The sequence below is a fragment of the Streptomyces sp. ISL-11 genome (genome assembly GCF_018614525.1).
In the GTDB taxonomy this organism is placed as follows: Bacteria; Actinomycetota; Actinomycetes; order Streptomycetales; family Streptomycetaceae; genus Streptomyces.
In genome coordinates this window covers 1-57,671 of record NZ_JAGGOL010000133.1, presented here as the reverse complement: position 1 = coordinate 57,671, position 57,671 = coordinate 1, and the positions used below count along the sequence as shown (strand labels likewise).

Below are 57,671 nucleotides of genomic sequence, written 5' to 3'. Positions count from 1 at the left end.
GAGCTCGGCATCGAGAAGCGCGAGTGGCCGCAGATCGCCACGGTCGAGGCCATCGCGGCCTCCGGCTCGGCCGACCGCCAGGTCATCCTCACCCCGAAGCCGGGCGGCCGCCTCCCGATCGTCGAGCTCGACAAGCCGGTGTCGGTGATGCGCATCGGCGAGAAGGACAAGGCGGTCCACCGCGTCCACGGCCGCCCCTTCGTCCGTGAGCGCGCCGACGAGCGTACGTACCGCGTCGGCGAGGGCGGCTTCTGGCAGGTCCACCCCCAGGCCGCCGACACGCTCGTCAAGGCCGTCATGCAGGGCCTGATGCCCCGCAAGAACGACATGGCCCTCGACCTCTACTGCGGCGTCGGCCTCTTCGCGGGCGCCCTCGCCGAGCGCATCACGGACCGGGGCGCGGTCCTCGGCATCGAGTCGAGCAAGCGCGCCGTGGAGGACGCCCGCCACAACCTCCAGGACCTCGACCGCGTCCGCATCGAACAGGGCAAGGTCGAGCAGGTCCTCCCGCGCACGGGCATCGACAAGGCCGACCTCATCGTCCTCGACCCGCCCCGCGCCGGCGCCGGCAAGCAGACGGTCCGCCACCTGGCCTCACTGGGAGCCCGCCGCATCGCCTACGTCGCCTGCGACCCGGCAGCCCTGGCCCGAGACCTGGCGTACTTCGCGGAGGAGGGCTACCGGCCGGTGACGCTGCGGGCGTTCGATCTGTTCCCGATGACCCATCACGTCGAGTGCGTCGCGATCCTTAAGCCCACGGGAAACCCCTCCTGACCTGCGGTTTTACCTGGTGTGCATGATGTGCGCTATAGGCGTTAGGGGCGAAATTCTGACGCTGAAATGACGCTCGTGACGCTCTCCCGACGCTCGTGTGACGCTCGCGAGGAGGGTGCCAGAGAGCACAAAACCGCCCGTCGACTGGGCTTTGAGTCCGGTCGACGGGCGGTTGCGTTTGGGCAGGGGGAGGGGCCTGCACAGGCGGCGCGGCACGATACCTGAAGTCCTTTGACGTGCGCTCACGCCTCCGGAAACAATCCCGTCCTCGCGGATCGTTGTGATCCGCGAGGACAAGGGGGACGGGTGTCGGGTCTGAGGTTGTTCAACGTCGCCGGCGGCGGCGCAGCAGAGGTGGCAACGGCCACGGCGATGCGTGAGCGGCATCTGCAGGAGCTGGTCGAGAGCAACATGGAGGCGCTTCTGGGCGTGCGCTTCCTCGCGAGTGAGTACAGCACCGGGCCCCGGCGCGGCGGCCGGATCGACTCGCTGGGCCTGGATGAGAACGGCTCGCCCGTGATTGTCGAGTACAAGCGTGGCCAGAGCGCGGGTGTGATTCCCCAGGGCCTTTTCTACCTTTCCTGGCTGGCGGACCACCGGGCCGAGTTCCAGCTCCTGGTCCGCGAACGCCTCGGGGCAGCGGCGGCGGCTCAGGTGCTGTGGAGCGCGCCCAGGCTGATCTGTGTCGCGGAGAGCTTCACCCGGTACGACGTCCACGCCGTCCGTGAGATCCAGCGCAACATCGACCTCGTCCGCTACCGCTCCTTCGGCCATGAGCTGCTCGCCCTGGAGACGGTCATCTCCGTAACGTCGTCGGCCAAGGAGCGACGTGCCGTGCGGAAGCAGGATCGCGCCGCCACGACGATCGTGCAGCCCTGTGTCGCCGGCGAACCACTGGACGAGCTGCGATCAGCTCTGGACGACGTCTTGGTGTCGCTCGGCGATGACGTGAGAACTTCGCCTCTGTCGGCCGCGCGCAGCAGCGCGAGGTCGTCGTCTACCTCAAGGCAGACCCGGACACGGTCGACCTCGTCCCCGGCTTCACCCGGGACGTGCGGGAGATCGGTCACCACGGCACCGGGGCGCTGGAGGTGCGCCTGAGAACCGAGGCTGATCTGGCGCGCGCCGGCGACCTGTTCCGGCTGAGCTACGAGGCCGCGTAGGGCCCTGCTCGCCGACAACATGAGGTCCGTCGCAGCAAGGGAACGCGATCCGCCTAAGAGTTGACTCTGTCGGGGATCCCCAAGATCCCCGACAGAGTCAGGGCATCAGCTACACAGAGTTCAGCTACCAGCTGCTTCAGGCCATGGACTTTCTGGAGCTGTACCGGCGGTACGGCTGCACCCTCCAGCAGGGCGGCAGCGACCAGTGGGGCAACCTCACGGCCGGTCTGGATCTGATCCACCGGGTGGAGCCGCAGGCCGAGGTGCACGCGCTGGCGACGCCACTGATGACGAAGGCGGACGGCACCAAGTTCGGCAAGTCGGAGACTGGCACGCTCTGGCTCGACCCGGAGATGACCACGCCGTACGCGTTCTACCAGTACTGGCTGAACACGGATGACCGGGATGTCTCGCGGTACATGCGCATCCTCTCCTTCAAGCCCCGTGAGGAGCTGGAGAAGGTGACCGAGGAGCGGCCGCAAGCCCGTACCGCACAGCGTGCGCTCGCCGAGGAGCTGACCACGCTGGTGCACGGGGCCGACCAGTGCGCCGTTGTGATCGCCGCGTCGAAGGCGCTGTTCGGTCTCGGGCAATATCGCTGGCGCAGACCTGCTGGTTTGCATGGTGGGCATGTCTTCCAAGCGGTAGCGGGCGAGGCGCTGCGGAAGTCAGTGAGTAGCGGTGACCAGCAGCTTGGGCAGGTCACGCATATCGTCGAACAGTGTGGTGTTTGGTCCTTCCAGCCGCGAGGCTGGTGTGAGACCGCCGCAGTAGCCGAAGGCCCGCATGCCGGCGGCGCGGGCCGCCTGAACTCCGTATGTGCTGTCCTCGATCACTGCGCACCGCCCGGGCTCCACGCCCATGGAGCGGGCAGCGTGCAGGAAGAGGTCGGGGGCAGGCTTGCCGCGGGGGACGTCGGCTGCGCTGAAGATTCGCCCCTCGAAGTGGTCGCTCAGGGCGGCGATCTCCAGGTTTCTCCTGATGCCGGCGTGGTGAGTGTTCGATGCGACGCAGACGGGTGTGGTGAGGCCGCTCAGGGCTTCTGCGATGCCATCGACAGCGGTCAGTTCCGCTTCGAAGGCCGCCTGGTACAGGTGCTCGTATTGCTGCAGCCAGTCCTTCTCCAGGCGCCGTCCAAGCTGTTCCTCCACGGCAGCCGTGTAGACCTCGGTGGATGAGCCGACGAACTTCTCGATGATCTCCTCCTCGGTGAACATGCACCCCAGGTCAGCCGTGATCACCGCGTCCACTTTGACGCATATCCGCTCGCTGTCCACCAGTACGCCGTCACAGTCGAAGATGACCAGCTCAACAGGGCTCCGTGTCATGATCGGCAGTGTAGACCTGTGGTGACCAACACCCGTGCCGCGTATGGCCGTCGTAGGGTTTGCCGTTTCTTCAGTGTCGGCCGTTCACCGTTCGACGTACCGGCTGGCAGGATGCGAAGTCGGCGGATCTTGCCGCGGTCGGTTTCGGAATCGCCCCCATCGGCACTCCTTGCAAGGCCCTTTGGGGTGCGCCCGCAGGCTCAAGTTAAGGTCTGTTCCTATGCAACGGTTGGTTCTCTTCGATCTCGACGACACGCTGATCGATAGGAGTGGAGCCCTGGTCAGCTGGATGACTGCCTTCATTGCACGACATCGTCTCGGGGATCATGTCCGGCGACAGTTGCTCGCCAGGTTGCAGGACCGCGCTTCTCCTGCGATCTTCGGAGAGATCCGATCCGAATACTGCCTTGCACCGTCCCCGGATTCCCTGTGGCGGGAGTACCGCCGTGACATAGCGGCATCCGTCGCCTGTTCAGACGCCGTCCTTGCCGGCCTCGCCGAGCTCCGGGCTTCGGGATGGCGGGTTGGGATAGCCACCAACGGGCCGAGTGACATTCAGACGGCCAAGCTCCGGGCCGCTGGCATGCTCGAACATGTGGACGGTGTGTGTATCTCGGAAGCAGCCGGCGCCCGGAAGCCGGAGGTCGCGTTCTTCGCCAAGGCAGCGGAAGCATGTGACTCCTTGCTCTCTGGAGGCGGCTGGATGGTCGGAGACAATCCCGAAACCGACATCCGTGGAGGCAGGGCAGCCGGGCTGCGGACCGTCTGGGTGGGCCGCGACAGGCATTGGCCCACCCACCTCGCCCCACCCGATAGGTCGGTGCCAACTGTCCTTTCGGCGATTGAACTGCTCCTGGCCGTTGACCAATCGAGGGGTACTGCATGACGGCGAACGTATCGACGGTCGGGCTGCTGCACCCCGGCAGCATGGGTGCCGCTTTCGCTGCCCAGCTACGTTCCCAGGGCATTCCCGTACTGTGGTGCCGGACTGGCCGCAGCGATGCCTCCAGGCAACGGGCCGACTGTGCTGGCATCGAAGCAGTCGATGACCTTGGTGAGCTTCTCCGGCGTGTCGATGTGGTGCTGTCGCTATGTCCGCCTGAGGCCGCCGAGGACGTTGCAGCACAGGTTGGAGCCCTTGGCTTTCGGGGCGGCACGTACATCGAGGCCAATGCGATCACCCCGCTGAGGGTCCGCCGCATCGCCGATCGCCTGCCTCACGCGGTTGTCGTCGACGGAGCTGTGGTCGGCTCACCGCCGCTGGGCAGTAAGCAGCCCACCCTCTATCTCTCCGGGCCGAGCGAACACGTTGCGCAGGTCGAAGCGCTTTTCAGGGGCACTGATATCCGGGCTCACCGCTTGGGAGAGGAGATCGGGAAGGCTTCCGCGCTGAAGCTCGCCTACTCCAGCTATCAGAAGGCATCACGAGTCCTGGCCGCTGTGGCCTACGGGCTTGCGAACTCGCACGGTGTTGCCGACGAACTCCTTGAGATTGCGAGCAAGCGCTCCGGCAGCTATCTCGCCGAGACCGACTACATCCCCAAGACGGCCGCACGCGCTTGGCGGTGGGGCCCCGAGCTGGGCGATGCCGCCGACCTGCTCGCCGAAGCAGGTCTCCCGGATCACCTCATGCGTGCGGGCACCGAGGTTCTCCACCTTTGGGAGGGCGCGAGGGACAGGACCCTCACAGTCGACGAAGCCCTCCGGCATTTGCGCGCTGAAGGACAGGCTGACCACGAAGGTGGTGCGGGGACCACCGCGGAGAGGTAGTCGTCCCGTGCGGTGGATCCCTGTCTGTCACGCTGAAGTGCGGACCAGGTGGTCAATCTGCTGGGCTGCGTCTGCCGGTGAACAAACCTCGGTGTCCACGCGGAGGTGCCACGACGCGGACTGGTTGTGGGTGAGGTCCAGGTCGGTCGCGTCCCACGCTATGAGTCGTGCATCCGTATCGCAGTCTCCCCGTTCCTTGGAACGCAGTGCTGTGGTGTCGCGAGAGCACCACAACAGGATGCGCGACCACCTCGCAGGGTAGTTCGAGGCGACAGCCTCGACGCCTGCTACTTGGCCCAGGTGCAGGACGGGGATGCAGCCGTCTTTCATCACTGCATCCAGGCCTGGCCGGTCCACGACGTAAATGTTGCCGTAGCGGTCGTTGCGGTAGAGGACATCGCCGTGGGCCTCCAGCTCATCCAGCTGCTCAAGCGTGCCCATCCTGTATCCGTTGGTATTTCCGCTCCCGACCTTGAGACGGGTGAAGGGAACATAATGCGGATCGAGCGCGGCGAGCTGGCCGGTAACGGTGTCCTTTCCCGCGGCCGGCGGCCCGTACAGCAGAATCCCTTGATTCATCAGAACACCGTCCCGAAGACCTGCCGTACTTGGTCAGTGAGCGATATGGCCGCGCCCAGCCGGTTGTCCACTATCAGATGGGGTACAGCAGGCCGGAGCTCTGAGTCGATGGTCGCTGCGTAGTCGTCCCAGTTCTGTAGTTTCCAGCTGTCGCGAGCCGCGGATCGGAAGCTGATGTACTCGTGCATGGTCTCCAGGTCACACTGGATCCAGACGACGGCAACGCTGACCCCTCGTGCCTCGCATCGGTTGGCCAGAACGCCTCATCCAGCGGACATCGGTTACCTCGGAGACAAAGGGCGCAGTCAGCACCGTGCTGATGGAGCAGTCGACGTTCGCGTACGCGGTTTCCAGCAAGCACTGGTATTCCAGTGGGCGCACTTGTTCACGGTAGAGAGCGGAATGCCGGTCGTGAGGGTCACTGCCCATCTCGACAAGTAGCCTCTCCACAAGTGGCCGCGTGATCGGGTCCTTATCGAGTACAGGCCATCCGGTGAGCTGAGAGATGAAGCGTGAGAATTCCGATTTTCCACTGCCTGCGTACCCGCCGACCATCAGCAGTGTCGGTCGGTTCGGCGCGTTACGGAAGCCGAGCTCGGGTTCCGTAGCCCTGTAGAGGAGGCAGTACGCCCGTCGGTATTGAGGTCCGGGGTAGACCTCTCCCTGCTCGTGCTGCCACAGAATTTGGAAGTTCGCTGCCGGCTCAGCGATGCCCGTAGCGCGGGCCACCTCCCGCAGTCGTTCCCCAGCCCTCTCCAGCGTCAGCCCGTGTGCTTCGCGCATCTCATGGAGCCTGTCCGGGCGCCATCCCGCACGGCGCTTTGCCATGTCCGTTACCGCCTGCCCATCCCTTGCCGTGATCAAGACCATAAGTCTGCCCCTCGTGAACCCGTGTGCAAGCAGATGTTGAAAAGTCATGTCGCCACGGAGCGAGCGGCAGTGGTGGCCGGCGGTGATACGTCGATCGTCGATGCCCACGGTGTCATGTCCAAGTCCCGCCCAAACCATCGTGTTGTCAGGCGGGGGACCTGATCACCCGAGATCGCGCACCGCGGGGGGCAGGACCGGGCGGTAGCCGGGATCAGCGTGGGAAAGGCCGATGCGCCGGGCTCGCAGCCGCATGCCGCCGTAGGCCAGTGCACGTACGAGAGCGGGTGGACGGCGGGCTCCGAAGGCGCAGCGAAGTGGCTCGTCGAGGAGGGCGTCTGCGGCGGCGCGGACCAGGGGGCCGAGGACGGTGGGGAAGCGGTTGGTGAGAATGCCGCGGGTGGCGGCCCACAGCTCGGTGGCCTCCGCGGTGCGGCTGAACCGGCTCTGTTCGTAGCGGTCCATCCAGGCGGCGAACCCGCCCCACGTCGGCGGGACTTTTTGGATGCCCATACGGTCGGCCAGGGCGAGGTAGAAGACGTGGGAGGCGTCCTTCTCCTCTGCAGTCGTGGGCCGCCAGGCGTAGGTGTCGCACCAGCGCATCGGGGCGACGTCGAAGCAGGCCAGGACATAGAGGAACTCGTCGTTGGTGATTTGCCAGCGGGCATGGATGCGGTTGAGGGCGGCCACGGTATGAGTACCCAGCTCGCTGTCGAGCCCATCGCGGAAGAGCCGGTACATCATCTGGCCGGTCGTCTTGGCGCGCAGCTCCGTCTGGCCCGTCATCTTCCTGGTGGAGACCAGGAGCTGCGCGATCTCGGGCACAGCAAATGTACGGTAGAAGCCGATATTGAGGCCGAACGCGAGATCCTCGCTGAAGTCATGGAAAGCGAGGCGTCGATAGACTGATTCTGCTCGCGACAAGCTTGTTTCTGCGTCGGATACGGGCTTCACTCTGCTCCCCCTTTGCTCTGAGTCGTTTACGCGGTCTCGGCCAAAACTTCGGCCACGAACGGCCCCTGGAGGTGCTGGGAGACCAGGACCAGATGACGGCGCTCGTCTCCCGGGGCGACATCCGTGCCGGGCGTTTGCTCGGAGTGCCGGGCCGGGCGCTGCCGAGTGCGCAGGGCGCGCACACCGCCGGCGAAGGCCGCGGCGGCGATCGCGGCCTCCCGTTCTTGCGGTTCCAGGCTGTCGTGCTCTGCCGCACGGCGGCGGGCGACCTCAACGATGTCCGCCGGGACCCACGGGCGCAGGGCAAGCTGCCCGTCGCGAATCTCCCGGGTGCGGCGGGTGATGCGCCACTCCAGATCGCGGGTGGCCAGCCGCTCAGCCCACGGCCGCAGTGGGTTGTCCAGCGCCAGGCGCCCGTCGACCTGCATGGCGGTCATCCATAGTGGGTGCAGGGCGCGGTAGTCGGCTCGCCGCTGACGCCAGGTGGCGACCGCGGCGCCCGCCCAGCCGGAGGCGAGGACCAGACAACCGACGCAGCCCGAAAGGGGGCCGACGATCGACCCCAGCCAGTCCAAGGCATGGTGGTCTGCTGCCGCGGCAGCGATCGCGACGGTCTTGCTGAGGCAGTAGCCGCCGATCAGCGCGCACCCGATGGTCAGGCGCCGCAAGGTCCGGCGCAGCAGGCCATGCGCGGGTAGGTCAGCGGCGTGTCTCCAGGAAATCCAGCCCAATTGCCACAGTGCCCAGCCGAATCCCGCCTGGTAGATCAGCAAGAAAGCAAAGACCGGAGGACGGTGCGCGTAGGTGGTGTCCAACGCCACGGAGGTGTCCATGCCCGGGCCGAAGACCGCGAACAGCACCGCCATGGCCGGAATGATCGAGCCGTAGACCCACATGACCTTGCGCCGCACCTCGGATCTCACTGCGGCGTAGGGAACAGCCCACACCTCACGGCTGGCTGGACGCCGGGAGGATGGTGACCAGAGCAGTACGAGCGTGATGGCGCAGGCGCTGAACAGCATTTTGCCCACGTAGGCGAGCAGCACGCTGAAGGGGCCGACTCCGGACACTCGATTGATGAGGTGGGCGATCGCAGGTGCCGCGCAGAGGAAGGAGGCGGCCGAGACCAGCGCGGCTATCCCCATGACGAGCAGCGCCGGGCCGCGTTGACGGCGCCAGGCTCGGAGTTTGAAGCCGGCCAGTACGCACAGCAGGATGCTCAGGAACAGGCAGAGATAACTGAAAATGATGTCAGACATGGCGGCTCCGACGGTGCTCCAATGAGGTGACCACTGCGGCATTCGTCGGCTCTGCAGGCGCCAGGTTGAGTTGCTGCCAGAGCAGGGTGCCGAGCACCTCGGCCTGCTCCTCGGCTGGGTCAGCGTAGTGGGAGCGACCCAGGACCAGGCGGACGACCTCTGGGTCCAGGGCGTCGAGTTCGGGGATATGCGCGAGGAGGAGGTGCGCTATCTCGTGGCAGATAATGTGTGCCTGGTGGGCTGTGCTGGTGTGTTGCGGGTAATAGATCCGGTCCTCGGTCAGATGCTGCTCGAATTGTCCGGATCTCCGCCCGGGAGCCATTTCCCTGGCGATGAGCACGATGGGACGCTCCCGCTGCACACCGAGTCGTTCGCATAACTCTTCCACGGTGGAATACGGAGGAAGGTCCGCCTGCTCCAACAGGGCCCGGCACTCGCGTCGGGCGCGGCGTAAGCCCACGAGGGCATTCTCCTGTCCTTCAGGGAGCCGCCAGCGGGTTGCCACGCACCCCAGGGGCATATCTGCCGTACTCACGCGTCCTCCTGGCTGGACGAGCATGATGATCTCCCGGAATGGCCGACCGCCATGTGTACGGAGTCGTGCGACTCCCGGGGCGGGCTGGCGGCGCCCTCCAGCGCCCCCAGATCCGCCGGATCGACCACCCTCACCCTGTCCTCCCTGCTCCGCCAGCTGCCAGCAGGGCAATGGCCGGAGTGTCGCTCGGTTCCGTGCTCATGTGCGCCCAGGCCCGTTGTCAGCCCCCAATCCGATGGCCTTGCGAAGCTGGTCGATGACAGCACGCACCGGGCCTCTCATAGCCGGCGGAAGTTCGGCAGCCCCTTCGGCGATCTGCCGCACTTCCTCGTCATCGAGGAGCGCAGCGTCCTCGGCTTCCGCCGCGCCTCCGGCGGACCGGTGTTCGACCCGCTGCGCTCTGCCGGCGCGATGGTCCTCGATCATCCGCAGGTTGCGTTCGACGGACCGTACGGTGGGATGGTCTGCGGCATTGAGGAAGTAGTCCGTCGACACTCCGAACAGCTTGGCCAGACGTCCGGCGTTGGCCAGGCTCGGCACGGACTGCCCCTTGCGGAGCTTCCCGACGTACTGGTTGGACAGCCCTGTGTGCCTCGCGATCTCGGTGTCCGTGTAGGGCCGCCCCAACGAGGCGGGATACACCACGTCGATCAGGCGCCTGAACCGCTGGGCGAACAGTGCCGAGTCCTGTTCTCCAGGCGGGGGCGACGGTGCCGACGCGTGCGGATTCGGAGTGGACATGGCGGCATCCTAGGCCAGGCGCCGCACGGTCGAACGCCCCTCAACCGCACGCAGATACACGATAGTTGATTTCAAACCGCGCCCCTCCGAGCGTCGCTGTGAGGGTCCTCGTTCTCGTGCAGCAGGTGGAGTGAGGTGACCACGTAGGAGTTCGCGTGGGAGTCGGGGTCGCGGGACGTGCCGTGGACGGCTTGGCGGCGGGCGTCCTGCAGTGCGTGCCAGGCGGTGGGTTCGAGCAAGCCGAAGGAGATCAGGCCCGCACCGCGGCGGCCGGCGACGGCAGCGGCCTTGGTGTCGGGCTCCGTCCATTACTTCAGTGGATATAGCCGCTGAACTGCGCACTGAAGTTTCTATCGACAGGGTTGGCGGTCACTTTCGTTTCAGGAGACATTTCAGGGCGCAGCTCCCGCGCCCGACCGACAGGCTTCTGGGGGCGCCCCGCGTCTCCCACGGGAGACAGTTGTCCACCTGAGCCTGGCCGACTGCCTACCTCGATCACCTTGGAGCTGCCGTTACCGTGTGCGATGCCCGATGCGAAGCTGGGGGGCATCTGGTCGAGCAGCTCAGGGTGCAATCGGGCGAGCGAGGCTCAAGAGGGGTGGGGAGCGGGCTATATGGGCCAATTGGTGTCAAACAAGTATGGGGCCAGGTGTGCGGCTGAGGACTGTGCGGTGTACGTAGAACCTGGCGCTGGGGTACGCGTCCGGGAGGGGGACCGGTGGTGGGTGTACTGCCTGGCCGACGCCCCCGAAGGCGGGGATGAGCACCAGCCTGCTGATCGCTCTCACGTGCCGCCGCTGACTGTCCCGTCTTCCGGGGGGCTGGCTCAAGGCGAGTCGAATCGGTACGCCGGCCCGTGCATGGAATGCTCCGTTCACATCGCCGCGGGCGCTGGCGCGCTGGTTCTCTGCGATGACGGTAAGCGGCGTGTTCAGTGCTCGGTGTGCCGGGAGATTGAATTCCGGTGCCGACGCTGGGATCTCAACGATCAGTTCGGGGATGATCCGTGGTTTCCGGATGTCGTTCCGGCCGGCTGCGCGGCCACGATCAATGTGCGCATTTTGACGATGGACCGTTCGTGCTGGAAATGCGGCGAGACCGCCACCTGCGTTGTCGGCCTTTACCCGACACAGCCCGCCCGCACGGATCAGTGGCCGCGGGCGGTGGACGAGGAGTCGCGGGCGTGGGCCAAGGACCTCCTGGCCAGGTCTGGTTTCGTCAGGCTCGCGGAATCAATCAAGCCTCGCTGGAGTTCGACGGTGGGCGCGCGGTACCTGAGTAATGGCTGTCAGCACTGTGACGCGTTGCAGGGTGATTTCCCTGTGGAGGAGGAGGCGTCCGAGCTGTTCCGCGAGGGCGGGGTTGAGGCTTTTGACACCCTTGTGGTGGCGGAGGTTTCGTCTTTGGTGTGGCAGCACGTCGTCCATGGCGAGCGGGGCCAGGGCGGCAATCTCCTTATGTGACGGTGCCCCCGCCGGGCACATTTTGTGGCTTGGCGGGGGCACAGTGTCCTGGAGAGCGGGTGGTTCAGCTGGCCTCGGCCTCTCCGGGCTCCTCGGGGGGCCGGTTGCGTGGGCGGCGTTTGCGGGTCTTGCGGTAGGACTCTTCGCTGGCCCCGGTGGCGGCCGTACCGACCGGGGCCCTCTCGCCGTGTGCGAGCGGTCAGGTGCAGCAGTCGCATCCCGGACGGCAACCGCAGGCGTCGGTTTCTTGGCATTGGGCGGGGATCGTGGCGGCGGGAACCGCGCAGCAGCCCTTGCCCTGCCAGGCGTCGCGGCCTTCCTTCACAGCAATGGCGGCGATGACGAGGGCAGCGATCGGGTCGGCCCAGGACCAGCCGAGAGTGGCATTGAGCACGAGCCCGGCCAGCAGTACGGCTGACAGGTACGTGCACAGCAGCGTCTGCTTGGAGTCGGCGACCGCGCTGGCCGAGCCGAGTTCGCGTCCGGCCTTGCGCTGGGCAGCGGACAGGAACGGCATCACGGCCAGTGACAGGGCTGCGAGCGCGATGCCGGGAATCGAGCGTTCTGCCTCCCCGGTGCCGGCCAGCGCGCGGGCGGCATCAACGCTGACGTACACGGCGAGGGCGAAGAAGGAGACGGCGATGATCCGCAGAGTGGTCTTCTCACGGGCCTCGCGTACGGCGTGGTCGCGAGTGGAGAACTGCCAGGCGACTGCGGCGGCGGAGGAGACCTCAATGATCGAGTCGAGGCCGAAGCCGATCAGGGCGGTGGAGGAGGCCAGGGTGCCGGCAGTGAGCGCGACGGCCGCCTCAATGACGTTGTAGGTGATGGTCGCGGCGACCAGCAGCCGTATTCGGCGGGCGAGTGCGTCGCGGCGGGCCGGGCTGGGGCCGAGGGATATGGGTATGTCCGCGGTCATGGTCAGCAGCACCCCTTGGTGTCGGCGTCCGGGCAGGTGCGGTCGGTCTCGACGGCGACGACGGCAGTGCGCAGGTCGTCCAGCGCGTGGCCGAGACGTTCGTCGGCGAGCTCGTAACGGGTGCGGCGGCCGTCGGGGACGGTGACGACCAAGCCGCAGTCGCGCAGGCACGCCAGGTGGTTCGACAGCCGCGTACGCGAGATCCCGAGCGTGTCGGCGAGGTCGGCCGGGTAGGCGGGAGCGTCACGCAGGGCGAGCAGGACGCGGCAGCGGATCGGGTCGGCGAGCGCGCGGCCGAACCGGGCCAGCACCTCAATGTCGGAGGCAACAGTCAGCACACCACGACAGTACACGGAAGCCTGAATTCAAAGAATCGTGATCACTTGCAGCTGCCCCTGAGGCTTCAGCACGGCTCCCCCTGCCGAGATCAACACCCCCGCCACAGTCGAGCCAGCACCTGCACCAGGCCAGGACGGCGACCCTTCAACATCGGTTGAGCGGCCAGACACAGACCCCCAACCAGCCCACCAGTCCCCAGAAAGTAGCTGCTCAAGGGGCTCGCGCACGGAAGACACTGAAGTAATGAGCGAAACACTGAAGCACTCACTGAAACTTTGCCTGAAACACTGAAGCACTGGGCGACTCCCGACACTTGGATCCGAGCGCGGCCACGACGAACTCGATCGGATCGGTGGTGTTCACGTGCGCCCCGGCGTGGAGGAACCGGATGTCGCGGACCCGGTCACCTTCGCGGTACTCGGTCGAGCGCCCGGCACACAGATCCTGCAGCCCCGCGGTGAAACTCTCCAGCGCGGACGCCGCGGTCGGCGGCATGCCCAAGGTGCGCCGGGCGGTGCCCACCCCGCAGATGATCCGGCCCGGCGCCAAGGCATTGAGGCTGGCGATCCCGCTCGCTGCGGCCGGGGCCGAGCGCAGCGCCGGTGAGGTCACGCCGATACCGAGCTTGATGCGCCGGGTGGCCTTCGCACACAGGCTCAAGGCGACGAGGGGGTCACCGTGAACCATCGGGGTGTCGTTCACCCAGAAGCTGTGCAAGCCCAATTCCTCGGCCCGCACGGCGAGATCCTCCACACCGGGGTGAGCGGCGACCACGACACCTGCACGCATCAAATCTCCAAGCCACGAGGACCGACTCGAACGTGCTCATACTGGCAGGTCCCAGGGCTGACGCCCCTGGCCGGCCGTGACGCCGTTGGCGGACTCCCAGGAGGACTTGCGGCGACCCCGCTCGTGGAGGGACGGCTTCAGCCGGCCCCACCGGACTCGTGCAGCGGCTCGCGCTGGAGCCGCTTCGTACCGTCATTGATCTTCACGAATCGGGTCCATTTCGGGCCGTCACGCCGGGGCCGATTGACGACATCACAGCCAGTGTCCTCGCAGCGCCAGCCGCTGGCTGGCTCCCAGACACACGACACCTGCGCGTCCGCGCGGCGGTAGGTGTTCGACCGTGGTGTTCGCCGGCGCGTTCGAAGCGGTAGCTGAGTCCGTCGAACTGGCGGATGAAGGTGAAGAAGGGAAGAGCCGTCATACCTTCGGGACGCTACCGAGGGAGGCTGGGAGCAGCGAGGGCATTTCGTGGCCAGTCGGAGCGTCCGCCGCAGGTGGCAGGGCCAGGCCGTTGATCATCCCGCCCCGTGACCAGGACAACGAGCTGGTCAGCGACACACTTTCATTGACCGTGACACTGTTGCGCGCTGGGTCGATATTCCGAGAAGGTCGCGACCTGTGCGGGCTTCCTCACCCGCGCGGCCGCGTTCTTCCGCATCCACGGCATCACCCGCATCGAGCGTGTGCTCACGGACAACGCTTGGGCCTACCGCAAGGCATGGCCTGGCAACAAGCCCTGGCCGGTCTCGGCACGGCCGGCAAGCTCACTCGCGCCTACCGGCCACAGACCAACGCCAAGGTCGAACACTCGGCGGACACCCACCCATCAGCCGTGTGAACAACGCTGCGGGTCAACACACCTAGCGCGTCGGAGGGATCAGGGAGCGGAGCTTCTCGCGGGTCTCCGGGTCTGTCGAGTAGACGATCGTCCCGATCATGCCCCGGGTGAGAAGCACCTTGTAGGTGTTGCGGACGAGGCGATCGATGTCCTCGTCCGGTGTCGCTCTGGTGAAGGAAGGGTCCTTCGACGCGGTGCGGTCGACCACCCATCGGTCGGTCCGCCAGACCAGGTCCGGCCCCATGATCACGCCCGACCAGTCGTACTCGAAGCCCTGCGCGGTGTAGACGCAGCCGATCTGCCCGAAACCGGCGGGGTCTGTGGCCCAGAGAGGCGCGGGCGGAGCACCGAGGAAGGCGCGGTCGCCGTAGAGGTTCCACGGCCTCGCCCAGTCACCGATGACCACATCGGCGGGCAGGGCGGACATGCTGGGAGTGATCTTCGTCGTCCACTTCCAGCAGTAGCCGGCGGACATCCGGGCGCCGTAGTTCTGGGCCCGTCGTGAGGCGAGAAAGTCCTCCAGCTCCTGGGGGCTGTCGGCGGTCAGCAGTTGTACCTTGCCGTCCGGCTCCCACACGGCAGGGCCACCGTCCAGCCCCAGGAGGCCGGTCACCCAGCTCAGGTAAGCGTCACTGCCGCCGCACCGGAACTGGCTGTCCAGCTCCACGACCGTGCACTCGAGACCCCGTTCGGCCGCGGCCTCCTGGATCTGCTCCACCGTCCCCATCTCGCCCGGCCGCACGACCTGGTGCTGGTCCAGCAGGAACACCGGTACACGAGCGGCGTCCATCAGCTCCACCACTTGAGGGCGGCCGGTGCGTAGCGCGGCCTTGGTGTAGCGGTTGGCGGAGGTCTTGCGGAGGCGGTGTGCCTCGTCGCAGACGAGCACGTCGAGGTCGTTGGGCTCGGCCTCCATGAAGCTGTTGAAGTAGCGGAAGAGCCTCTGGACCTCGGGCTTCCGGGCACCCGCGACTTTGCGCATGGTCTTGGTGAATGACTGTGATCCGGTGGCGTGCAGGGCGGGGACCCCGCGTCGGTAGAGATCGCCCAGCAGGGACAGGGCGATCACGCTCTTGCCGGAGCCGGGGCCGCCGGCCACCACGACCACCTGCTTGTGGTTGGACCGCCGGGCCCGTCGGACTGCCGACATCACCGTCTCGTAGGCGAGCCGCTGCTCGTCCAGCAGGACGAACTGTTCCCGGTTGCGCACCTCTTCGGCAGCAACGGCCATCAGTTGCCTCGACGGCCGGACCTTGCCCTGCAGCAGCGCGTCGGCTGCCTCGGCGCCCGGCTTCTCCGCCAGCCTGGAACGCAGGTAGCCCAGAAAGGCGCCGCGCTGCTCGCCGGTGAACATCCGGCCCCGGTCGTCCTCCGTGACGGCGCGCAGCCCCGCCACTCCGAACTCGGTCGCATTGTGCAGGTAGGCCACCCCCGCGACCGACTGCGGGACCCGTTCCAGCGCTCCGTTGAACGAGATCAGGTAGTCGCAGTAACCGCGTACTTGCTCGATCGGGTTGAGGACCGGCTCCGGGTAGGCGGGAACGCGGCACCGCAGCGGATCGTCGTCCTCCGGGTAGGCCTCGCTCCACTGCTTGAGCTCGACCACCACGTACGACGGCTCACCGGTGACCGGATGCACGCCGGCCAGTATCACGTCCGCGCGTTTGCTGGTCAGAGGCAGCCCGTATTCCAGGAGCATTTCGACCTCGCCGAGCCCGGCTTCGACGAGCGCGTTGGTCAGTGCGGGGATGCTGCGTTCCCAGGAGCGCACTTCCGACGGCTGAGGCCGGTGGCGGTGCTTGTGCAGGAAGTTCTCGGTCAGGAGTTCCGCCAGCCGTCCCTCGAGGTGGGTGCGGTTGGCCAAGGACGCCGCGGACTCACGGAACAGCAAGAAATGCCCCCAGGCAGCACGAAGTAGCTCGTGCGGGTGGGGGCATGTCCTTCGGTTCCGCGGAAGCGGAGCGGAAGCCCGTCGGGCCGCTGAGATGGTTCCTGCCATCCTAGAACAGGGCGTGGATCAGGCCCCCAGGGCGTGGCTGTCCATCCGGTAGGCGGGTTCTGCCGTGAAAGTGCCGAGTGTCGTGGTCTTTGAGCCGTGCGCGGCGACCTGGACGAGCTCATTGCGGATTTCGACGAGGTTCACGGCTTGGCCGACCCGGAGCCCGGGTTCACCGCCCCGGCTGCATCCGGATGTTCTGGGTCCAGGCGTTGATCCCGCCGTTCGGCGTGGTCTTGCAGGCGGTGGCGTAGCAGCGCCAGAACCAGGTGCCGTTCTTGCGGCGGCGGATTTCGATCTCGCCGCCCTTGCAGCGCCCGCACTTCGGTGGGGCCGCGAAGGTCTCGGCGTGCTCGTGCTCCAGCAGTTTCCGGGCGAAGTGAGCGCCTCGCATCGTCAGCATGATCTCCCGGGTCCAGCTCTGCGAGAGCACGTTGAGGCTGCCGAGCATGACCGTCTGCTCGTCGACCACGGCGATCTTCTGGTGCATGACGTTCATGGGCACCACCGATTGCGCCACCGCCCGCAGGTTCGAGATCAGCGCCTGGTTGTCCTGCCGCTTCTGGAGCTGGTCGGTGTCGTCGCGGATGAAGACGCTGATTCGCACGCCTCGGTCGGCGGCTGCTCGAAGGTCCGGCAGGAGTGTGCGGAGGCGGCCCGCGACCCAGGGAGCCCACAGCCACAGTGACCGCCGCGCGCGCCGGATTTCCTCCGAGAACGTTCGGTAGAAGTCACGCTCGTCATCGACCTCTGTCACCTCGATGTGTCGGCTCAGTACGTCCGCGAGCGCGCTGCCGAACTCGCCCCGGTACGGTACGGGAGCGGTCGGCGGGGTGATCAGATTCCTGGCGTGCAGGACCCGGACCCCCGGTGTGCCGATGAGGGCGGCGACCTGTCCCAGAGCCGTAGCCGCCCCCGCGGCCTTGAGGCGCTCCATGCTGGCAATGACGTAGAGCCGGGTCTTCACCCGGGTGACGGCGACATTGAAGAGGCGGACGCCGTCGCGGGGCCAGGGGGACGGTGAGGGCTGACGGTGGGCGTTGGCCATCCCACAGCGGGCGGCTGCTCCGGTCGCCCTCCACCGTGTCGAAGACGACGATGTCGAATTCCCGCCCCTGGAACTTGTGCGCCGTGCCGACCTCGGCCGGCGTGTGCTTTGTCGGCCCCTCGACGTCCCGCAGGGCTTCCAGGGTGGCATCGGACTGGACCCGGTACGGGGTGACCACGCCTGTGTCCTCGCCCAGCTCGCCATGCAGCTCCACCAGGGCCCGGGCGATCAGTGGGCCGGCCGGCCACCAGCCGCTGCGGCTGCCCGTCAGGTGGGGCCTTGCCAGCTCGTGGAGTCCATCCGTGTCGATCAGCACGATCTCAGGGTCGTTCGGTGTGCGTTGCACTCGCGTTTGGGCGCCACCGCCCAGCACGCCCCCATACGCGAGGTCGTTGGCCAGCTGCATGACGGCCGGGCCGAAGCGGTGCTGCTCGGTGAGGGTGATGCAGGCGGGGTGGCGCTGTGCGTCGGACGGCTCGACGATGCCGCAGTGCGCGAACACGTCCGGGAGCAGCCAGCGCTTGATGTCGGCACGCTCCTGGTCCCTCAGTTCCGTTGGGACGACGGCACCCAGCTGCATGAAGTCCCCGAGCAGGATGGTGGCGCGACCGGCCTTGCCTGTAGCGAGCAGGACTTCAGGGAGGGTCGCGGCACCGGCTTCGTCCACGAGTACGACGTCGTACGGGCCCTCGAAGACGGCCCGGTTGGTGCGGAACCGGGCCAGCGTGGTCGCAACCAGCTTGGCACTCTTGATGATCTCGCCCTGGGCGTTACGGGCCAACCGTTCGTACTCCTCCTGGACCTCCTGGTACTCCTTCTCCAGCCCGGGGCGGCGAGCGTCGTCGGCGGTCACACCCGGCCGCAGTCGACGCGCCCGGTCGAGCTGGGCGGGCCGGCCCTTGCGGTTGGCCTGCTCGGTCAGCTCATGGGCCTGTTCGGCCCGAACCGCGACCTCAGCGGTCCGGGTCACCTCCCGCTCGCAGTGGTCGCAGTGCTGTCGTGCGTGCTCCGACGAGGCCAGGCCCGCATCGGCGTCGGCCGCGAGGGATGCAGCTTGTTCGCGCGTGAGAGGGATGGCGTCGACCAGTGTGGTGATCCTGGCACCGATAGTCGCGATATGGGTCGTAGCCGTGTTCCGCGCCTCGTGCGCCGCCTCTTTGGCAGCGGCGGCAGAACGTTCGGCATCGGCCAGCCGCTGCCGGAGCTCTGTGATTCTGTCGCGGGCTCGCCGCTTCGCCCATGAACCCTTGGCTTCGAGGGCGTCCAGTTCCTCCCGCAGCGGATCGCAGCGGCCCGCCGCCAGCAGCGCGGACGCCTCGCGGAGTTCGGCCGCCTTGCGTACTTCGGTCACCTCGCCGCACAAGCGGTCCACTTGGCGCCACTGCTCACGGGAGGCCTCGGCCGCCTCGTTGCGGGCGATGGCAGCCTGCGCCGCGGTGACCGCTTCCTCGTACAGCCGCACTGCCTCGGAGTGCTGCCGTCGTGTCTCCTCCGCCCGGGACCGTGCTGACGCCAGGTCCCCACCCGGCGAGCGCAGCAGCTTCAGCGCCGAGAAATAGGCGGCGGCGTCGAAGCCGGCCAGGGTGCTGTCCAGGGAGGCCAGCACGGCTGCCCGGTCCTTGATGGCGATGAGTTCGGCCTCAACCGAGCTGCGTCGCCCGGCGGTCTCGGCCAGCCGCGCCCTGACCATCAGCGGCAGGGAGACGGAGGGGTCCTCGGCGACTTCCTTGAGATGCGGCGGGCCGACCCGGACGATGTCTCCCGGGCCGTGCTGCCGGTCCCGGATCACGCCCAGCAGGGCGTTGTCCACGGCGATGTTGGTCGCGGACACGAGGAGTACCCGGTCGCCCCGGGCTATGAGATCGCTGATGGCTCGCCGGAGCACCGTGGTCTTTCCTGTCCCCGGCGGTCCCCAGACCAGGTGCACCCCTTCTCCGAGGCAAGCCTGGTACGCGTCCCGCTGGGCGGGGTGGAAGCCGGGCGGGGCCACTGCCTTCGACCGGGGGCCGCCGATGGTGCCGGCTGCCAGAGCAGCGGCCAGAGGGTGTTCGCCGAGTCCCGCGATACCGTCCCGCAGGGCCTCGATGAGGAAGGTGGGCGGCTGCTTCAGCATCCACAGGTGCGGGTCGGTGAGCTCGGCGAAACGGGCCACCCGTACGGTCAGCAGGGAACCGTTCTGCACTATCTCGGAGACGGTGAAGCCGTCCGATTCGACGCCGCCGTACTCCGGCCCGGCGAGCCGCAAGCTGTCGAGCTGGTCGGGTCCGATGTCGGAGCCACGCAGGTCCACCACGTACGTGCCAGGCTCCCCGGTGCGCGCCGCTCGGCCGACTCGTTGCCAGCGGGGTTGTCTGCCGGCGCCACCCTCGACGCGGATCCACTCATCGAGTGCAGCCGCGATCTCCTCGCGCCACCCCACCTGCCGCCCCCATGTCCGTAACTCGCCCCCGAGGGTGGCAAATCTACCCGTGGGGATGGGACGGCGCACTGGCGATGGTCATCACGCCGACGCGCGTCGGAAGCACATGGGGTAGGCGTGGCCCAGGGTGCCGCGCTGCACCAGGTCGGTGCGCTGCACGCGCCGGTGCCGTCAGCCGGAGGGGCTGACATGGAAGCGCACCCGCTCCGCCAGCGCTGCCCGCGCGCCTTCGAAGTCCGCGAGCCGGGCTGCGACTGTCGCCACCGCGAGCCGCTGTGGCAGCGCGGCGGAGAACTTCAAACCGTGCACCGCACGGTGGTCCACGTCCGGCAGCACCAATGCCGCGCCTCCGTCGGTCCTGTCCCGGGCCGCGCGCCAAGTGTCGGGCGTCAGATCCTCCCGCAGCCGGACGTAGCAGTCCGTCGGGCGTTGAACGGGATCGGCGACGGATGACAGCGTCGCCGTAAGCGTGGCATTGGCTCGATACCCGGCCCAGGTCCACCACCGCACGTCCGGGCCCGTCCGTGTCACCAGCGTTCCGCCGGGGTGCACGACGCCAGGTGCGTCGTCCTGCCGCCATTCGGTCAGGCATACCGCTGCCCGGCGGGTCAGAGAGACCGGAGGGTCGGCTCCCAGGAGTACCTCGCGCATGGCGCGGGTGAGCGTGTACGAGAGGCCGCCGAGTGATCCGCTGGTCCATTTGGCGACTCCGCCGCTGTTCACCGGCTCGACGAAGACCCGTTTGCGTCCCCAGTCGATGAAGGTCACCTGCCAGCTGCGGCCGGCCAGCAGCAAGCGACGCGGCCCCGCCCGTTCTTCGGTCAGGACGGCGGGGTCTGTCTGCCCGATCTCTTTACGCCCCGACAAAACGGTGAACTGAGGGGGAGCCGTGAAGGAGGCGGTCAGCTCGATGAAGTGGCGCCGGCCGAAACGCCGCTCGGCCTCTGGGCCGACGAACAGCATCCCGCCATCCTCGTCAAGGAAGCCCTTGCTCACCAAATAGCGCAGGACAGGAGCTGCCGAGCGGTCGAAAGGAGCCAGTCCGTTCCACTGCTCGGACCACAACTGGTCGCCGACCTTGTGCTCCTGGAGTACGGCGGCGAGCAGCTGCTGTGCCACCAAGTGCCGGGGCTGGGGTGGTGCCGTCACCGGCTCGACCCAGCCCTGCCCCCAGAGCAGGAGCAGTGCGGCCGCCTGCAACAGGCTGTCCTTGCGTGTCGCGAGATACAGGCAGTTGCGTGTGGATCCCGGCCGTCGGCCCGTCCGTCCGAGACGCTGAAGGAACGAGGCCACCGTGCCGGGTGCGTCGATCTGGATGACGCGGTCCAGGTCCCCTACGTCGATGCCGAGTTCCAGGGTGGAGGTGGAGACGATGACGCAGTCGCGTGCTTCCGCGAATGCCTGTTCCGACCTGGCCCGCTCCTCCGCTGCCAACGAGGCGTGCGACAGGAACACGGTGACGTCGCGTGCGCGGAGGGCCGCGCCCAACTGCTCCACCTGGCGCCGGGAGTCGCAGAACACCAGGCGCTTCTCGCCCTTGTGCAGTGCTGCGATGAGTTTGGCGGCGTTGTCGAGGGAGCCGACGTAATCGAGTTCCACGTCGCCGGCCGGGCGAGTACGGCCCGAGGCCGCACCGGGCGCGTCGGCGAGGGGTGGAGCGACGACTCTGCCCGGCCGCTCCCCGGCACCGGATCCCTGCAGCCACGTCAGGAGCTGCTGAGGGTTCCCGACGGTTGCCGACAGCCCGATCCGTTGGAGCGGACGTCCGGTGACCCGCTGCAATCGTTCCAGAACAGCCAGGAGGTGCCAGCCGCGGTCGTCGCCCGCGAAGGCGTGCACCTCGTCGATGATGACCGCTCGTACGCTGCCCAGTAGCTGCGCGTGGTCGGTCTTCACACCGATGAGCATGGCTTCCAGCGACTCCGGCGTGGTGAGCAGGACGTCTGGAGGATCGGTGCGAATGCGCTGCCGTTGCGATTCCCTGGTGTCGCCGTGCCACAGGCCGGCGCGTCGACCCAGCCATTGAGCGTACGAGTCGACGCGTGTTACCAAGTTGTTGAGCAGCGCCTTGAGCGGACACAGGTAGAGCACCGATGCGCCGGTCCAGCCCTGTCCGGCCATGGCGGAAAGGATCGGGAAGCAGGCGGCCTCGGTCTTTCCTCCCGCGGTCGGGGCGAGCAGTACGGCGTCCTCGCCGTCCATCAGTGGATTGATCGCGGCCCGCTGAAATGGCCGCAGGTCCGGCCAGCCGAGGGTGTTGACCACATGGTGGAGTACGACCGGATCGAGGCGGTCGGCCGGGTCGGCCGGGTCGGTCATGTTCGGGGCGAGGGAATCACGACTCGGACTGTCCGCGGTGGCCATCACACATCCAGCGCGATGTCATCAGCCGAGACTGCGACCGTCAGATTCCGTTCCACGTCCGTCATTTCGCTGTTGATGATGGTCAACTGGTAGTGGCGCCGGGGATCGAAATCCTCGAACTGGTCGATGCGGTCGAGTACGTCACCGACGAGCTTCTTCAGGAACAGCCTGGGCGCGACACCGGTTTTCCCACCCAGGGCTCCGCCGACGGCACCGGCGAGCTCTGCGATGTATGCGTCACTGGCGAGCGCCGCGATGCGATCGGGGGCGGTGGCGCCGGCCATGTACAGGTCCCGGATGGAGCCCCCCAGTTCTATGAGCGATTCCTGGGTGAAGCCGGGCAGCCGGAGCTGTACCGCGCGAGGATTGTCGAAGCGCGGATCGGTGGTGAAGTCGGTGGCCAGGCGTTGGGCCAGGGGCGCGAGGCGCTGGACGCCCTGGCGGCCGTCGTAGAACGCGGGGGTTCCGGTGATCACCAGGTAAAGGCCGGGGAAGCGCCCCGAGTGCACCTCGTCGATGAGTTGACGCAGTGCGTTGAGCGCCTTGTCCCGGGCATCCGACCGCACGCGCTGGAGCGTCTCCACCTCGTCCAGGACCATGAACAGTCCCCGGTGCCCCGAGTCGCGCAGCACGGTCAGCAGGCCCTGCAGGAACCCAAGCGCGCCGAAGTGGTCGAGGTCGCCGCGTACTCCGGCCGATCGACGTGCGGCCGCGGCGACGTGCGGTTGTCCACCCAGCCAGGCCAGGACGGCGGCGGCTGTGGCCTCGTCGCCCGCGGCAAGAGCCGACCGGTAACCGCGCAGGGCGGTCGCGAAGGACGGGGCGTGCCGGGACACCTCGGCGAGTCGTGCGGCTAGAAGTATCTCGACCTCATCGGCGAGATCCTCCTCACGCGCTCCGGCCGCGAGAGCGTCCTCCTCCAGAGCGTAGAACCAGGCATCCACCACCGGCCTCAGCGCACTGGGAGGGAAGCTCGCCGTGGACAGCCGCTCGGTCAGGCGCCGGTAGACGGACTCAAGCCTGTGGAGGGGCGTTTCGGTCTCCGAGATCTGGACCTCGGCCACGGCGAAGCCGAGCCGCTTGGCCCGCTCACCCAGCCACCGGGTGAAGAACGTCTTGCCGGAGCCGTACTCGCCGCGTACGGCCTTGAAGACCGAGGCCCCGGAAGCCACCGCGTTCAACTCGTCGTCGAGTGCTGTCTCGAACCGGCCCAGGCCGGTGGCCAGCAGATCCAGCCCGGTCTCGGGTACGGCGCCGCGGCGCAGGGCGTCGATCACTGCCCGGCGGCGTGCCGTGCTGGCCTGGGCGGAACGGGAGGACGGAGCGGTACTCACGTTCACCAGTGTCCCATTGAGCCGACGGCACCGGGGGCGGCCTGAAGTGAAGCGTTTCAGCGGGCAACTCTGTTGACTGCCGCATCGGCACCTTGATCTAATCGCTGCCCGCGCGGACGAGCGCGCAGAGCGAGGGCGGGGTAACAGAAGCGTGGCTGGACTCGATAATGTAAGGCTCAAGAAGCTTCTGGCTGATGTAGCGTCAGGAGGGGTGCAGCTCCCTGACTTTCAGCGCGACTGGAAGTGGCAGGACGATCGAGTCCGCGCCATTATCGCGACGGTGACGCTCGACTATCCCCTGGGTGTCGTGATGACCCTGGAGACGGGCGGGGCTTCCCCGTTCCGGTCCAGCGCTCTCACCGGAGCGCAGTTCCCGGAGGAGACGGAGCCCAGCCTGCTGCTCCTCGACGGGCAGCAGCGCCTCACCTCGCTGTTCCAGGCGTTGTTCCAGAACGAGCCGGTGAAGACCAAGGACCAGCGGGGCAACCCTGTTCAGCGCTGGTACTACGTCGACATCGAAAGGGCCGTCGGCTCTCCTGCGGACCGCGACGAGGCGATCGTCTCCGTGCCCGAGGACAAGATCCTCCGGACGAATTTCGCGCGGGATGTCGTGCATGACCTCACCAGCACCGTGGGTGAATGCGCAGCAGGGCTGTTCCCGCTGCACATTGTTTTCGACACCCCTGCGGTGAACTCCTGGCGACGGGTGTACGAGAAGGCGGACGACAGGCATTTCGACCTGTGGAGCCGCTTCGAGGAGCAGGTCCTCGAGCATGTGCGTTCTTTTCAGGTGCCCATGATCAAGCTGGCCGCCTCGACCTCCATGGACGCTGTTTGCGCAGTTTTCGAGCGGGTCAACACGGGAGGTCTTCCCCTCGACGTCTTCGAGCTCCTGACCGCCACGTATGCCGGTGACCGCGCCTACCGGGAGCGGGAGGGCACCTACTACCAACTGCCTCAGGTGTGGCAGGGCATCAAGGCGGGCCTGGCGGAGCAACATCCGGTGTTCGGCCGCATGGACGTGGGTGTCGACGACGGGCTGAGCAGCAGTGACTTCCTGCAGGCTGTCGCGCTTGTGCGTACGTGGCTGCGCAAGCAGGACGGGCTGGGCACAGGCGTCTCCTGCAAGCGCCGGGACCTCCTCGAACTGCCTCTGGCGGATTTCGAGAAGCTGGCCCCGCTGCTGACGGACGCGTTCGCCTGGGTCGGTGCCTTCCTTGAAAGGCAGAGCATCGTGCGTGTGACCGATCTGCCCTATCGCACGCAGCTGGTTCCGCTCGCGGCGGTCCGTGCCATTCTCGGTTCGGAGACCGATACGCTCGGCGCCGAGGACATGATCACCCAGTGGTATTGGTGCGGGGTGCTGGGCGAAATGTACGGCGGTTCCACCGAGACACGCTTCACGCGCGACGTCGAGCAGCTTGTGGCCTGGATCCGGCGTGTAGGTGTCGCACCCGAGACTGTCACCGACGCGTACTTCTTCTCCGAGCGTCTGGACACCCTCACCACCCGCAACAGTGCTGCCTACAAGGGCATTTATGCCCTGCTCATCAAACAAGGGGCAGTGGACTGGCATTACACGAACGCACCGCTGAAACCGGCTCTTCTGGACGAGTACGGGGTGGACATCCGCCATGTCTTCCCCCGCGCCTGGGTGCGCAAGCGCGGGACCGACAACCGTTACCCCGTCAACTCCATCGTCAACAAGACGCCGTTGTCCCTGCGGGCCGCGCAGTCCTTGACCGGCCCACCGGCCTCGTGGCTCGACTCCCTGGCCATGGCGGCGGACATGCGCCGCGAATGGTTCGACGACGTCATCGCCACGCATCTGATCGACCCGTACCTGCTGCGGGAGAACGACTACGAGACGTTCTACGTCGCTCGGGCCGAGCAGTTGATGAACATGGTGTACGCGGCCATGGGCAAGCGGACGATTCTGCGTGACCTGACGGACGACAAGGCGGTCCGGTGAACCACAGGCCCAGCCGTCAGGAACTGCTCGGGTTCAAGGGGTCCGAGCTTCCTCTCAGGGAATTCCTCGACCTTTTCGGGGAGCGGGTACGCCGGCCTGCGAATGTGTACAGCATCGGGCAAGCGATGAGCGATGCCGGACTGGCAACCCTCCCGGACTTCGCCACCTGCGGGATGGGCGACAAGGTGCAGGTCGTCGCGCTCGTCACGGCCGTACCCCAAGCCCGACAGAGCGAGGTCGATGCTCCCGAGGGCGAGTCGTTGCCGTCCAGCGCGCTGCCACGCCGTCTGCTGATCGGCGACCTGCCATCCGCTCGAGCCGGCGTGCGAAGTGTCTCGGTCAACAGCGCTCTGTCGCAGGTTACCTATCTCATGCGCCACAGGGGGTGCGATCAGGTACCCGTCACAACGGGTATGACGACCCTGCATGGCGTCATCACCTGGCGCTCGCTGGCGCTCATGTACGAGCGGGGGAAGGAACCGACGCTCGAGAATGCCATGCAGCAGGAATCCCTGCCGGTAGCCGACGGACGGCAGGAGTTCTTCGCCTGCCTGCCGGAGCTCATCGAGCAGGGGTATCTATTGGTGCGACGGGATGACGCCAGCCTGTCCGGCATCGTCACCCATGCCCATGTCATCGACCGTTTCAAGAGCGCGGCCTATCCGTTCTTCCTGCTCGGGGAAATCGAGTCCCTGCTGCGTCGATGGCTGGGGACCAGGCTCAGCGAAGAAGCAATCTTGGCTGTCCAGGCCAACAAGAAGGCAGAGCTCCGCACGGGCAAGGTCGGCGACCTGATGTTCGGCGACTATGTGTGTCTGGTGGACGGGGAGCAGAGGAAGACGTCCTTGGCTCAGCGCGCAGACCTCAACTGGACGGCTCTGCAGTGCGATTCCCTGGACCGCGTGCAGTTCGTCCGCCACCTGCAAAAGGTGCAGGAGATCCGGAACCGGATCGCCCACTTCGACGCGGAACCGCTGCCTCCGGAGGCTATGGAGGAGCTGACCGCCTTCACTGCCCTGCTGCGTGACTACGTCGGTTGAAGCTCGACTGAAAGCACAGCGACGTAGTCACGTGCGCGTCACACGCCGAACTGCATCCGCAGCAAGTCGCTGTGCAGGCGGAGTGTCCTCCCGTCCGGCAGTGTCTCCAGGACCTGCACTCCGTCGTAGTTGAGGAGCTGACGGAGGATCGCGGCGAACCCGTCGGCCCGGGTGGCGGGGTAGCCCACGCGCTGTGCCACGGCCGTAGTCGGGAGGGTTCCCGCGCCGAGGAGAGCCAGCAGCGCCTTCTCGACCTTGTCCTGCGGCGGCTTGCGGCCGAGCAGGCCGACCTGTCCCTGGTAGGTCTCCGAAGCGACGAGCGCGGCGACCAGGGACTCGTCCGGCGCCACCAGTGCCGTGGCGACGAGCGCGTCTTCACCGTCACCCGCCGGCACGAGCACGACGTCGAACAACGAGTCGTGCTTCTCGGCCAGCTCGGCCTGCGCCTTCGTCGGCTTCTGCCGGTGCGGTTTCGTCGGCGCGGAGGCCGGTCGGGTCCGCGCCGTGGCGGGGAGGAGCCGCTGTTCCTCCAGATGCCACCATGCCGGCCGCTGATCGCCCAGCTCGCGCCAGTCCTTGGGCGGCGTCGCGCCGAAGGGCAGGAACGCGAGCAACGGGATGGCGAACTCGGCCAGGGACGCACCACCGTGGTAACCCGCCTTGAGAGCGGTGTAACGGGAGTCCGCGTCCCACAGAGCGACGATCGAGGAGCCGGGCTCGGGCCAGACCACACGCGGCCCGGAGAGTTCGACCTCGTTCTCGCCCACCGGGCCGCCCGGAACGCGGTGCCGGGCGGACTCGGGAGCCTGAGCCTCCGCCCTGACGCCGTGCCGGTCCACCACATGTCCGTGATCGCTGGTCAGGAGTACGGCCATCCCCTGCGCGGCCGCCACGCGCAGCAGTTCCAGCAGCCCGGGGATGTGATCGGCCTGCCAGGCCCCGTCCCCGAGCTTCCGCTCCTTGGCGAGCCGGTCGTCGATGCCGTTCAGGACGACCGCGACATGCGTACGCCCGTCGGCGAGCGCATCGGTGAGGGCAGGCCCGAAGGTGTCCCCGGTGCCACCACCCCGCAGATCATCCTTGTGGAAGACCGACGCAGGCTCCCCGCCCCAGAACTTGTGCGTCGGGAACATCCGCTTCTCGTCCGCCTGCGAGCCCTTCATCAGCTTTCCCGCGAACAGGGAGGTACGGGAAACGGAGGTCACCGTCGGCAGCGCGGCGGCCATGGCACGGCGGCACGGCTCATCACCTTCCATGAACGGGTCGAACTCCGCCCACGAAGCGCGGAGTTCCTCGGCCAGTTCGCTGGCGATGGCGGCGCTCATCCCGTCGAGGACGAGCAGCAGGAGGCGCCGCCCGGCACCACCCTTCACGGCCGGCCTCACCACCCGGTCGAGGAACGTCTCCACGGTGAGCATCGAGCCGGTCGGAGTGCCCGCGGCCGTCCAGGACGCCAGCGTGTGCGCGAAGCCGCGGTCGATCCCGTGGCGGCGCTTGCGGACCCGCGCGCCGAGCGCGTCGTACGCGGACTTCAGCACGGGGTCGGGGTCCCCGCCGGCCTCGATGTGCTCGAGCGCCCAGTCGGCCCATCCGGTCTCGGCGATCTGCCGCTTGACGGCAGCGGCCACCGTGTCGGACTCGACGGCCGGGTCGCTCGCCAGCCACTGGGCGAGGCGCTGCCCCATGCGGGCCCGTTCGACGCGCGCCCGCATCTCCGGCACAGCGGACCGCTTGTGATCGCCAAGGGAACGGACGGCTTCCGTGAGAGGGCCGGTGCGGTCGGCTGCCAGCGCTCGCCCCACGGCCGCGAACCTGGCTTCCAGACCCGCGGGGAGCACCGGGCTCGCCTCCGCGGCGGTCTCCGCACCGAACTGGCAGACGAGAGCGGATGCGCGATCCAGCACGGTCTCGGTGATCCGGCGGGCCTCCCGGACCTCCTCCGGAGGACCGCTCGTACCGCGTGCCGCGGAGGTGAGCAAGGCGCAGACGTAGTCCTCCGAAGCCCGTCCGAGCGCGGATGCCAGGGCATCGAGCTGTTCACCGGTCGTCGGCGGCTGCTCCCCGAACCAGCGCTCGGCGCGCCCCCGCGCCCGGTAGACGTCCGCGTCCGGAGCGGCGTGCAGCCAGAGCGCGGCGCAGACCAGTCCGAACGCGACCGCGTCCGCACCGTGCTCGGCCCCGGTCAGAGCGAGAAGGGCCCGCCCGGCCAAGCCCGCCTGCTCCTCTTCGCCGAGGAACGCGGCCAGGCCCTCGCGCTCGGGGCCGCGCAGCTGGAGAAACCGCTCGGGGCCGCCTGCGGTGAGGGACCAGGCGAGCAGGGCCTGGGTGTCGAGGCTGCTGTCCGCCGGGCCGCGTCCCGAGCGGGCGGGTTCGTTATCGCAGGCGTACTGGCCCAGCCGTAGGCGCCGCAGCGCCAGGGCGGACAGAGCCGTGCGCCGGGACAGCATGCCACCGGCGATCGGTGGCCAGTCACGGGGCGGGTTGGCGTCCAGGAGCGCTTCCGCGGCCCAGTTGGCGTCCTTCAGGCGCGGGTCGACCTGCTGGGCACCGAACGTCTCGCGGACCACGTCCCAGCTGTCCACGGCCTCGATGCGCTGCTTGCGGGCGCGGGCCAGGACCGCTGGGTCGAGTTCGTGCTCTTCGCGGTCGGTCAGCACCACGAGAACGCCGGGCCCGGCCGCATCGTCGGCGAAGTGCTGGAGGAGCAGCTCGTGGACGGCGAGCGGGCTGGGCGCGGCTGCGATCCGCGCCGTCTGCCCGTCGCCCCACAGGGGTTCGGCGGGCCCGTCCCACTGGGGCACCGAGCGCAGGAGCACCGCCCACCGCTTGCCGTCTCCACTGAGGGAGGCAGCGAGCGAGGACTTGGACGACAGGTACTGGGTGACGGTCGCGAGGTTCAGCCGTACCGCGACCGAGGTGGCGATTGCGCTCATGCGTCGACGACCCGCCAGGTGATCTCGACGGTGGCACCGGGTTCCCGCGAGGCCAGCTCGGCCAGGTCCGCCCGCAGTTCGGCCACTGCTTGCGCCGCCGTGGTGCGCGCGCCGCCGGACAGGCGTCGCACGTGGACTGGCCTGCTGCCTGATGTCGACGGCACATCCTCCGGGACGGGCGGGTGGCTGGTCTCCGTGCTCAGTGACACGTCCCCCGCCGTCCTGGGCGCGGGGATGGACGGAGGCGCGACGGCGCGCGACGGCGCGGCAGCTTCCTGATTGCGCTTGATCAGCGCCAGCACCTCGCGCTGCGTGCGTGCCAGGGCCTCGCGCAGGTCACCGGCCCGCTGGTCGACGCGGGCGACGTTCCGCAGCGACTCGAGGAGCGCCTGCCCTTCCGGACCCGCGGCCGAGGCCAGCTCCAGCGTGGTCCAGGATGCCGAAGCCAGTGCTTCGGCCACTGCCTTCGCCTGCGTGACCGAGGTGCCGTAGCGGTCCGCGCTGACCGCGCCGAGGTCGAAGGAGGCGAGCGCTTCCACCGTCTTCTTCGCCCCCGCCGACCCCTGGCCCGCCGCCCGGGTGAGCTCCTTCAGCAGGTCGACGGCCCGCCGGGCCAGGGCGAGACGTCCCGTCTCATCGGAATCGTCGAGCCCCAGGAAGGCGGCGTGCTCTTCGAGCCGGCGTACGAGCTCGGAGGCCGACTCCTGGCAGGCGCGAGCCTGCTCGGTGATCTGGCGGGCGAACTGGTTGACCATGCGTCCGCGCCGCAGCGTCGGCGCCTTCTGCCCGAAGACCGATTCGAAGCGCTGCCCGGCCGTCTCCCAGTGCTCTTCGGAAGGCAGCGGCTGGCTGCGCAGCGTGTCGCGGTCCTTGATCGCGGACAGCTCCGGGGCCGGATCGAGCGGCATGCCTTCGCGCACCCACACCCGGTCGTCCATCTCGGCGAAGGAGGCGACCACGAGCTTCGCGAGGAAGCCGGGCAAGCCGCGCGGTTCGGGCTTGTCGGTCCAGTCGGTAAGGGTGATCAGAGAGAGGTCGCCCGTGACGCCTTTCCCACGGGCGAGCTGACGGAAGTGGTCCGCCCAGTAGGGGGACAGCTCGAAGTACGCCTCCTTCTGCTGCCCCAGCCGCAGGGGATCGGCCACCCGCCGCATCAGTTCGCGGTCCGCGGCCGGCACCTCGGTGCGTTGGTCGCGGGCCTCGGCAGCGGCTCGGATGTGCGTGAAGGCCCTCCGCGCGTCGGCCGGGGCGAGCGGCTTCCTGGAGTTGTCGGGGCCGAAGTCGGGGTGGGCCGGATACTGGCCGGCGAGCAGCTTGCCCGCGATGTGCCGGATGCCTTCGTGCAAGGACTGGCCGAGGGAGAAGGTGAGACCGTCGACGTCCCGCAGCGACTCGAGATGGTCGCTGAAGCCCACCTCCACGTCCGTGGCCTTCTTCTCCGCGAGCCCGTACGCCTGCTTGAAGGACGCCTTGACGTTCTTCAGGAGAGCATCCCGTTGACTCTCCAGGAGCCCCTTGGCGCGGGCGCGGTTGTCCGCGTTGAGATGGCTCGCGTAGTGGGTGTCGAAGCGCTGCTCGTCGGCGAGCGCCTTGTCGATGACGACCAGGCGGCAGAAGTCCGCATACCTCTGGCTGGACAGGTGTGTGGGCAACCAGGCGACGACGCGGGATCGCTCGCCCTGCTGCTTGTCGCGCAGCCGCCGCATCCGGTTGACGTCCTCGACCGGTCCGTACTCGCTCTCGTCGAAGGGCAGGTCGACGACGATCCGCCAGCGGTCGTCCGTCTGGGGCTCCAGGTCGTGGTCGGGCAACTTGTCCTCGTCGGCGACATTCCCGAAGAGCACTTCGACGGTGCGCTCTGTGCCCCGCCATACGAAGTTCAGCTCGTCGACGAGCTTTCCCTGCTCGATGCCGAGTTCCTTCGCGAGGATTCGCTTGGCGAGCGCCTCGCGGTTGTTCGGGTTGTCGTTGACATTGGCGTTGGCTATGACGGAGTCGACGTCGACGCCGGAGAGTTCGAGGCGGACACCCGGGTTGGCGTCCGTACCGGTCTCCTTGATCTCCGGGAAGCGCCCCGCCCACTCGGCGATTTTGTTCTTGAGGATGCCGTACTCGCGCCCGGGGATCGGGGAGACGACCGATCCGTAGTTGAGGGCGGAGAGCCGCCGGATCGTCAGGTCGGCAAGGGCGGGCACGCTCGGGACGAGCGCGGACAGCAGCAGCGTGCCGACGATCCGGTTGTCGCCCACGAACGCCATGGCCCGGCCGCGCAGGTCAGGGTCGGTGATGCTGTCCGGGCGGCGTGTGTACTGCTCGACGTCCTCGTCCGTGACGTTGTACGTGGCGAGGAGGTAGGGACGCAGCTTGGTCCGGTAGAGCTTGTCGGCCGCTTCGAAAACGACCTTCAGGCTGTCGGTGAAGGGCTTGTCGCCGCCCGCGGTGATCAGCGGATAGAGGTCTCCGACCGGGATGAGATCGCCCAGGCGCAGCTCGTTCCGGCGGTCGGCGAGCAACTGCCCCATCAGCTTCATACCGGTCCGGTTGCGCTGCAGAGCGGTGGAAACGTGGACGAGGGTGTCCATGAACGCCGGCGAGAAGGGGTACGTGAGGCGGAAGCTCGCCTCGTCCGCGCCCACACCGCCGGAACCGCGGTCGGAGCCGAGCAAGGTGTCCCAGACTTCCCGGCGGACCTTGCGAGTCGTCTCGAACCGGGTGTTGATGAGCGCGGCCGCCTCGGGGCCCTTGGGCCGGAGGAGCCGGGCGCGTGCGATCTGGGGGAGGTTGCGGTCCTCCAGGATGATCGTGTCGAAGCGGCCCGACGCCAGGTTCAAGGTTCCCTGGATGGACGACTCGGCCGCGCCGGACACCTCCTCGCCGACGAGCTCGCGCAGGTCGCGCTGGCGGGCGATGAAGGAGATCACCGGGATGGCGCGGCGGGCATCGGCGCTCTCCACGAAGTTCGTGATCTTTCCGGCCTCGCGGGCGACGAACTTCTGATCGTGAATGAGGGTGGCGAGCCACAGGATCAGCTCGTCCAGGAAAAGGATCAGCCCGTCGTAGCCGAGCGACTTGGCGTGCTCGGCGACCACGGACAGGCCGGCGTCGAGCGAGACGAACCCGTGCTCGTCCTCGGCCGCGTTCTTCGCGAAGCCCGGCAGCAGGTTCGTGCTCGCGTCCTGGACGAGCCGTGCCCGCAGCTCGGCGGGCGTCGACGGGCTCACGAGGTTGAGCGCCCGGCCCGACTCGTGGACCTCCTCGGCGGCGAGGGCCGTGTCGAGGAGGGGCGGTGTCCAGGCGAAGGACTCACCCCACTCGTCGTCCTCGTCGGAGCCGGCTGCTTCCACCGAGGCGAGGCCCTTGATGACGGCGTCGTCGCCCATGCGGGCCCGCATGGCCTGGATGTCCTCGAAGAGAGAGTCCGTCCGGTACACCTGCGGAGTGGGCGCCTCGGGGTGCAGCTTTTTGACGTGGCTGACGTAGCCGCCGAGGACGCGCTGCTCCATGGCCTTGGCCCCGAGCATGTGGTACGGCACGAGCAGGAACTTCTTCCCGTCCGCGGTGAGCCACTCGTGCTTGGTCAGGAGCGGGTCGAACTCGGTGCGGGTGCGGGCGGCCTGGCTACCGCTCAGCAACGAGTGCAGCACGGCCATGAAGTGCGACTTACCGGAACCGAACGAGCCGTGCAGATAGGCGGCCTTGGAGCGGTGTCCGTCGAGGGCCGCCTTGATGAGCCCCAGGGATTCGTCGAAGTTCTCCAGCAGCCGCTCGGTGACGACGTAGTCCTTGAGCGCGCGCTCCGCGCCCTCCGGGGTCGTCGCCTCGGACAGTTGCAGGACGAAGTCCGAGGTCGAGATGGACTCCTTGATGTCGATGACATCGCGGAGCAGGGGCTGCTGCTGGGCCATTGCGGACTCGCTCTCCTTCGGCGCTTGCGCTTGCGCTGCGCTGCGTGGCGGGGGTCGTCGCTGAGCGTGGGGGTGACGACTCCTCAGAGTATTGTCCTATTGTCCCCTGGTGTTGGTACCGGCGCTCTTGTTGCCCAGCCGCGACCTTGCGTCATGCTGTGTGATGCGCACCATGGTTGAGGGTTCGAGGGCGGTCTTGGGCGCTGCTCCAAGGCGAGCTGAGTCCGAGGCATACGTGTGCATAGCGCGCCACGGCCCCCGCCGTGGTGGTCGGTCGGGGGCCGTGGCCGGCTGCGGGTTGGTCACTCCATCAACGTCGCGCGCCAGAAGCGCTGGGCGATCTCACGGTAGGCGGTGTGGGAGGGGTGTCGTCCGCTGTGCGTGAAGGCCCAGTTCCGCGCCTCTTCGAACTCCTTGCAGGGGCCGGAGCGGTCGAAGCAGACGCCGCACTCCAGGTCGTGCGTGATGAGTGGAACGGCGGGGATCTTCTCCTGGCCGATTTTCCACCGGGCGGATCGGATGACGGATCGGCTCACTTCCCCCACCTGCTCCCCGCGTTCGCGGCCTGCACCTTGGCGCCCAGCTTCTCGGCGTCCGTGGCGGGGCGGGTGTTGTCCGGGTGCGCGTCCCATTCCCGGCCGCCTCGGGGTGATCGGAGTTGGATGGATGGGCCTTCGTGTCCCATGACTTGTCCGACCTTGTTTCGCTGCGTGTCCATCACGTACGAGCCGATTGCGGGCCTACTGCGGGCGTTGTGGCTCACCGGACGCCTGCTTCCGCGCCACCTGTCCGGCAAGTGGCCATATTAATGCCGTGTGCGGTGACCCAGGTGGTGGTTCTTGGCGCCCCGTGGTGGGGCTCGTTGGCGCAGCGGGGGCACCTTGGCGCACGTGGCGCCAGCGGGAGTGGGGGTGTCTGTGCCGCGTGAACGGGTCGGCTGTCGCGGTTGCGTCGGCTGAGGGGGTCGGGTGCGAGGAGCGCCCTCACCCATTCGAGATAGCGAACGATAAGGTTGACCACTGTCGACCTGCTTCCTTCAGGTTGGCCACGCCCCGGAACCGGTCGGACGGTTGCCGGGGTTTTTCGTTCCTCTGTACGGCCGGGCTTTGGGCATAGGAGTGCCCGGGCAGGCTTGACCAAGATCACTGAAGGTGATCGGGGTGAGCACTCCGCGTAGCATCCAATGCAAGTGATGCATGGCGCAACCCAAACGAACGGAACATGTTCCAAGATCATTTAATGGCGCTAGGCTGTCTGGACTTCCATGCAGGTGAAGGGGGTTGAGGACGTGTCAGAGCCACGCCCAACTGTGCGCCGTCGTCGCCTGGCTGCGGTGCTGGCCAGGCTGAGGGAAGAGGCGGGTAAGTCGCCCGAGGACGCAGCCGAGCGTATTGGGTGCCATCGTTCGAAGATCAGTCGAGTTGAGAACGCACGGCTTGGAATGTCGCTTGGGGAAGTGCGGGACCTGCTTCGCTTCTATGGCGTGGATGACCCTGACTATGTGGAAGAAGTGGTCAACCTCGCGCGTCGGAGTAACGAGCGGGGTTGGACGCAGCAGGTCGGTCTCCAAATTCCTTCGTATGTCGACTACATCGACTACGAGGAGACCGCCGACCATATCCGCTCGTTCGAGCCCATGGTTGTGTCCGGCCTCTTGCAGACTGGCGATTATGCCCACGCTTTGCTCAAAGCGGAACCGGCGGCGCTCTCAAGTGAACGCATCGCCGAGTTGGTTGAAGTCCGTATGCGCCGTCAGGAAATCCTCGTCCGCGATGCACCTCCGCGTGTGTGCGTGGTGCAAGGTGAGGCTGCTCTACGCGCCCAGGTCGGGGATCGAGCAGTTATGGCGGATCAGCTGAATCACTTGGAAGAGATCGCGCAGCGTCCCAACATGGAACTGCAGATCTTGCCGTTCAGTGCTGGAGCTCACGTCGGGGTCTTGGCAACGTTCGTGCTGCTCAGCTTCCCGACGCCGACGTTCTCTGACATCGTGTGCCTGGAGCACCTGACGGGAACCGTCTATATGGAGTCTCCAGAGGAGGCGAGCGCCTATGCGCTTACCTTCGATTCGCTGCGATCAACTGCCTTGAGTCCTGTCGAAAGCCTCGAACTGATCAATCAGATCAAGCGAGAGCTGTAGCTCCAAAGTTACTTGAGAGGTTACAAGGATGCTTCCTCGCGAGCTTCACGGTATCCATTGGATAAAGAGTACATATAGCGGAAATTCCGGTCAATGCGTCGAAGTGGCTGACAGAAGCAACGGTTTTGTGAGCGCGCGCGACTCCAAGGCCGTGGATCGTCCGGCTCTGGTGATTGGAGTCAGAGCATGGGCCGAGTTCATAGCGGGTATAAGGACCGGATCCGTCTCGGGCGTTGGCTGATTCCTCCTTCGGTTCGGCCTTGCCGTCGACTGCGGATTGCTTAACGAGGTGGCCCCGTGATCCAGGTTGATCGCGGGGCCATCGATCTCTTCGAACGGGCTACTTTTTGGCGGTGCGGCGTCCGCGAGCGGCGGCAGCCGGACGCCAGGCGCCCAGGTCTTCGTCAGTCAGCCCGTGCTCGCCCTGCACCATCTGCCGGTCGCCCCGGAAGAATGCTGCGGGGGAGGAGCTGAAGGCGGGGTCGAACTCGTCGTGCCACTGGTCCAGCCAGGGCTGAAGCTCCAGCAGGCCCGCGAGGAACGGCGCCAACTCCTCCGTGGTCAGATCCTCGTGAGAGGCGATGTACGCGTCCAGGGCGTATGCCTGCTCCTGGTGATCCCAGCCGGCCCAGCCGTACAGGTCGGGCGTGGGCACGTTGCTCTGCCCGTACGAGATGAACCGCTCCTTGGGTACGTCGAGCTTGCCGCGGGCTCGCCAGTAGGAGGGGCGCAGGAAGTCGGCCGACGTGTACTTCGGCGGTACGGGGATGGAGTCCCGGATCTTCTTCTTGGCGGGCTCGTCTGTCTCGGCGTCCTCCTTGCGCTGGAGGTCCCAGACGTGTTCCCAGTCGGCGCGCTTCTTCAGGCCGGAGGGCTTGTAGCGCAGGGCGGCCAGGAACGGGACGTGTTCGTCGGCCATCAGCTCGGCGACGACGGCGGGGAGTTCCTTGCGGGGGGCGTAGAGCTTGGCGACCGAAGCGAAGTCCTCGTCGCGTGAGAGTGCGTCTGTGAGGCGGGAGAGGGTGACGAGGGCGGGCATGCCGTTCTCGTCGTACCAGTGGTCGCGGTTCTCGACTCGATCGAGAAGCCAGGACCGCAGGGCTTTCTCTTGGAGCGAGTCCCATCCTTCGGTGGCCCAGCGGCGTTTGTATTCCGGGCGCTCGATCATGCCGATGGCGCGGCTCGACTCGATGGCGTCGATACGCTTCTGGACGATCTCGCGGTAGGCGGCTGGCCAGTGGGCGGGGATTTCCGTGATGGGGGTGGAGCCGTGGCGCTTGAACCACTCGTCGCTGGCTTCGCCTGCGGCGACGCGGCGGGCTAGGACGATTTCGAAGGCGCGCTCGCCGAGGGCGAGGTCCGGGATATCGGGGGAGCTGGGGTCCTTGGAAACGTGTAGGCCCTCGGGGAGCAGGTTGTAGAGCGAATAGACCTGCCAGTCCAGCTCCTCTTGGAGAGCGATCAGGCGGGTGCGGGTGGAGTGCCAGATGTCGCGTCTCTGCCGGAGGGCTGGGGTGCTGGGTACTGCCTGGGAGACAATGACGGAGGGGCTGGCGGCGGTGAGTTGTCTGGCAAGGCTGTCCAGGGCAGTGGCGAGCAAGATGGGGTATGCAGAGGGAAGAGGGAACTCTTGGAGCTTGGTACCGGTGAACTCGTAGGTCCACGACCAAGGCTGGTCTGACTGACCGCCACCGGACTCGGGACTGCCTCCCTTGGGGTAGCTCACCATTCGAAGCCAGAAGCCAGCGGTGGAGCTGTTGAGCAGCCCAAGTAGCCGCAGATGTTCCTCCGTGCTTGCCCCTTCCCGTAGTTTGATTACCGGCGCCGACTGCTTAAAGACCTTACCGCCCTGATCCAGGACAAAATGGTTGTGTGTGGCTACGAAGGCGAAAGTGATGGACAGCGGAGATCGGTATGCAGATGGGGTGAACTGCATGTAATCCCACCATCGAAGCCCGGCGTCAGCCATGTCACCCTGAAAGGTGCGCCGTGCTTCGAGCACGCGTCGTAACGCCCAGAGATCGGTCGCCAGCTCACCGGGTTGGAGCTTCTTTGAGTAAGGAAACCAGATACTCTCCTCTGGTTCGGCAGCCCAGTCTCGAACGATTTCGCCGATCACGAGAGGCTGCAGTCCTCCGCGGTTCGCAACCGTTCGAAACGTGCTTCGCAGCGGTCGGATATACGCCTCATCTGCCCCAGCGCGAATGGCGCGCCCAATCGGGGGGCGGATGGCTGCTTTGAGCCGTTGCGCGCCTCCCTCGCTAAGTTGCTCGACCATCTCAAGACCGCCGTCAGCGAGAATCCAAGGTTGACTACCGAAGTAGCGCTTCCGCTCGAGATCACCGACAGAGACCCAGGGGCTCACCGAACCAGGCATATCGATCTGGGTGACGATAGCGTTCCAGACCAGCCCGTCCTCTGCGTTATCAGGTGCGGCAGGTTCCCCCTGAATGCTTCGTACTGTACGAATCGTGGCGGATCGCTTGTTGCCCCCACGCCGTCTGCCAATAAGGATGGCTGTCGGGGTCCCGTGCCCGGGAATGTATGCGCCTGAGGTGTCGATGACCTCAGTCAGCTCCAACAAGTGCCCGAAATGAGTCTCAATCAGCCTGGTGCCGAACTCCCGCTTCATAAACGAGTTCGCGGTAATCTGTCCGACCATGCCGTATCCGCGTCCAGCGCTAGCATCCCCGACCTTAGCCAGCTCGAAGAACCGCTGAGCAAACGGAACGGACAGTGCGTAAGTTCCCTGGCAAGCATCGTAGAGCTTCCGATACAGCTCGTTGAGCTTCTTGTCCTTCACCGTGATGTACGGCGGATTGCCGACCACCACGTGATATCGCCCCTCCCGCAAAATGTCCGGATGCTCTTGCACGTCCTCCGTCTCGTACTTGAACTCGGCGAGTTCGTCCGCACCTTCCTCATCCGACTCATCAAACAGATTGCCCTGCCGACCCCGGCGCTTGATCAGCGAGTCACCCACCGCCAAATGAATCGGCCACTCGTACTTGCTCGCCTCCGCCACCGTCCGCAAGCCACTCGCCGCCATAGCAGCCACCAGCAACCGGAACCGCGCAATAGCCACCGCGAACGGGTTCAGATCAACCCCGTGCACCGAGTCCAGCGCATCCCGCACCCGCTCGTGCACATCCCGCCCCGGCTGGCCATCCGCCCACAGCCGCACGAGCCGCCGGAACGCCCCCAGCACGAAGTGCCCCGACCCACACGTAGGGTCGATCATCTTCAGGCCCTCGTACCCGAATTCGCGAACCGCCGGATCCATCGTCCGGTCGAGGATGAACTCCTCCACGAACTCCGGGGTTTGCAGCAGCGCGTACGTCTTCCGGGCCGCCTCGCTCAGATCCTGGTACAGGTCCCCCAGGAAGCGCGTGTCCCAGCCCTCCGTACCGTCCTCGTTCAGCAGGTCCGTGAAGTCGTGGACGAGCGAACCAGCTTCATTCCGCTGCCGCCAGAACTCGATCAAATCCCGGGCTCCATCGTGTGACAACGGAACCTGGTACAGCGGGTTGTGCCGCTGGTCGAAGAGCAACTGGCCCGCCTGTCCGGCCGCCAGCTCCTCGAACGCGCGCTCAATCCACCCACGGAAGGTCGGATCCTGATCCGTCGCCACGTACTCCTGGTAGCGCGCCAGCCCCAGCTCCCGCCGATCGTCTTCTGGCGCCGTCAGATAGGGCTCCGGAATCAGCCGGTTGTCCTCGCAGAACCGTACAAAAACAGTACCCAGGACCCACGCCACCGCGACCTGCGTGATCCGGTCGTCCAGCCAGGAGTTCCACGTTGCCGCTGTACGGCCCAGCTTGCGCGCGTGGTCGTACTCGGCGCGCAGCCGGTCGCGGACCTCCCCGACTGCCTTCACCTGCTGGGCCAGGTCGGACTCGACCGCCTTGACCTGTCGCTTCAGGTCGTTTAAAAGAGCCTTGCGGTCGATCACTTGACCTCTCCCTCAGTGTCTTGAGTTTCTTGAGCGTTCACGACCTGGGTTCCACCGGACCGGTGCGCGTTGTCCACCCACGAGTCCGGAATCTCGATCCACTCACCCAGGCCGGCCTGGTACGCCACCGCGACGTGTCCCAACTTCGGTTCCCGCGCCGGGTCGCCCTGCGGGACCAGGAGCCACAGGCCCCGCCCGCCCTGCCGGGAAGCCTCCGCCAGTCGATAGAGGAGGCCCATCGCGTCGTACCGGGCGAATACCGCGACCTCGGTCAGGAGAACCGGGCCGGATCCCACCCCCGCCTCCGAAGTCGAACCACCGTCCAGCAGGGCGCGTACCCAAAGCTCCACCGCGCCCCACGCCGTCCGTGCGTACTCCGCGAACTTCAGCGCGCCCCGCGATCCCGGCTCCGCGACGTCCGCCTTCAGCAGCGTCTCCCAAGTCGGTTTCGTCCCCGGGGGGACGAGCGCGTGCATGGCCTCCAGGAACAGTTCCGTCACCGAGACGACCTCGGTACCGAACCGGTCCGGCCGTTCAAGCTCCCGTACGGCGTTCCGCGCATTGCCCTGACGTACCGTCAATACGCGGTAGCCGTCCCGTCGCGCGGAAGCGGACAGCCGTTCCTCGGCGCGGACGGCACCCGCGAGCTGCGGGTTGTCGGAGTAGCGCGTCACGGTGTCGACGTCCGTCGACCGGCGCCAGGCGTCGTTCGTCAGGTAGCTGGACGCGTGGTCCATGCGCTTGGGCAGGTAGCGCGGAGTCCTCGTGCCCTCGCGCGTCGACAGCGTGAGATCGAAGCCCGCGTCGCGCAGCGCCTTGGTCAGCGGGCCGTCCGTCGGCAGGGCGTGCGTGAGGAGGCCCCGGCCGTCCTGGACGACGAGTTCGGGGAAGCGGGCCCGTACCCGCTCGTGGACGGCCTCGACGGTGAGGCCGGGCTGCCGTGCGTCAGGCACACCGGGGATCAGCGGAACGAGCCCCGCCTGGGTGAGCCGCAGCGCGCGCACCAGGGGCAGGTCCCGGGGGTAGATCTCCAGACGCGGGGTGGCCGCCGCGTTGACGGAGGCCGCTGCCGCCAGTTCCACCAGGCGGCGCTCGTCCCACTCCACCGTGCCGGGCGGCGGGGTGAGTGCGCCGAGCTCCGCGAGAACCGTCGCCGCGGTGGGCAGCGTGTCCAGCTTGGCGAGGCGGTCGGCGGTACGGCCCAGTCTGGTCGCGTAGTCGAGGAGCCCGGGTGCGCTCGGGGTGTCGGGGGAGTCGTCCTCCCGTACGTCGAGAGCGAGCAGGCCGGCCCCCAGGGACTCCTCCGTGGCCTTGCGGTTGGGCTGGTGCCGGAACTCGGCCTCGTCCGGCTCGAGTTGCTCCACCTCGACCACGGCCCGGACCGCGGCGAGAGCGAGGGCACGGCGCTGTTCGCGCCGGGACAGCTGCGTACCGCGTCGTACGGCGAGCGCGTCGGCGATCTCGGCGGCGGGCGCGACCCGGCCGAGGCTCGCGAGCAGGTCCATGACCTCCTCGCGCAGTGCCTGGACCGCCGGGTGCTTCTTCCAGCGCTTGCGCTCCTCCTTGAGCATCTGCGGAATGCGCCCGGCGGACAGACCGAGCTCGTCGGCTACGTCCTTCTGCTTGGGCCAGACGCCGATGCCGGGCAGCTCGCCGCGCTCGTCGGGCAGGCGCAGCAGCAACCGGACCATGTCGACCTTGTTGCGGTTGGAGCCGTTGTTGTTGAGCTCCGGAACGAAGACCGTGGCGAGGGTGTCGAGGCTGACCGAGCGCAGTGCGGAACTGCTCAGGCCACCCGCACCCTCGCGGGCGGCGAGAGCGTCGCGTACGGCTGATTCGGCGGCGGAGAGCTGCTCGAGCTCCTCCTTGGCCTCGGCCCGGCCCCGCGGGGTCAGCGGCGAGACCGGCGCTTCACGGAGCCGTTCGCCCCACTCACGCTGGCGTCGCTGCACCTCGGTGCGGGTCTTGTTGCCCAGGCCCGGCGCATTGAGGAGCTTGCGGTGGCTGTAGTCGAGGAGGCCACCGACGGTGGTGATGCCGAGTCCGTAGAGGAAGGACTCGGCGGCAGGAGTGAGACCGGCGGCAGACAAGTGGGTGTCACGGGTGACATGGGCGGCCAACTGCTCACGCTGCTGTTCGGCGGTGAGCGGCTCGGCGTCCGCGAGAGCGGCCTGCCCCTCTGCGTCCTGCCCGCCCGTCTCGGCGGGGTGGCGGGAACGATGGGTGGACGTCACGGTCTGCGCGGCGTCCAGGAAGACCTTCTTCCAGGCGTCCCGCATCGGCTTCAGCTCGGGGAAGCGCTTGGCGGCGTCCCGGTGCAGAGCCTTACGGAAGAAGGCGACCAGGCCGTCCCGTACCGCGGGCTCGAAGGCGTCGGCGGCGATCGTCGGGAGGGTGAGTTCCTCCGCTGTCGTCATTTTGGGCAGCACGGACCCGTTGCCCCACTTGGGCAGCTCGCGCGAGGCCATCTCGTGCAGCGTGACCGCGACCGCGTAGCGCTCGGCGTGCGAGTCGTAGGCGGTGCGGGTGAGTTCGCCGATGAAAGGGTCGAGGTAGCCCTCTGTGCCGGCCTCGTAGTCCTTGGCCGGGTAACCCGCCAACGAGAAGTCGATGAGCACGAGTTCGCGGGTGCGGTTCGGGCGGACGCGGATGACGATATTGTCCGGCTTGATGTCGCGGTGCCAGACGCCCTCGCCCTCGAGGAAGTCGACGGCACCGAACAGGTAGTCGCCGTACGCCTCCAGCTCGTCGAGCGGCAGGCGGCCCCTCTCGCGGAGCTGGCGGGCGACCGTCTCCTCGCGGCGGCGCGTCCGGGTGCCGGACTCGGAGCCGCCCTCGCCGGTCTCCTCGCGCTCGTCACCCACGTACTCCAGGGCGAGCACTGTACGGTCCGCGATGCGCAGCGGCTCCGGCTCGATCAGGCGGATGATGCGGGAGTCGGGACGGAGACGACCCATGACCTCGGCCTCGCGGACCAGGATCTCGCCCCGCGTGTCGGAGAGTGCCACCTTGAGCACGGCCAGCGGGCGTGACTTGCGGGCCTCGGCCTCCAGGTCGCGCACCAGGAAGGCACGGCTCGTCGAGCCCGTACCGAGGCGGCGGCGAACCTCCCAGCGACCGCCGAGGACGTTCCCCGCGACGGCTTCCAGGGGGTCCTTCTCGGGGACCTCGGGGGCAGGGGGAGCGGCCGGGGACGTGAGTGTGTCCTCGACGAGCTCGAGCATCTCCAGGAACTCGTCCACGGACGACAGGCGTTGCTCGGGACGGTAGGCGGTGGCCGCCTGCACCAGCTCGTCGATGTCCTCCGACAGCCCGTCCACCAGCGAACTGGGGCGCAGCCCCTCCCCGGCCTCGAGACGGGCGCGGAGCTCGGCCTGACTCGCGCCCGGCGCCTTGCCGGTGACCAGCAGATACGTCAGGACACCGAGGCCATAGACGTCCAGCGACACCGGATCGGCCTTGAGGGCGGTGAGTTCGGGTGCGAGATACGGGTCGGAGCCTTCCGCCACGTGCATGGCGGACAGGGCTGTGGGCGCGAACCGGCTCATGCCTTGTGCCTGGCCGCCGGCACTGCGCTGCGCGGCGATCTGCCAGTCGGATATCTGCAGGAAAGGGGAGAGCCATGCCGCCTCTTCGCCGATCGCCTGCCCCTTGGGGCCCCGGTTGCGGGGGATGACATGCACGGAACGGGCCGCCAGGGCCCGGTGGTGAATGCGGCTGGAGTGCGCGGAGCGCATGGTCTCGGCCAGCTGCCGGACGAGCGCCATGCGGCCGAGGACGTCGAGCTGCAGCCCGTGCTGGAGCAGGTACTCGTCCAGGCGCAATGTCTGTGGGTGATAGTCGAAGATGAGCGCGGGGCCCGCGGAGTGCCCGGACGGGTCGTACTGCTTGAGCTGGACGGCACCGGGGTGCCGGAAGCGCCGCAGGACCGCGGCCTCGCGCCGGGCGGCGCGCTCCACCGACTGGCGGATGGAGGCGTCCGAGCCGCGCTCCCGCAGATAGATGCGCACCCGCGCCAGCTCCGGCAGCTCGCTGTGCTTGGCCAGGTAGTCGGCCCAGGTCGGCCCGGAGTCGAGAGCCTTTCGCTCCAGCTGATACGGGCCGACCTTGTAGTCCGCGTCACTGGGGCGGATGCCGGTCCGGTCGAGGGCCGCCTTGATCTCGCGTGAGTCGATGGCGGTGATGCGGTGCCGCTCGTCACGCGGTGGCTGCTTGAGCATCTCGACCAGTTCGTCCACGGTGTGGACGCCATTGAGGTCATTGGCCGGCAGGCGTACGCGTAACGCGGCGTCGGTGAAGCAGACGGCCTCGCCCACCCAGATGCGTTTGCCGTGCTGCTTCAGCAGCCCTGCGAGCTCCTTCGCCTTCTTGTTGGCCAGGTGCAGGGGATTGCCGTGCGTCTCGCGACGGCCTTTGGGCTTGGTCTGGACCCAGGTGCCGTTCTCGCTGGTGACCGAGCCGTGCCAGTCCTTGAGCTCGATCAGATACATGCCGCCGGGGGCCACGACGAGGAGGTCGACCTCCCGGACGTGCCCGCTGTTCGCGGTGAAGGCGAAGTTCGACCAGGCCCGCCACGGGTCGGAGTCGGGTAACCGCTTGCGAATGGCTTCCAGGCCACGGCGCTCGTGATCGAACCCCGACTCGGTGACCGTGGTCCACCGGCCTTCACGCAAAGCACTGCCCCCCGGCTTCTTGGCACGTGTAGTGAACAGTCGACCGCCTGATGCCGTCTCAGCAGCGCAACCGTCGTAAGCCCCCGGGGGAATCCTAGCGGCGGGTTCCGGCATGGATGGCCCTCATGATGACGATGGAGAGTGCGCTGAAGTCATCAAACGGCGTAAAACAGGCGAGCTGGTTCTTGGCCTGGACGGTCGCCTGTGTCCTCTCGTCGCCCCGGGTCAGCGCGGCTGAGGCCGGTCGCGCCAGAAGTCCAGGACGGCTGCTCGTAGGGTGCGGCCGGTGGTTACCGTGGAAGTGGCGTGCCAGACGGAGGAGTCGAAGGCGATTGCCGTGCCGGCCGCGGGCGGTAGGGAGGATGCGGGGGCTGTGGTCGGGTTGTGCGTGGCGCGGACCTCGAAATGGCCGCCGCCGTCGGCGGGCCAGTCCCGGTTGAAGTAGAGCACCACGGTCAGGGCCTTCTCCGGCTGGTCGTGGTGCAGGGAGATGAACTCGCCTTCGGCATGCGTGAACAGTCCGGTGTCGCGCGGCAGGCCGGCCAGTTCCATCCCGGTCACCTCGCCCAGCCGCGCGGTGAACTCCGGCCCGTCGAGGTCGTCGAGCAGCCGGGACCAGACCGTGGGCAGTCGCTCCGCCGCCGGCAGGCGTTCACCGTCCCGGGAGAGCGGCAACGACCTCAGCCGGAAGCGCTTGACCGGGCTGGAGAAGACCACCTTCTCGAAATGGTCGTCACTGGGGTAGGCGGCATCCAGTTCCCGGATATCGGACTCCGAAAGGACGTCCGTCGCCACGTGGGCGGCGATCCCTTCCCTGGCCTTCGTGAATTCAGTGGTGGTGCGCAGCATCGTGGAACGTCCTCCTGCTGGCGGGCGCCCGCGTCGGGCGCGGGCGATGGCAGGCGGTGATGCTAGGCAGGCCGACGGGGAGCGGGCTGTACGGAGATCCGTAGACGTGGACCGCCGCTCGCGGCCCGCCCGGAGGGCTCGGACCTTCGTCAGCAGGGAACTGCTGCGGGCTCCGCCCGTCCGGCAGGGAGGATCCCGTCGAGGATGATGGCGCAGGCCGCGTGCAGTTCGGTGCGCAGTTCCAGGTGTCTGTCCTGCCCCTCCGCCTGGGACCAGCGGTAGAGCGTGCCCAGGTAGACGTCGCGCAACAGGCAGCCCACGCGGTAGGCGTTGATGCCTTCGGGCAGTTCGCCCCGCTCGAGGGCCGCCTTGATGACCTCGGCGAATATGTCGCCGGCGTAGGGTGCCTCCTGCATCGGCCGGCCGGCCTTCACCCAGGCCATGAGCATGGACCGGGTGACGTCCCTCTCCTCTTCATTGATGTCCGCCAGAATGCGCATGCACCGTTCCAGGGCGACGCGCAGACTCTCCTGGCGGTCGACTTCCGAGGCGCTCAGGCCTGCCCTGAGACGGGCGCGCCGCTGTTCTCCCCACGCGCTGATGAGGTCTTCCTTGCGCTGGAAGTGGTTGAAGAACGTGCCGCGTGCGACGTCGGCGGTTTCGGCGATCTCGTCGACCGAGGTCTGCTCGTAGCCCTTCTGCGCGAAGAGCTTCAGGGCGGAGTCGTACAAGCGGCTCCTGACCTTGAGCTTGTTGCGCTCGCGGCGCCCGAGGGGGGTGCCGGGTGTTGTCGCGGGCGTGTCATCCATGGCTGCTCCTGCTGTTTCCTGCCGTCCGGCTTTGCGGCCTCGCATGCCAGCTGCCCGGGGCGAATTGGGGATCCGCCCCGCCACGAATGGATGATCATGCCGATCGCCTTGCCGGCGCGGTTGAGCTCGTCCTCGGCATGAAGACCCGGCTCCCCCGTCCGGCAATCTACTTGTACCACGATCCATGAATGGTTGGAAGTTCACGAAGTGTGGAAGTGTCGTGCCGCGGGAGTGGGGATGCGGTGCCCGCACCGAATCCCCGCCCGGCAAAACCAGCCTGTCTTCCGGTTAGGCGAGGCCGGCTCCTTGCAGATCGCGCCCCAGTCGCTCGGCGCTCTCCTCGCCCAGCAGCCGGGTGACGGACACCACCAGGCCGTGTTCGGCGAGCAGTTGCTGACGCAGCCGGGCGGCCATGAGCGAATCCAGACCATAATCGCGCAGGGGACGCCGGGGGTCGATCCGGTCGGGGGCCATGGCCAGGATGCGGGCAGCGCCCTGTACGAGTGCCGTGGCCCCGGTCGTCTCCCCGCTCGCCTCCGGCCCGGCCGGCCGACCTTCCGTCCCCGGCTGCTCGGGGGCATCTTCCACTTCATGGCCGGAACCGGGTTCCGGATCGGTACCGGACGCCAGTTTTGCCGGAACACCCGTGGGAATAGCGGCGTAATGGGTGAATGCGCGTGCACGGCCCGGGCCCACGATGCCGCGCAGTACGGAAGTCAGCGCTCGGGGAGCGCGTACGGCGCCTTCCACAAGATGGGCCGCGAATTCCGGCAACCGCAGGGCGGAACCGGCCCGTGAACCTGTGCCGGACAGCCCGGAAAGACGCTCGAGTCGGATACCGCGGAATTCGGCCAGTCTTCTGCCGTGCGCTCCTACGACGACCACATCGGCGTGCGCCTTCTCGCCCGCCTGGTACGGGGTGAAGGTGGCCATCACCCAGAAGTTCGGGGTCAGTTCGCCCTGGAACCGCACGTGTCCGAAGGACACCGGATGGTAGGCGTGCCGTGCGGACGGGCCGGTGGGTGCGGCGGCCAGCAGCGGCAGCAGGCATGCCTCCCAGGCTGCCTGTCCGAGGCCGTCGGGGCGGGCGAGGAAGGCCACGGCTTCCCCGTTGCGCCGCCACAGGTGGCGCACCGCCGACCCGTAGGCATCGGGGACGTCGTAGCCGCGCTGCGTCAGGCCGAGCAGGAACCGTTCGGTTGCGCGGTAGTCGTGGCAGCGCGAGAGGGCCTCGTCGATGGCGTTCTGAAGGCAGGGTGCGGCGTCGTCCCGATCGGACGACCTGGACGGCCCGGATGCCCCGGATGACCCCGACGCCCCGGACGTCATATGCACCGTCGCCGTCAGGCAAGTCACCGGGGCGGCGGAACCCCGCCCCGCCGGCACTGCCTCGACCAGCGCCGTGCGTGCTCCCTCCAGAGGGCTGCTCAGGCGGGCGCGGAGGGTCAGTCCGCCGGCGGCGGTGATGCCGGCGGACTCCGCGGCGACGCGCGCTTCCTTGATGACGAAGGCGCTGCTCCCCGTATGCCCCGCGTGTCCCGCTTCCCCCGCGTCCTCCCGCACCGCGGCGGTGGCGGCCTCGTACAGGGCGCGCAGGTGGACGACAGGGGGAACGGGCGTCAGGCCGTGCAGGGAGACGCCGGCCGCGCCGGGATCCTGCGGGAAGTCGGCGGTGACCTCGCCCGCCGCGCGGGAGCTGCCGCCGGTGGCGGGGGTGCGGCGCAGGTGCTGCTCGTCCCAGGGATAGGCGGGAAGCGGCACGTGGCGGGCCGGGCCGCCGAACCACCGTGCCCAGTCGACGCGGCCGCCCGCCGTGAAGACCCGGCCGAGTGCGGCGGCCAGATCCGCGCTCTCGTCGCCGCCGCGGTGGGCGGAGGCGACGACGGCACCGGAGGCGCCGGCCTCTCCGAGGGTTTCCTCCATGGCGGCCTGGAGGACGGGATGCGGGCTGACCTCGACGAAGACGGACTCATCCGCCTTGGCCAGGGTGTGGACGCCGTCATGGAACCGTACGGGCTCGCGCAGGTTGGCACTCCAATAGGCGCCGTCCAGCTCATGGCCGTCCACCCGCGCGCCGCGGACCGTGGAGTACAGGGGGATGCCGGCGGCTGTCGGGGTCAGTTCCGCCAGCCGCTCGCCGAGTTCGGTGGTGAGCCGGTCCATGACGGGGGAGTGGGAGGCGACATCGGCCTTGACGAAGCGGTTGAAGACGCCGGCGGCGTCCAGGCGCCCCTTGATGCGGTGCAGGCCGGCCAGGTCACCTGCCAGGACGGTGGTGGTGGGAGCGTTCTCCGCCGCCACGCACACGCCCGGACCTTCCTGCTGGGCCATCTCCTGCGCCTGGGGCGCCGCCAGTTCGGTGACGAGCAGGCCGCCCTGCCCGGCCACGCTCCGCATGAGGCGGCTGCGGCGGCAGATGACGGCCGCCCCCTGCTCGGTGGTCAGGGCGCCGGAGACGACGGCGGCGGCGACCTCGCCCATGCTGTGCCCCATGCAGACGTCGGCGGTGACGCCCATGTCCTGCCAGTGGGCGGCGAGGGCCACCTCCACCGCCCACAACAGGGGCTGGACCTTCTCCACCGTGGTGGGGAAGTCCTGCTCCGCGGAGTCGAGGAGTTCGGTGAGCGACCAGCCCGCCTCATGCCGGACGGCCTCCTCGCAGGCCCGCAGGGTGCGTGCGAAGGCGGGGGAGGACGCCATCAGGGACCGTCCCATGCCCGCCCACTGCGAGCCCTGCCCGGGGAAGACGAACACGGTGCGGCGCGGGGGCCCGAAGACGCCCTCGCCCCAGGCGCCGTGGGGGGTATGGACGCCGGCGGCCAGGTGGCGCAGGACGGCGGCGAGGCCGTCGTGGTCGGCACCGGTGGCCCACAGGCGGTAGGGGTGTGCGTCGCGGCGCAGGGCGGCGGTGGCGCAGATGTCGCGCAGCGGGTGACCGTGGCCCGCGCCGCCGGGGCCGAGGTGACCGGCGTAGGCGGCGGCCAGGCGCCCGAGGGAGGCCCGGGAGCGGGCACTGAGTACGAGCAGATGGACCGGCCGTGCCGTCGTGGGCGGCTCCGGTCGCCGGGACGCCGTGGGGCTCGCGGTCCGCGGCGGGAAGGTGACCGATGACGTCGGAGTCCGGTCCGGGGGCGCGTCGTACTGGGCGACGACGACATGGGCGTTGGTGCCGGACAGCCCGAAAGAGCTGACCCCCAGCACGGCCGGCGCGTCCGGGTCCCCGGCGCGGTCCTCCGCCCGCCGCAGGGGTTCGTTGCGGGTGACGACCTCGACGGGGAAGCCGGGGCGGGTGAGCAGCGGGTGGGGAGTGCGCTGGTGCAGCGAGGCGGGGACGAGGCCGTGGCGGGCGATGAGGATCGTCTTGATCAGTCCGGCGATGCCGGCGGCGGCCTCCGTGTGGCCGATGTTGCTCTTGACCGAGCCCGTGCGCATCCGGCGCCCGGCGGGCAGCTCCTCCAGGGCCTTGGCCAGGGTGCGCAGTTCGACGGTGTCGCCGACGGTCGTGCCGGTGCCGTGGGCCTCGATGTAGGCGAGGTCGGCGGGGCGTAATCCGGCGCTCGCGCAGGCGGCGGTGAGCATGGCGACCTGCCCGGAGACGGCCGGCTTGAGCAGCAGGCCGCTGCCGCGCCCGTCGTTGGTCACGGCGCTGCCGGCCAGCAGGGCGAGTACGGGATCGCCGTCACGCAGGGCGTCCGAGAGCAGTTTGAGGACGACGACGCCGGCTCCTTCGCTGCGTACGAATCCGTCGGCCGCGGCGTCGCCGAACTTGCAGCGGCCGTCGGGGGAGAGCATCGCGGCCTGGGAGTAGGCGATGGCGTGATGGGGGGAGAGGATCACGTTGACGCCCCCGGCGATGGCCAGCCGGCTCTCGCCGCTGAGCAGGCTCTGGCGCGCGGCGTGCACGGCGACCAGGGACGACGAGCAGGCGGTGTCCAGGGTCATGCTGGGCCCGCGCAGGTCGAGGGCGTAGGAGATGCGGCCCGCGGCCATGGCGCGCAGATGGCTTCCGGTGACGTCGCCGAGGGCGTGCCCGGCGGGGCCAACACCGTCGGCGTAGTCGGCTGTGGCCTGGCCGATGAAGACGCCGCTCCTGCTGCCCGCCAGGGCGGAGGGGGTGATTCCGGCGGCCTCCAGGGCCTCCCAGACCACGGGCAGCAGCAGCCGGTGCTGGGGGTCGAGACCGATCGCCTCGGCGGGAGAGATGCCGAAGAAGCCGGGGTCGAAGGAGAACGGGTCGTCCAGGAAGCCGCCGTGGTGGGAGACGGTCTTCCCCGGTGTGCCGGGTGTGTCGGTGCGGTACGGGGCGATGTCGAACCGCTCGCGGGGGACGGCCGTGACGCAGTCCCGCCCGGCGACGAGGTTGTGCCAGAACTCGTCGGTCCCGGTGGCCTGCGGGAAACGGCACCCCGTCCCCACCACGGCGACGGTGCGCTCGGGCGCAAAGGCATGCATGTGAAACCCCACCTCGGTCAGTGCTGAAGTTCATTGCCGAACGTGCGCGGAGCGGCGGGGCTGCGAAGAGCAGAAGCGTCGGCCCCACTGGGTGGGGATTGTGGTCCAAAGATGCACTGGAGATCAAGATTGGTCTTCAAGTCTCTCCTTGGACTGTCTGAAACCGCGTCACGTTTCGCCCCGCCGCGCCCCTGTTGATCCCGTCATGTGACGCCGGGTCGGCGCCGCCTGTGATGCGGCTCTCGCGAAAAGTTGATCGCGAGTTCAAGATTGCATGCAAATATAAACTTGTTCGTGAGTTCATGGCTGGGCGGGGCGCGGAGACCGTGCCGCCCCCCGCTCCCGAGTGACGCAAACGGGGGACAGACGATGGTGAGGTACTCGGTCGACAGGGAATTCCGGGACGACGACCGCCTGCGGCTGACGCGCCCGGCGCACTGTGCCTACTGGCGCAGGATGTCCCGCCTGGGCGTGCTGGTGCACAGCGGTTCCTGGCGGGAGGGCTGCGGCGAGATCCTCGTCGTCGAGGCCGCCACCCGGTCCGAGCTGCAACAGGTGCTGGGCGAGGACCCGTACGTACAGGAGCATCTCGTCCTGGAGACGCGCATCAGGGCCCTGGAAGCCCTCGTCGAAGCCGCCGAGCAGCCGGCCGCCGGCGTACCGGACCGGCCCGGGGCGCGGACCGGCACCCGGCCGGTACCGGGAGAGGTGCCGGCCGCTGGGCCGGAGAGTCACGACCGGCTCAGTGCCCATGAATGGCGCGTCGCCCGCATGATGCTCGCGGGCCTGACGAACCGGCAGATCGCCGAGCACTTCGCCGTCTCGCCCCGCGCCGTGGAACAGCACATCACCCGCATCTACCGAAAGCTCTCCATCAGCCGCCGCGCACAGCTCGCCGTCGCCATCCAGGGCGGCGACCTGCCCCGGGCGGGGGAGCTGGCCGCCACCGGCTGACCTATGGGCAAGGCGCCGGGCGGGCTGGAATCCAGCCCGCCCGGCGCCGTGTTGTGCGGGGCCGCTACACGCCGGCCACGGCCGCGGCCGCCGCGGCTGCCAGCGGCCGCAGGCGGCGCAGTACTTCCGCCTCGCCCAGCGCGCGGGCGACCTGGAAGAGGTCGGGGCTGTGGTCCGTGCCCGTCACACACACGCGCAGCACGTTGACCACCTCGCGCACCGAGCCGTGGAAGGCGCCCGGATCGGCCCGGTGGGTCCGCACGTCCGGTGCGAAGCCGTGCCGTTCCGCCAGGGCACGCCACTGCGCGAACCAGTCCTCGGCGGAGCCGGCGTGCCGGTAGCTGCCGACGAGGTCGGTGACGAGGCCGGCGACCTGCCCGGCCGGCAGCCCCAGCCGGCTGTCGTCCAGTGAGTCCACCGGGGTGTGCAGCTCCGGGAGGAAGAACCCGTAGGCCCGGCGGAACTCGCTCCAGCACGCCAGGTCCTTGCGCGGCGTGCCCGTACCGCTCCGGCCGATCTCCAGGGCCTGCAGGGCCAGGTCCCGGCGGCTGCCCAGCACCCGGGCGAGCTCGGGGTCGTGCCCGGCGGCCCAGTCGGACAGGGCCTGGAGGGCGTCGGCCGCGGGCAGGGAGGCGATGTAGTCACGGCTGACCGAGCGCAGCTTGCCCAGGTCCACCATCGGCCCGGCCACCCCGGCCTCCTCCAGGCGCACCGGCTCGGCCATGGCGCGGCCGGCCGGCAGGTCCGCCAGCCGGCTGTTGGCCAGGCCGCGCAGGTAGTGCCGGACCGCCGGTGCCGGATACCCCGCGGCCAGGTAGAAGGCGGCTGCGGACTCCGGGTCCTTGCGCTTGCTGAGCTTGCGCCTGCTGGAGCCCTCGACCTTCATCAGCGGGGCGATGTGGGCGTACTGCGGAGGGGTGAAGTCCAGGGCGCGGTGCAGCTGGTGGTGCACCGGCAGGGAGGAGATCCATTCCTCGCCGCGGATCACGAGGGTCACGCGCATCAGATGGTCGTCGACGACATGCGCGAAGTGGTAGGTGGGCAGCCGGCGGCCCTGCTCCGCCGACTTGAGGATCACCACGTCGTTGCCGTTGTCGAGCATCGTCAGGGAACCCCGGACACGGTCGCGGAAACGCACCCGGCCGGGCAACCCCACAGGGCAGCGGAAGCGCACGGTGAACTCCTCGCCCGCCGCCATCCTTTCCTGCGCCTGCCGCACACTCAGCCCCCGGCAGTGCGCCCACTTGCCGTAGTAGCCGATCGGTGACCGCGCCTGCTGCTGCCCGGCCGTGTTCCGCGCGAGCAGCTCGGGCGGGCAGAAGCACGGATAGGCCAGCCCCTTGCGCACGAGTTCGCGAACGTAACTGAGGTAGACGCCTTCCCGCCGCGACTGCAGGTACGGGCCCCACGCCCCGGGCCGGCCACCGCCCTCGTCGGGGACGAGGCCGAAGTATCCGAAGATCCGCTCGAACTCCTCCGCCGCGCCCGCGACTTCGCGGCGCTTGTCGGTGTCCTCGACGCGCACCAGGTAGATGCCGCCGGTGTGCCGGGCCGCTTCCTGCGCGAGCAGCGCCACGTACAGCCCGCCCAGGTGCATCGACCCGGTCGGGCTGGGGGCGAAGCGCGTCACCTGCGCGTCCGGCGGGAGCCTGCGCGGTGCGAAGTGCTCCTCCCAGACCTCGCAGGAGCGCAGGTCGGCGGGGAACCACGAATCAATGACGTCACGGTCCTGCATGGCACATCCTTCCGTCGTGCAAACGGCGACAACAGCGGTGGACGGAGCGGGCGTCCGGATGCCGACCCTAGGCCGCCCCGCCTGCCCGGCCCCGCGCCCGCCGCGACGGTGATGTGGGAACCCGAACCCTTGGCCCTCCGTGCCGGTCCGCCGGGCCCGCCGGTGGGCGAGGCTGTTCCCGGCCGCCCCGGGTGGCGGCCGCCCGAGTGGCTTTCCGAGGAGAACGGACACCGATGTGCTGCGCGTGAGCCTGCTGGCGCTGGGCGCCCTGGCGGTGGGCACGGACGCCTATATGACGGCCGGACTGCTGCCGCAGATCTCCGGCGAGTTCCGCGGTTCGACCGCGGCGGCCGGGCAGCTGGTGACCGTCTTCGCCGTCTCCTACGCCCTTCTCGCCCCGCCGGCGCAGGCCGCACTGGGGCGCCTGGGCATGCGCCGGATCCTGCTCGTCTCCCTGGCCGTGTTCACACTCGCCAACGCCGCCGGAGCCGTCGCTCCCGATGTGACGACCCTCGCGGGCACGCGCGTGCCGGCAGGTGCGGCGGCCGGCGTCTTCATGCCCACGGCCGCCGCGACCGCCTCTCTCCTCGCCGGACCCGAACGCCGGGGCCGTGCCCTGGCCCTGGTGCTGGGCGGGCTGAGCTGCGGCACCGTCCTCGGTGTCCCCGCCGGACTGCTGCTCGCCGGTCACATCGGGTGGCGTTCCGCGCTGTGGCTGGTGGCCGCCGTCGGCGCCGCCGCTTACCTGGGCGTGGCCACCCTGCTGCCGCCCATGGACAGCGCGCCCCTGCCCTCACTGGCCGAACGCGCGGCCCAGCTGAAGGACCCCCGGACCGCCACCGCCGTGCTGACCACTTTCTGCCAGACCGTGGCCAGCCTGGGCCTGTACACATATCTGCTGCCGGTGCTGGACGACGCCGACGCCGGGCCCGGCGGCGCCGGACTGTGGGTGTGGGGGCTGGGCGGGATCCTGGGCGGTTTCGCCGTGGGTCACCTGCTGGACCGCGTTCCCCGGCCCGGCCTGCTGACCGGGCTGCTGCTGGCAGCCCTGGCCCTCGTCCTGGCGGCGATCACGCCGGCCCACGGCCCGTTGGGGGTATGGCCGCTGCTGGCCCTGTGGGGGGCGGCCGGCTGGGCCTTCGTCGTCCCCCAGCAGCACCGTCTGCTGGCCGCCGGACCCGCCCGCGGCGCCGCGGCCCTCGCCCTCAACAGCTCGGCCACCTACCTCGGCGGATCGGCCGGCGCCGCCCTCGGCGGCACGGCCCTGGCGGCCGGTCTCGCGCCCCGCCACCTGCCCCTGGCCGCGGCCGGCTGCGCGGCCCTCGCCCTGGCCGTCCACCTGGCCGGCGCCCGGAACGGAGAACGGGGCCTGGGCGGTGTCCGGCGGATCGGGGCGTCCTTGCCGCCCGCGGCGGCGACCGCTCCGCAGGCGCGTCCTCAAACGCCGGACGAGCCTGATCCTGGTTGAACCCCACCGCTTTCAGCCTGTCCGGCGCTCGAGGACACACCACCGCGCAGCAGCGGTCCGGACGGCACGGCCCGCAGCGCCCGTTCACCTGACCCGCCGGACACGGCACAGCCCCACACCTCGTACGAACCGCACCGCCCGAGCGGCAAACCGTCCCCCTCGTCACCGTCACCGGCCCCGCATCCCGGCCGCGAAACGATCGGAGAGTCCCGTGAAGTTCGGCGTCAACGTCCCCAACTACGGCCCCGGCGCCACACCCGAGACCCTGGGGGAGTGGGCCGGGCGCCTGGAGGAGCTGGGCTACCACCACCTGCTGGTGTCCGATCACGTCGCCCCCACCCCCGAGGTCCAGCGCCTCTTCGCCGCCCCCTTCTACGACCCCTTCACCGTGCTCTCCTACCTGGCCGGGGTCACCCGCACCATCGGGCTGGGCACGACCGTGACGATCCTGCCCTACCGTCACCCCGTCCTCACGGCCCGGATGGCCGCGGCCATCGACCGGCTGAGCGGCGGCCGCTTCGTCCTCGGCGCCGCCGCGGGCTGGGCCCCGGCCGAGTTCGCGGCCCTGGGCGTCCCGTACGCCCGCCGCGGAGCCCGGAGTGACGAGTACCTCGCCGTCATCAAGGCATGCTGGGCGGACGAAGTGGTCAGCCACCACGGCGAGTTCGTCTCCTTCGACCATCTGCACACCGGCCCGGCACCCCTGCAACGGCCTGGTCCGCCGGTGTGGGTCGGCGGCCACAGTCCCGGCGCCCTGCGCCGCGCGGTGCGCTTGGGCGACGCCTGGCACCCCACCTCCGTCACCGCCCGATGGCTGACCGGCCACGGCCTGCCCGCCCTGGAGCGGACCGCCAAGGAACTGGACCTGCCCGTCCCCGCACTCGTGCCCCGTATCAAACTCCGCGTCACCGCCCGACCCCTGGGCGGCGCCCGGCTCCTGGGCGAGGGCAGCCTGGACGAGATCCGCCAGGACCTCACCCTCCTGGACGCGCTGGGCGTCCGGACCGTCGTCCTCGACCCGACCTTCCCCGGCGAGCTCCGTACCCGCGAACGCAACGAACGCGACCTCGACACCTTCGAGATGCTCGCCCGTACGGTCATCGACCCGGAACAGCAGCGCCTGCGCTGATGTTGCCCGCAGCATGACGACACCAACACCCGGCGCGGCCCCGGTGCCGCGCCGCCCCGACGTGGACCTGCGCCGCCTGAGAGTCCTGGCGGAGCTCGACCGGCGGAAGACGGTCAGTGCGGCCGCGGCCGCACTGCACCTCACACCGTCCGCCGTCTCGCAGCAACTGGCCGCCCTCTCCAAGGAGCTGGGGGTGCGGCTGACCGAACCGGCCGGCCGCCGCCTGCGCCTGACCGGCGCCGCCCGCGTCGTGCTGCGCCACGCCGAGGAGATCTTCACCTGGACCGACCGGCTCCACGAGGCGGTGGCCGCCTGGCGAGAGGGGGAGACGGGCGAGGTGTCGGTGGCCGGCTTCGCCACCACCCTCACCCCGCTGATCCTGCCCGCCGCCGCCATCCTCAAGGGGAGCCGGCCCCAGCTGCGCACCAGCCTCGCCGAGGTCGACCCGCCGGTCAGCTTCGAGATGCTCGCCGACGGGCGCACCGACGTGGTCATCGCCGTCGAGTCCCCGACGGCCCCTGCCAACGACCCGCGGTTCGAGAAGTTCCCCCTCATGCAGGAGATCTTCGACGTCGCCCTGCCCCTGGGCCACCGGCTGGAACGGGCGCCGTCGCTGACGCTGGCCGACCTCGCGGACGAGGCGTGGATCTTCGCCACGGCCGGCATGTGCCAGGAGATCCCCCTGGCCGCGTGCGCCGCCGCCGGGTTCACCCCGCGTGCCACCCATGCCATCGGCGACTGGGAGGCCACCTTCGCCGCCGTCCGCCACGGCATGGGCATCAGCCTCGTCCCGCGCCTGGCCCGCTCCGCGGCCCGCGCCGGTGTCGTCGTCAAGACCTTCGACGACGCCCCCTGCCGCCAGGTCTACGCCGCCGTCCGCACCGGCGACGGACGGATTCCCCAGGTGGCGGCCGTCGTCGACGCCCTCGTCCAGGCGGCCGCGGCGGCCCGCGCGCAGGACGGCGGCACGCACGACGACGGTGAACGGGCCGGCGACGAACCGTAAGCCTGCCTTCACGGTCATCGGAAGAATCCCTCGATGGACGCGGCGGGGGCGGCGGTGTGAGGCTCTTTCCCGGAGCCCGGCAGCCGCACATCCCCGGGTCTCTGCCCGCACGGCCCGCACCGGCGCCGCAACTCCCCCAAATCCCCCCTCGGTTGCGCCCGGCCCGGCCCTACCCCCAATGAGACCGAAATGCCCCGAACGGCAGTCCGTGGACCGCCGGGATCCGGGGCACCGCGACGCCGAGGAGAATCATGTCGAAGGGTGCCGTCCTGCGGCTTACCGCTCTGAGCCTGCTGTGGGGCTCCGTCTTCCTGTGGATCAAAATATCCGGATATGCCTTCTCCCCCGTGGAGATGGTCTTCGTCCGCCTCGTCCTGGGCGCCGCCGTCCTGCTGACCATCGGAGCGGCCAAGGGCCAGCGGCTCCCGCGCGACAAGAAGATCCTCGGCCACATGGCCGTGGCCGCCTTCCTCGGCAACGCCGTCCCCTGGCTGCTCTTCGCCGAGGGCGAGCGCACCGGCTCCAGCAACATCGCCGGCATCGTCAGCGGCACCGGCCCCGTCTGGACGCTGGGCGCCGCCGTCGTCCTCGGCTCCGAGAAGCGACTGGGCGCCGCCCGCCTGTGGGGCATGCTCATCGGCCTGCTCGGCGTCGTCCTGGTCGCCGCCCCCTGGAGCGACGGCACGCACGCCTCCACCGGCAGCATCATCTGCTTCGTCCTCGGTGCGGTCAGCTTCGGCAGCAGCTTCGCCTACGTCGGACGCTTCCTGGCCGGCCGCGGCATCCCCGTCTTCATGCTGGCCGGCGGCCAGCTCGCCATCGCCGCCCTCATGACCCTCGTCGCCGTCCCCTTCATCGGCCTCGAAGCCGTCGAGTGGCGCACCGACTCCGTCATCGCCCTGATCATCCTCGGCATCGTCTGCACCGGCTTCGCCGTCCTGCTCAACACCATCATCATCACCAAGGACGGCGCCGCCGCCGCGGCCACCGTCATCTACCTCATGACCGTCGTCTCCGTCGTCCTGGGCGCCGTCTTCCTGGACGAGCCGCTCGGCTGGACCGTCCTGCTGGGCACCGCGGCCGTCCTCGCCGCCACCGCCCTGCTGCGCCGCAAGCCCGCACCCGCCCCTGCCCCCGCCCCGGCGGCGGGCGCCGCCGCGGCACCCCAGGTGGGC

37 protein-coding genes and 5 pseudogenes (1 of these 42 running past the window's edge) are annotated in these 57,671 nt (G+C 68.6%); 16 read left to right on the top strand and 26 right to left on the bottom strand.

Annotated elements, in window-relative coordinates; genetic code table 11:
- The 3 genes and pseudogenes from J7E86_RS24465 to tyrS form a co-directional block, all read left to right on the top strand.
- Positions 1–774, top strand: the 3' portion of a protein-coding gene (locus J7E86_RS24465; protein ID WP_215084249.1) for a class I SAM-dependent RNA methyltransferase. 555 nt of this gene lie to the left of the window's left edge; the window shows 774 of its 1,329 coding nt (coding positions 556–1,329); its start codon lies off the left edge, out of view; the stop codon is at positions 772–774.
- Positions 775–1,080: 306 nt separating this feature from the next.
- A pseudogene (locus J7E86_RS24460) lies at positions 1,081–1,937 on the top strand (transporter).
- A gap of 98 nt (positions 1,938–2,035) precedes the next feature.
- Positions 2,036–2,528: pseudogene (gene tyrS / locus J7E86_RS24455) on the top strand (tyrosine--tRNA ligase); the annotation flags it as partial.
- Between the two features lie 77 nt (positions 2,529–2,605).
- Here the strand turns inward: tyrS and J7E86_RS24450 are convergent.
- Complete coding sequence (locus tag J7E86_RS24450) at positions 2,606–3,265, bottom strand: HAD family phosphatase (RefSeq protein WP_215084247.1); 660 nt, start codon at positions 3,263–3,265, stop codon at positions 2,606–2,608.
- 43 nt (positions 3,266–3,308) lie between these two features.
- Between J7E86_RS24450 and J7E86_RS24445 the strand changes: the two genes are divergently transcribed.
- Both J7E86_RS24445 and J7E86_RS24440 read left to right on the top strand, forming a co-directional pair.
- A complete protein-coding gene (locus tag J7E86_RS24445) occupies positions 3,309–4,151 on the top strand; it encodes an HAD family hydrolase (protein WP_308312718.1) in 843 nt (280 codons plus the stop codon).
- On the top strand, positions 4,148–5,035 hold the full coding sequence (locus J7E86_RS24440) for a DUF1932 domain-containing protein (RefSeq protein ID WP_215084243.1): 888 nt from the start codon (positions 4,148–4,150) through the stop codon (positions 5,033–5,035). The genes J7E86_RS24445 and J7E86_RS24440 overlap by 4 nt, the downstream gene beginning before the upstream one ends.
- A 27-nt stretch (positions 5,036–5,062) precedes the next feature.
- On the opposite strand, the gene J7E86_RS24435 is transcribed toward J7E86_RS24440, so the two are convergent.
- From J7E86_RS24435 to J7E86_RS24405, 7 genes and pseudogenes are all read right to left on the bottom strand, one after another.
- The gene (locus J7E86_RS24435) at positions 5,063–5,614 is read right to left on the bottom strand and encodes a guanylate kinase (RefSeq protein ID WP_215084241.1); all 552 of its coding nucleotides are present in this window, start codon (positions 5,612–5,614) and stop codon (positions 5,063–5,065) included.
- Positions 5,614–6,442: pseudogene (locus J7E86_RS24430) on the bottom strand (AAA family ATPase). The gene J7E86_RS24435 and the pseudogene J7E86_RS24430 overlap by 1 nt, the downstream one beginning before the upstream one ends.
- Positions 6,443–6,646: 204 nt before the next feature.
- Positions 6,647–7,306, bottom strand: coding sequence for an oxygenase MpaB family protein (locus tag J7E86_RS24425; protein WP_215084239.1), 660 nt, complete (start codon positions 7,304–7,306; stop codon positions 6,647–6,649).
- Between the two features lie 155 nt (positions 7,307–7,461).
- Complete coding sequence (locus J7E86_RS24420) at positions 7,462–8,694, bottom strand: MAB_1171c family putative transporter (protein ID WP_215084237.1); 1,233 nt, start codon at positions 8,692–8,694, stop codon at positions 7,462–7,464.
- Positions 8,687–9,034: a hypothetical protein gene (locus J7E86_RS24415; RefSeq protein WP_215084235.1), complete on the bottom strand. Its 348-nt coding sequence runs from the start codon at positions 9,032–9,034 to the stop codon at positions 8,687–8,689. Before J7E86_RS24415 ends, J7E86_RS24420 begins: the two co-directional genes overlap by 8 nt.
- Before the next feature lie 393 nt (positions 9,035–9,427).
- The gene (locus tag J7E86_RS24410; RefSeq protein WP_215084233.1) at positions 9,428–9,970 is read right to left on the bottom strand and encodes a helix-turn-helix domain-containing protein; all 543 of its coding nucleotides are present in this window, start codon (positions 9,968–9,970) and stop codon (positions 9,428–9,430) included.
- Positions 9,971–10,041: 71 nt separating this feature from the next.
- Entirely contained in the window at positions 10,042–10,209 is a 168-nt protein-coding gene (locus J7E86_RS24405) for a hypothetical protein (protein WP_308312716.1), read from the bottom strand.
- 621 nt (positions 10,210–10,830) lie between these two features.
- Here J7E86_RS24405 and J7E86_RS24400 point away from each other — a divergent pair.
- Positions 10,831–11,433 carry a hypothetical protein gene (locus J7E86_RS24400; protein ID WP_215084232.1) on the top strand — a complete coding sequence of 201 codons (603 nt, stop codon included), beginning with the start codon at positions 10,831–10,833 and terminating at the stop codon, positions 11,431–11,433.
- A gap of 199 nt (positions 11,434–11,632) precedes the next feature.
- Here the strand turns inward: J7E86_RS24400 and J7E86_RS24395 are convergent, their stop codons facing one another.
- The 3 genes and pseudogenes from J7E86_RS24395 to J7E86_RS24385 form a co-directional block, all read right to left on the bottom strand.
- On the bottom strand, positions 11,633–12,352 hold the full coding sequence (locus tag J7E86_RS24395; protein WP_215084230.1) for a cation transporter: 720 nt from the start codon (positions 12,350–12,352) through the stop codon (positions 11,633–11,635).
- 2 nt (positions 12,353–12,354) lie between these two features.
- Positions 12,355–12,690, bottom strand: a complete 336-nt coding sequence (locus J7E86_RS24390; RefSeq protein WP_215084228.1) for a helix-turn-helix transcriptional regulator — start codon at positions 12,688–12,690, stop codon at positions 12,355–12,357.
- Between the two features lie 322 nt (positions 12,691–13,012).
- Positions 13,013–13,480: pseudogene (locus tag J7E86_RS24385) on the bottom strand (LLM class flavin-dependent oxidoreductase); the annotation flags it as partial.
- Positions 13,481–14,082: 602 nt separating this feature from the next.
- Between J7E86_RS24385 and J7E86_RS31360 the strand changes: the two are divergent.
- Positions 14,083–14,193: pseudogene (locus tag J7E86_RS31360) on the top strand (IS481 family transposase); the annotation flags it as partial.
- Positions 14,194–14,340: 147 nt separating this feature from the next.
- On the opposite strand, the gene J7E86_RS24375 reads toward J7E86_RS31360, so the two are convergent.
- The 6 genes from J7E86_RS24375 to brxD all read right to left on the bottom strand — a co-directional run bounded on the left by J7E86_RS24375 (position 14,341) and on the right by brxD (position 23,479).
- Positions 14,341–16,209: a DUF2075 domain-containing protein gene (locus J7E86_RS24375; RefSeq protein WP_215084226.1), complete on the bottom strand. Its 1,869-nt coding sequence runs from the start codon at positions 16,207–16,209 to the stop codon at positions 14,341–14,343.
- Between the two features lie 126 nt (positions 16,210–16,335).
- Positions 16,336–16,461 (bottom strand): hypothetical protein, encoded by a 126-nt coding sequence (locus J7E86_RS31680; RefSeq protein ID WP_285439757.1) that lies wholly within the window; start codon positions 16,459–16,461, stop codon positions 16,336–16,338.
- A gap of 25 nt (positions 16,462–16,486) precedes the next feature.
- Positions 16,487–17,071 carry a phospholipase D-like domain-containing protein gene (locus J7E86_RS31355; protein ID WP_308312715.1) on the bottom strand — a complete coding sequence of 195 codons (585 nt, stop codon included), beginning with the start codon at positions 17,069–17,071 and terminating at the stop codon, positions 16,487–16,489.
- Positions 17,055–19,655 (bottom strand): AAA domain-containing protein, encoded by a 2,601-nt coding sequence (locus J7E86_RS24370; RefSeq protein ID WP_308312714.1) that lies wholly within the window; start codon positions 19,653–19,655, stop codon positions 17,055–17,057. Before J7E86_RS24370 ends, J7E86_RS31355 begins: the two co-directional genes overlap by 17 nt.
- A gap of 297 nt (positions 19,656–19,952) precedes the next feature.
- Positions 19,953–22,145 carry a DEAD/DEAH box helicase gene (locus J7E86_RS24365; protein ID WP_215084224.1) on the bottom strand — a complete coding sequence of 731 codons (2,193 nt, stop codon included), beginning with the start codon at positions 22,143–22,145 and terminating at the stop codon, positions 19,953–19,955.
- Complete coding sequence (gene brxD / locus J7E86_RS24360; protein WP_215084221.1) at positions 22,145–23,479, bottom strand: BREX system ATP-binding protein BrxD; 1,335 nt, start codon at positions 23,477–23,479, stop codon at positions 22,145–22,147. The genes J7E86_RS24365 and brxD overlap by 1 nt, the downstream gene beginning before the upstream one ends.
- A gap of 151 nt (positions 23,480–23,630) precedes the next feature.
- Between brxD and J7E86_RS24355 the strand changes: the two genes are divergently transcribed.
- Together J7E86_RS24355 and J7E86_RS24350 are read left to right on the top strand one after the other, a co-directional pair.
- Positions 23,631–25,451 carry a DUF262 domain-containing protein gene (locus J7E86_RS24355; RefSeq protein WP_215084219.1) on the top strand — a complete coding sequence of 607 codons (1,821 nt, stop codon included), beginning with the start codon at positions 23,631–23,633 and terminating at the stop codon, positions 25,449–25,451.
- On the top strand, positions 25,448–26,491 hold the full coding sequence (locus J7E86_RS24350) for a CBS domain-containing protein (protein WP_215084218.1): 1,044 nt from the start codon (positions 25,448–25,450) through the stop codon (positions 26,489–26,491). The genes J7E86_RS24355 and J7E86_RS24350 overlap by 4 nt, the downstream gene beginning before the upstream one ends.
- A gap of 38 nt (positions 26,492–26,529) precedes the next feature.
- Here the strand turns inward: J7E86_RS24350 and pglZ are convergent, their stop codons facing one another.
- From pglZ to J7E86_RS24335, 3 genes are all read right to left on the bottom strand, one after another.
- The gene (pglZ, locus tag J7E86_RS24345) at positions 26,530–29,424 is read right to left on the bottom strand and encodes a BREX-2 system phosphatase PglZ (RefSeq protein WP_215084216.1); all 2,895 of its coding nucleotides are present in this window, start codon (positions 29,422–29,424) and stop codon (positions 26,530–26,532) included.
- On the bottom strand, positions 29,421–33,329 hold the full coding sequence (locus J7E86_RS24340) for a phage resistance protein (protein ID WP_215084214.1): 3,909 nt from the start codon (positions 33,327–33,329) through the stop codon (positions 29,421–29,423). Before J7E86_RS24340 ends, pglZ begins: the two co-directional genes overlap by 4 nt.
- Before the next feature lie 302 nt (positions 33,330–33,631).
- A complete protein-coding gene (locus J7E86_RS24335) occupies positions 33,632–33,865 on the bottom strand; it encodes a hypothetical protein (RefSeq protein ID WP_215084212.1) in 234 nt (77 codons plus the stop codon).
- A gap of 797 nt (positions 33,866–34,662) precedes the next feature.
- Between J7E86_RS24335 and J7E86_RS24330 the strand changes: the two genes are divergently transcribed.
- Complete coding sequence (locus J7E86_RS24330) at positions 34,663–35,469, top strand: helix-turn-helix transcriptional regulator (RefSeq protein ID WP_308312713.1); 807 nt, start codon at positions 34,663–34,665, stop codon at positions 35,467–35,469.
- 28 nt (positions 35,470–35,497) lie between these two features.
- A complete protein-coding gene (locus J7E86_RS24325) occupies positions 35,498–35,710 on the top strand; it encodes a DUF397 domain-containing protein (RefSeq protein ID WP_215084210.1) in 213 nt (70 codons plus the stop codon).
- Between the two features lie 99 nt (positions 35,711–35,809).
- On the opposite strand, the gene pglX is transcribed toward J7E86_RS24325, so the two are convergent.
- The 5 genes from pglX to J7E86_RS24300 all read right to left on the bottom strand — a co-directional run bounded on the left by pglX (position 35,810) and on the right by J7E86_RS24300 (position 50,204).
- Positions 35,810–39,421: a BREX-2 system adenine-specific DNA-methyltransferase PglX gene (gene pglX / locus J7E86_RS24320; protein WP_215084208.1), complete on the bottom strand. Its 3,612-nt coding sequence runs from the start codon at positions 39,419–39,421 to the stop codon at positions 35,810–35,812.
- On the bottom strand, positions 39,418–44,094 hold the full coding sequence (gene pglW, locus J7E86_RS24315) for a BREX system serine/threonine kinase PglW (RefSeq protein ID WP_215084207.1): 4,677 nt from the start codon (positions 44,092–44,094) through the stop codon (positions 39,418–39,420). Before pglW ends, pglX begins: the two co-directional genes overlap by 4 nt.
- Positions 44,095–44,319: 225 nt before the next feature.
- Positions 44,320–44,943, bottom strand: coding sequence for a 2OG-Fe(II) oxygenase (locus J7E86_RS24310; RefSeq protein WP_215084204.1), 624 nt, complete (start codon positions 44,941–44,943; stop codon positions 44,320–44,322).
- A 149-nt stretch (positions 44,944–45,092) separates the two neighbouring features.
- Positions 45,093–45,752 carry a TetR/AcrR family transcriptional regulator gene (locus tag J7E86_RS24305; protein ID WP_215084202.1) on the bottom strand — a complete coding sequence of 220 codons (660 nt, stop codon included), beginning with the start codon at positions 45,750–45,752 and terminating at the stop codon, positions 45,093–45,095.
- 288 nt (positions 45,753–46,040) lie between these two features.
- Positions 46,041–50,204: a type I polyketide synthase gene (locus J7E86_RS24300; protein ID WP_215084200.1), complete on the bottom strand. Its 4,164-nt coding sequence runs from the start codon at positions 50,202–50,204 to the stop codon at positions 46,041–46,043.
- 369 nt (positions 50,205–50,573) lie between these two features.
- Here J7E86_RS24300 and J7E86_RS24295 point away from each other — a divergent pair, with 369 nt between their 5' ends.
- On the top strand, positions 50,574–51,158 hold the full coding sequence (locus J7E86_RS24295; RefSeq protein ID WP_251019600.1) for a LuxR family transcriptional regulator: 585 nt from the start codon (positions 50,574–50,576) through the stop codon (positions 51,156–51,158).
- A 64-nt stretch (positions 51,159–51,222) separates the two neighbouring features.
- Here J7E86_RS24295 and J7E86_RS24290 read toward each other — a convergent pair whose 3' ends face one another.
- A complete protein-coding gene (locus J7E86_RS24290; protein ID WP_215084198.1) occupies positions 51,223–52,893 on the bottom strand; it encodes a glutamate--tRNA ligase in 1,671 nt (556 codons plus the stop codon).
- A 235-nt stretch (positions 52,894–53,128) separates the two neighbouring features.
- Between J7E86_RS24290 and J7E86_RS24285 the strand changes: the two genes are divergently transcribed.
- The 4 genes from J7E86_RS24285 to J7E86_RS24270 all read left to right on the top strand — a co-directional run.
- Positions 53,129–54,361 carry an MFS transporter gene (locus tag J7E86_RS24285; protein WP_215084196.1) on the top strand — a complete coding sequence of 411 codons (1,233 nt, stop codon included), beginning with the start codon at positions 53,129–53,131 and terminating at the stop codon, positions 54,359–54,361.
- Between the two features lie 211 nt (positions 54,362–54,572).
- Positions 54,573–55,490, top strand: a complete 918-nt coding sequence (locus J7E86_RS24280) for a TIGR03619 family F420-dependent LLM class oxidoreductase (RefSeq protein WP_215084194.1) — start codon at positions 54,573–54,575, stop codon at positions 55,488–55,490.
- A 13-nt stretch (positions 55,491–55,503) separates the two neighbouring features.
- Positions 55,504–56,496 carry a LysR family transcriptional regulator gene (locus J7E86_RS24275; RefSeq protein WP_215084192.1) on the top strand — a complete coding sequence of 331 codons (993 nt, stop codon included), beginning with the start codon at positions 55,504–55,506 and terminating at the stop codon, positions 56,494–56,496.
- Positions 56,497–56,747: 251 nt separating this feature from the next.
- Positions 56,748–57,671 (top strand): DMT family transporter (locus J7E86_RS24270; RefSeq protein ID WP_215084190.1); only part of this gene is annotated, 924 nt, incomplete at its 3' end.

Bases quoted from the DNA above. Each gene is read 5' to 3' on its own strand.
- J7E86_RS24450 (WP_215084247.1), bottom strand. From the start codon at position 3,265: ATGACACGGAGCCCTGTTGAGCTGGTCATCTTCGACTGTGACGGCGTA.
- J7E86_RS24445 (WP_308312718.1), top strand. From the start codon at position 3,309: ATGGCCGTCGTAGGGTTTGCCGTTTCTTCAGTGTCGGCCGTTCACCGT.
- J7E86_RS24440 (WP_215084243.1), top strand. From the start codon at position 4,148: ATGACGGCGAACGTATCGACGGTCGGGCTGCTGCACCCCGGCAGCATG.
- J7E86_RS24435 (WP_215084241.1), bottom strand. From the start codon at position 5,614: ATGAATCAAGGGATTCTGCTGTACGGGCCGCCGGCCGCGGGAAAGGAC.
- J7E86_RS24420 (WP_215084237.1), bottom strand. From the start codon at position 8,694: ATGTCTGACATCATTTTCAGTTATCTCTGCCTGTTCCTGAGCATCCTG.
- J7E86_RS24410 (WP_215084233.1), bottom strand. From the start codon at position 9,970: ATGTCCACTCCGAATCCGCACGCGTCGGCACCGTCGCCCCCGCCTGGA.
- J7E86_RS24400 (WP_215084232.1), top strand. From the start codon at position 10,831: ATGGAATGCTCCGTTCACATCGCCGCGGGCGCTGGCGCGCTGGTTCTC.
- J7E86_RS24395 (WP_215084230.1), bottom strand. From the start codon at position 12,352: ATGACCGCGGACATACCCATATCCCTCGGCCCCAGCCCGGCCCGCCGC.
- J7E86_RS24365 (WP_215084224.1), bottom strand. From the start codon at position 22,145: ATGGCCACCGCGGACAGTCCGAGTCGTGATTCCCTCGCCCCGAACATG.
- pglZ (WP_215084216.1), bottom strand. From the start codon at position 29,424: ATGAGCGCAATCGCCACCTCGGTCGCGGTACGGCTGAACCTCGCGACC.
- J7E86_RS24340 (WP_215084214.1), bottom strand. From the start codon at position 33,329: ATGGCCCAGCAGCAGCCCCTGCTCCGCGATGTCATCGACATCAAGGAG.
- J7E86_RS24325 (WP_215084210.1), top strand. From the start codon at position 35,498: ATGCTTCCTCGCGAGCTTCACGGTATCCATTGGATAAAGAGTACATAT.
- J7E86_RS24310 (WP_215084204.1), bottom strand. From the start codon at position 44,943: ATGCTGCGCACCACCACTGAATTCACGAAGGCCAGGGAAGGGATCGCC.
- J7E86_RS24305 (WP_215084202.1), bottom strand. From the start codon at position 45,752: ATGGATGACACGCCCGCGACAACACCCGGCACCCCCCTCGGGCGCCGC.
- J7E86_RS24300 (WP_215084200.1), bottom strand. From the start codon at position 50,204: ATGCATGCCTTTGCGCCCGAGCGCACCGTCGCCGTGGTGGGGACGGGG.
- J7E86_RS24295 (WP_251019600.1), top strand. From the start codon at position 50,574: ATGGTGAGGTACTCGGTCGACAGGGAATTCCGGGACGACGACCGCCTG.
- J7E86_RS24290 (WP_215084198.1), bottom strand. From the start codon at position 52,893: ATGCAGGACCGTGACGTCATTGATTCGTGGTTCCCCGCCGACCTGCGC.
- J7E86_RS24275 (WP_215084192.1), top strand. From the start codon at position 55,504: ATGACGACACCAACACCCGGCGCGGCCCCGGTGCCGCGCCGCCCCGAC.